General features: G+C 59.2%; 56 protein-coding genes and 2 pseudogenes (1 of these 58 running past the window's edge). 19 read left to right on the top strand and 39 right to left on the bottom strand.

Annotated elements, in window-relative coordinates; all coding sequences use genetic code 11:
• From nuoG to nuoH, 17 genes are all read right to left on the bottom strand, one after another.
• Positions 1–1,499, bottom strand: the 5' portion of a protein-coding gene (nuoG, locus tag KUW17_RS07720; protein ID WP_222477704.1) for an NADH-quinone oxidoreductase subunit NuoG. It extends 913 nt beyond the left edge of the window; only the first 1,499 of its 2,412 coding nucleotides appear in the window; its start codon is at positions 1,497–1,499; the stop codon falls past the left edge of the window.
• A complete protein-coding gene (gene nuoF / locus KUW17_RS07715) occupies positions 1,493–2,770 on the bottom strand; it encodes an NADH-quinone oxidoreductase subunit NuoF (RefSeq protein ID WP_222477702.1) in 1,278 nt (425 codons plus the stop codon). The genes nuoG and nuoF overlap by 7 nt, the downstream gene beginning before the upstream one ends.
• Entirely contained in the window at positions 2,767–3,279 is a 513-nt protein-coding gene (nuoE, locus tag KUW17_RS07710) for a complex I 24 kDa subunit family protein (RefSeq protein WP_222477700.1), read from the bottom strand. The genes nuoF and nuoE overlap by 4 nt, the downstream gene beginning before the upstream one ends.
• The gene (gene nuoD, locus KUW17_RS07705; protein ID WP_222477698.1) at positions 3,276–4,493 is read right to left on the bottom strand and encodes an NADH dehydrogenase (quinone) subunit D; all 1,218 of its coding nucleotides are present in this window, start codon (positions 4,491–4,493) and stop codon (positions 3,276–3,278) included. The genes nuoE and nuoD overlap by 4 nt, the downstream gene beginning before the upstream one ends.
• Positions 4,490–4,999 (bottom strand): NADH-quinone oxidoreductase subunit C, encoded by a 510-nt coding sequence (locus tag KUW17_RS07700; protein WP_222477696.1) that lies wholly within the window; start codon positions 4,997–4,999, stop codon positions 4,490–4,492. The genes nuoD and KUW17_RS07700 overlap by 4 nt, the downstream gene beginning before the upstream one ends.
• 2 nt (positions 5,000–5,001) lie before the next feature.
• Positions 5,002–5,511 carry a NuoB/complex I 20 kDa subunit family protein gene (locus KUW17_RS07695; protein ID WP_222477694.1) on the bottom strand — a complete coding sequence of 170 codons (510 nt, stop codon included), beginning with the start codon at positions 5,509–5,511 and terminating at the stop codon, positions 5,002–5,004.
• Positions 5,499–5,861, bottom strand: a complete 363-nt coding sequence (locus KUW17_RS07690) for an NADH-quinone oxidoreductase subunit A (RefSeq protein ID WP_222477692.1) — start codon at positions 5,859–5,861, stop codon at positions 5,499–5,501. Before KUW17_RS07690 ends, KUW17_RS07695 begins: the two co-directional genes overlap by 13 nt.
• 112 nt (positions 5,862–5,973) lie before the next feature.
• On the bottom strand, positions 5,974–7,428 hold the full coding sequence (locus KUW17_RS07685) for an NADH-quinone oxidoreductase subunit N (protein ID WP_222477690.1): 1,455 nt from the start codon (positions 7,426–7,428) through the stop codon (positions 5,974–5,976).
• Between the two features lie 10 nt (positions 7,429–7,438).
• A complete protein-coding gene (locus KUW17_RS07680; RefSeq protein ID WP_222477688.1) occupies positions 7,439–8,917 on the bottom strand; it encodes an NADH-quinone oxidoreductase subunit M in 1,479 nt (492 codons plus the stop codon).
• Positions 8,914–10,686 (bottom strand): Na(+)/H(+) antiporter subunit D, encoded by a 1,773-nt coding sequence (locus KUW17_RS07675; protein ID WP_222477686.1) that lies wholly within the window; start codon positions 10,684–10,686, stop codon positions 8,914–8,916. Before KUW17_RS07675 ends, KUW17_RS07680 begins: the two co-directional genes overlap by 4 nt.
• On the bottom strand, positions 10,679–10,933 hold the full coding sequence (locus tag KUW17_RS07670) for a hypothetical protein (RefSeq protein ID WP_222477684.1): 255 nt from the start codon (positions 10,931–10,933) through the stop codon (positions 10,679–10,681). Before KUW17_RS07670 ends, KUW17_RS07675 begins: the two co-directional genes overlap by 8 nt.
• Positions 10,933–12,423, bottom strand: coding sequence for a monovalent cation/H+ antiporter subunit D family protein (locus KUW17_RS07665; protein ID WP_222477682.1), 1,491 nt, complete (start codon positions 12,421–12,423; stop codon positions 10,933–10,935). The genes KUW17_RS07670 and KUW17_RS07665 overlap by 1 nt, the downstream gene beginning before the upstream one ends.
• A 4-nt stretch (positions 12,424–12,427) precedes the next feature.
• Entirely contained in the window at positions 12,428–12,730 is a 303-nt protein-coding gene (gene nuoK / locus KUW17_RS07660; protein ID WP_222477680.1) for an NADH-quinone oxidoreductase subunit NuoK, read from the bottom strand.
• Positions 12,727–13,278, bottom strand: coding sequence for an NADH-quinone oxidoreductase subunit J (locus KUW17_RS07655; protein WP_222477678.1), 552 nt, complete (start codon positions 13,276–13,278; stop codon positions 12,727–12,729). Before KUW17_RS07655 ends, nuoK begins: the two co-directional genes overlap by 4 nt.
• A 62-nt stretch (positions 13,279–13,340) precedes the next feature.
• Complete coding sequence (locus tag KUW17_RS07650; RefSeq protein WP_222477677.1) at positions 13,341–13,784, bottom strand: CBS domain-containing protein; 444 nt, start codon at positions 13,782–13,784, stop codon at positions 13,341–13,343.
• 67 nt (positions 13,785–13,851) lie between these two features.
• Positions 13,852–14,430: a 4Fe-4S dicluster domain-containing protein gene (locus tag KUW17_RS07645; RefSeq protein ID WP_222477675.1), complete on the bottom strand. Its 579-nt coding sequence runs from the start codon at positions 14,428–14,430 to the stop codon at positions 13,852–13,854.
• A 17-nt stretch (positions 14,431–14,447) separates the two neighbouring features.
• A complete protein-coding gene (nuoH, locus tag KUW17_RS07640; RefSeq protein WP_222477673.1) occupies positions 14,448–15,434 on the bottom strand; it encodes an NADH-quinone oxidoreductase subunit NuoH in 987 nt (328 codons plus the stop codon).
• A 745-nt stretch (positions 15,435–16,179) separates the two neighbouring features.
• Here nuoH and KUW17_RS07635 point away from each other — a divergent pair.
• Positions 16,180–16,854, top strand: a complete 675-nt coding sequence (locus KUW17_RS07635) for a recombinase family protein (protein ID WP_222478686.1) — start codon at positions 16,180–16,182, stop codon at positions 16,852–16,854.
• Positions 16,855–16,903: 49 nt separating this feature from the next.
• Positions 16,904–18,012, top strand: a protein-coding gene (locus KUW17_RS07630) for an IS3 family transposase (protein WP_222477671.1) whose coding sequence is annotated in 2 segments (ribosomal slippage) — positions 16,904–17,159 and positions 17,159–18,012 — 1,110 coding nt in all. Because the reading frame shifts where the segments join, the coding sequence is not laid out codon by codon here.
• Positions 18,013–18,656: 644 nt separating this feature from the next.
• On the opposite strand, the gene KUW17_RS07625 is transcribed toward KUW17_RS07630, so the two are convergent.
• The 7 genes from KUW17_RS07625 to KUW17_RS07595 form a co-directional block, all read right to left on the bottom strand.
• Positions 18,657–19,067: a universal stress protein gene (locus KUW17_RS07625; RefSeq protein WP_222477669.1), complete on the bottom strand. Its 411-nt coding sequence runs from the start codon at positions 19,065–19,067 to the stop codon at positions 18,657–18,659.
• 126 nt (positions 19,068–19,193) lie between these two features.
• Entirely contained in the window at positions 19,194–20,486 is a 1,293-nt protein-coding gene (locus KUW17_RS07620) for a TRAP transporter large permease (RefSeq protein WP_019296089.1), read from the bottom strand.
• Complete coding sequence (locus KUW17_RS07615; RefSeq protein WP_222477667.1) at positions 20,483–21,097, bottom strand: TRAP transporter small permease; 615 nt, start codon at positions 21,095–21,097, stop codon at positions 20,483–20,485. Before KUW17_RS07615 ends, KUW17_RS07620 begins: the two co-directional genes overlap by 4 nt.
• A gap of 68 nt (positions 21,098–21,165) precedes the next feature.
• Positions 21,166–22,173 (bottom strand): TRAP transporter substrate-binding protein DctP, encoded by a 1,008-nt coding sequence (gene dctP / locus KUW17_RS07610; protein WP_039191189.1) that lies wholly within the window; start codon positions 22,171–22,173, stop codon positions 21,166–21,168.
• Between the two features lie 69 nt (positions 22,174–22,242).
• Entirely contained in the window at positions 22,243–23,358 is a 1,116-nt protein-coding gene (gene ald / locus KUW17_RS07605; RefSeq protein WP_222477665.1) for an alanine dehydrogenase, read from the bottom strand.
• A gap of 25 nt (positions 23,359–23,383) precedes the next feature.
• Positions 23,384–24,895 carry a CoA-acylating methylmalonate-semialdehyde dehydrogenase gene (locus KUW17_RS07600; RefSeq protein ID WP_261397092.1) on the bottom strand — a complete coding sequence of 504 codons (1,512 nt, stop codon included), beginning with the start codon at positions 24,893–24,895 and terminating at the stop codon, positions 23,384–23,386.
• A 32-nt stretch (positions 24,896–24,927) separates the two neighbouring features.
• Complete coding sequence (locus KUW17_RS07595) at positions 24,928–26,250, bottom strand: aspartate aminotransferase family protein (protein ID WP_222477663.1); 1,323 nt, start codon at positions 26,248–26,250, stop codon at positions 24,928–24,930.
• A 144-nt stretch (positions 26,251–26,394) separates the two neighbouring features.
• Between KUW17_RS07595 and KUW17_RS07590 the strand changes: the two genes are divergently transcribed.
• Together KUW17_RS07590 and KUW17_RS07585 are read left to right on the top strand one after the other, a co-directional pair.
• Complete coding sequence (locus tag KUW17_RS07590; RefSeq protein ID WP_222477662.1) at positions 26,395–26,961, top strand: cupin domain-containing protein; 567 nt, start codon at positions 26,395–26,397, stop codon at positions 26,959–26,961.
• A 406-nt stretch (positions 26,962–27,367) separates the two neighbouring features.
• Positions 27,368–28,000, top strand: coding sequence for a tyrosine-type recombinase/integrase (locus KUW17_RS07585; protein ID WP_222477661.1), 633 nt, complete (start codon positions 27,368–27,370; stop codon positions 27,998–28,000).
• A gap of 181 nt (positions 28,001–28,181) precedes the next feature.
• Here the strand turns inward: KUW17_RS07585 and KUW17_RS07580 are convergent, their stop codons facing one another.
• A complete protein-coding gene (locus KUW17_RS07580) occupies positions 28,182–28,559 on the bottom strand; it encodes a winged helix-turn-helix transcriptional regulator (RefSeq protein ID WP_222477660.1) in 378 nt (125 codons plus the stop codon).
• Between KUW17_RS07580 and KUW17_RS07575 the strand changes: the two genes are divergently transcribed.
• Together KUW17_RS07575 and KUW17_RS07570 are read left to right on the top strand one after the other, a co-directional pair.
• Positions 28,510–29,502 carry a nuclear transport factor 2 family protein gene (locus KUW17_RS07575; RefSeq protein WP_261397088.1) on the top strand — a complete coding sequence of 331 codons (993 nt, stop codon included), beginning with the start codon at positions 28,510–28,512 and terminating at the stop codon, positions 29,500–29,502. The two genes, KUW17_RS07580 and KUW17_RS07575, sit on opposite strands and share 50 nt — an antisense overlap.
• 487 nt (positions 29,503–29,989) lie before the next feature.
• A complete protein-coding gene (locus tag KUW17_RS07570) occupies positions 29,990–31,720 on the top strand; it encodes an adenylate/guanylate cyclase domain-containing protein (protein WP_222477659.1) in 1,731 nt (576 codons plus the stop codon).
• A 170-nt stretch (positions 31,721–31,890) separates the two neighbouring features.
• Here KUW17_RS07570 and KUW17_RS07565 read toward each other — a convergent pair whose 3' ends face one another.
• Both KUW17_RS07565 and KUW17_RS07560 read right to left on the bottom strand, forming a co-directional pair.
• Positions 31,891–32,679, bottom strand: coding sequence for a nuclear transport factor 2 family protein (locus tag KUW17_RS07565; RefSeq protein ID WP_222477657.1), 789 nt, complete (start codon positions 32,677–32,679; stop codon positions 31,891–31,893).
• A gap of 58 nt (positions 32,680–32,737) precedes the next feature.
• Positions 32,738–33,079, bottom strand: a complete 342-nt coding sequence (locus KUW17_RS07560; protein WP_222477655.1) for a DoxX family protein — start codon at positions 33,077–33,079, stop codon at positions 32,738–32,740.
• A 92-nt stretch (positions 33,080–33,171) separates the two neighbouring features.
• Between KUW17_RS07560 and KUW17_RS07555 the strand changes: the two genes are divergently transcribed.
• From KUW17_RS07555 to KUW17_RS07530, 6 genes are all read left to right on the top strand, one after another.
• On the top strand, positions 33,172–34,050 hold the full coding sequence (locus KUW17_RS07555; RefSeq protein WP_222477653.1) for a LysR family transcriptional regulator: 879 nt from the start codon (positions 33,172–33,174) through the stop codon (positions 34,048–34,050).
• Between the two features lie 624 nt (positions 34,051–34,674).
• Positions 34,675–35,166 (top strand): Lrp/AsnC family transcriptional regulator, encoded by a 492-nt coding sequence (locus KUW17_RS07550; RefSeq protein ID WP_222477651.1) that lies wholly within the window; start codon positions 34,675–34,677, stop codon positions 35,164–35,166.
• A 161-nt stretch (positions 35,167–35,327) separates the two neighbouring features.
• The gene (locus KUW17_RS07545) at positions 35,328–36,470 is read left to right on the top strand and encodes a glycine cleavage T C-terminal barrel domain-containing protein (RefSeq protein WP_222477649.1); all 1,143 of its coding nucleotides are present in this window, start codon (positions 35,328–35,330) and stop codon (positions 36,468–36,470) included.
• Positions 36,471–36,502: 32 nt separating this feature from the next.
• Complete coding sequence (locus KUW17_RS07540) at positions 36,503–36,952, top strand: OsmC family protein (protein WP_222477647.1); 450 nt, start codon at positions 36,503–36,505, stop codon at positions 36,950–36,952.
• A 22-nt stretch (positions 36,953–36,974) separates the two neighbouring features.
• Positions 36,975–37,775, top strand: coding sequence for an enoyl-CoA hydratase (locus KUW17_RS07535; protein ID WP_222477645.1), 801 nt, complete (start codon positions 36,975–36,977; stop codon positions 37,773–37,775).
• 4 nt (positions 37,776–37,779) lie between these two features.
• Complete coding sequence (locus tag KUW17_RS07530; RefSeq protein WP_222477643.1) at positions 37,780–39,414, top strand: acyl-CoA synthetase; 1,635 nt, start codon at positions 37,780–37,782, stop codon at positions 39,412–39,414.
• A gap of 302 nt (positions 39,415–39,716) precedes the next feature.
• On the opposite strand, the gene KUW17_RS23470 is transcribed toward KUW17_RS07530, so the two are convergent.
• The 4 genes and pseudogenes from KUW17_RS23470 to KUW17_RS07510 form a co-directional block, all read right to left on the bottom strand.
• Positions 39,717–39,947: a LysR family transcriptional regulator gene (locus KUW17_RS23470; protein ID WP_222477641.1), complete on the bottom strand. Its 231-nt coding sequence runs from the start codon at positions 39,945–39,947 to the stop codon at positions 39,717–39,719.
• A 172-nt stretch (positions 39,948–40,119) separates the two neighbouring features.
• The gene (locus KUW17_RS07520; protein ID WP_222477639.1) at positions 40,120–41,637 is read right to left on the bottom strand and encodes an ATP-binding protein; all 1,518 of its coding nucleotides are present in this window, start codon (positions 41,635–41,637) and stop codon (positions 40,120–40,122) included.
• Positions 41,624–42,520, bottom strand: a complete 897-nt coding sequence (locus KUW17_RS07515) for a phosphate/phosphite/phosphonate ABC transporter substrate-binding protein (RefSeq protein WP_222477637.1) — start codon at positions 42,518–42,520, stop codon at positions 41,624–41,626. Before KUW17_RS07515 ends, KUW17_RS07520 begins: the two co-directional genes overlap by 14 nt.
• A gap of 499 nt (positions 42,521–43,019) precedes the next feature.
• Positions 43,020–43,292, bottom strand: a pseudogene (locus KUW17_RS07510) (transposase); the annotation flags it as partial.
• Between the two features lie 262 nt (positions 43,293–43,554).
• Between KUW17_RS07510 and KUW17_RS07505 the strand changes: the two are divergent.
• From KUW17_RS07505 to KUW17_RS07485, 5 genes and pseudogenes are all read left to right on the top strand, one after another.
• A pseudogene (locus KUW17_RS07505) lies at positions 43,555–44,376 on the top strand (NAD(P)/FAD-dependent oxidoreductase); the annotation flags it as partial.
• Between the two features lie 68 nt (positions 44,377–44,444).
• The gene (locus tag KUW17_RS23310; RefSeq protein ID WP_226429490.1) at positions 44,445–44,588 is read left to right on the top strand and encodes a hypothetical protein; all 144 of its coding nucleotides are present in this window, start codon (positions 44,445–44,447) and stop codon (positions 44,586–44,588) included.
• A gap of 138 nt (positions 44,589–44,726) precedes the next feature.
• Positions 44,727–45,761: a zinc-binding dehydrogenase gene (locus tag KUW17_RS07495; protein WP_315899390.1), complete on the top strand. Its 1,035-nt coding sequence runs from the start codon at positions 44,727–44,729 to the stop codon at positions 45,759–45,761.
• Positions 45,758–46,876, top strand: a complete 1,119-nt coding sequence (locus KUW17_RS07490) for a mandelate racemase/muconate lactonizing enzyme family protein (RefSeq protein WP_222477631.1) — start codon at positions 45,758–45,760, stop codon at positions 46,874–46,876. The genes KUW17_RS07495 and KUW17_RS07490 overlap by 4 nt, the downstream gene beginning before the upstream one ends.
• 172 nt (positions 46,877–47,048) lie before the next feature.
• Complete coding sequence (locus KUW17_RS07485; protein WP_222477630.1) at positions 47,049–48,167, top strand: mandelate racemase/muconate lactonizing enzyme family protein; 1,119 nt, start codon at positions 47,049–47,051, stop codon at positions 48,165–48,167.
• A gap of 167 nt (positions 48,168–48,334) precedes the next feature.
• Here KUW17_RS07485 and KUW17_RS07480 read toward each other — a convergent pair whose 3' ends face one another.
• Genes KUW17_RS07480 through KUW17_RS07470 form a run of 3 tightly spaced genes read right to left on the bottom strand, consistent with a single transcriptional unit; the run spans position 48,335 to position 51,147 of the window.
• The gene (locus KUW17_RS07480) at positions 48,335–49,534 is read right to left on the bottom strand and encodes a Coenzyme F420 hydrogenase/dehydrogenase, beta subunit C-terminal domain (RefSeq protein ID WP_222477628.1); all 1,200 of its coding nucleotides are present in this window, start codon (positions 49,532–49,534) and stop codon (positions 48,335–48,337) included.
• A gap of 18 nt (positions 49,535–49,552) precedes the next feature.
• Positions 49,553–50,308 (bottom strand): sulfotransferase family protein, encoded by a 756-nt coding sequence (locus KUW17_RS07475; protein WP_222477626.1) that lies wholly within the window; start codon positions 50,306–50,308, stop codon positions 49,553–49,555.
• A 2-nt stretch (positions 50,309–50,310) separates the two neighbouring features.
• Entirely contained in the window at positions 50,311–51,147 is an 837-nt protein-coding gene (locus KUW17_RS07470) for a hypothetical protein (protein WP_222477624.1), read from the bottom strand.
• Between the two features lie 105 nt (positions 51,148–51,252).
• Here KUW17_RS07470 and KUW17_RS07465 point away from each other — a divergent pair, with 105 nt between their 5' ends.
• A complete protein-coding gene (locus KUW17_RS07465; protein WP_222477622.1) occupies positions 51,253–52,167 on the top strand; it encodes a LysR family transcriptional regulator in 915 nt (304 codons plus the stop codon).
• A gap of 334 nt (positions 52,168–52,501) precedes the next feature.
• Positions 52,502–52,699: a hypothetical protein gene (locus KUW17_RS07460; RefSeq protein WP_222477620.1), complete on the top strand. Its 198-nt coding sequence runs from the start codon at positions 52,502–52,504 to the stop codon at positions 52,697–52,699.
• Positions 52,700–52,943: 244 nt separating this feature from the next.
• Here KUW17_RS07460 and KUW17_RS07455 read toward each other — a convergent pair whose 3' ends face one another.
• The 5 genes from KUW17_RS07455 to KUW17_RS07435 form a co-directional block, all read right to left on the bottom strand.
• On the bottom strand, positions 52,944–53,513 hold the full coding sequence (locus tag KUW17_RS07455; RefSeq protein WP_222477618.1) for a cytochrome P460 family protein: 570 nt from the start codon (positions 53,511–53,513) through the stop codon (positions 52,944–52,946).
• 82 nt (positions 53,514–53,595) lie between these two features.
• Entirely contained in the window at positions 53,596–54,669 is a 1,074-nt protein-coding gene (locus KUW17_RS07450) for a DUF4331 family protein (protein WP_222477616.1), read from the bottom strand.
• A gap of 41 nt (positions 54,670–54,710) precedes the next feature.
• On the bottom strand, positions 54,711–55,130 hold the full coding sequence (gene msrB, locus KUW17_RS07445; protein WP_222477614.1) for a peptide-methionine (R)-S-oxide reductase MsrB: 420 nt from the start codon (positions 55,128–55,130) through the stop codon (positions 54,711–54,713).
• Between the two features lie 195 nt (positions 55,131–55,325).
• Positions 55,326–56,237 carry a LysR family transcriptional regulator gene (locus tag KUW17_RS07440; RefSeq protein ID WP_222477612.1) on the bottom strand — a complete coding sequence of 304 codons (912 nt, stop codon included), beginning with the start codon at positions 56,235–56,237 and terminating at the stop codon, positions 55,326–55,328.
• 79 nt (positions 56,238–56,316) lie between these two features.
• Positions 56,317–56,670 (bottom strand): hypothetical protein, encoded by a 354-nt coding sequence (locus KUW17_RS07435; protein ID WP_222477609.1) that lies wholly within the window; start codon positions 56,668–56,670, stop codon positions 56,317–56,319.
• Positions 56,671–57,065: the final 395 nt, after the last annotated feature.

The following is a 57,065-nucleotide window of genomic DNA, read 5'->3' as shown; positions in this document are numbered from 1 at the left end:
GAGTAATGAGCAACCGCATGTGCAATCCACTGCAACGTTTCGGCGGCCGCGCCGGTGCGCAGGAATTCAGTCCCAGCCAGCAGGGCAATACTCTCTGCACCAGCCAAGACCGGTTCGGCAGCACCTGTAAACCCGGCCATGGCGCGGCTCTCCACCTCCTGCCCGCCTGCAGTGAGCTGCGCCAGTAGATGCACCTCCCGGCCCGGCAGCAGGCGCAGCTTTGCAGCCGCTATCCCGTCCAGGCCGCAGGGCCGGGAGCTTGCCACCAGAAGCCGTTTGCCGGGATCTGCCATCGCCGCGCGGATCAAATAGCCGCTGACCGGGTTCTCATCGGTCACATTCGACCCCAGCACGAAAATGCAATCTGCCTTCAGAAGGCTGTCCAACGGCCTGCGGGCCGCAAGCTCTCCAACGGTCTGCGCCAGAGCTGCAATTGCCCCGTCAGCCTGCAGACCGCTGAAGCGCGTGCTGGAGCGGATGTCCTGGGTGCTGAAGGCCTGCCGCATCAGCCGCTGAAACATGAACGCGGTTTCATTGGTCTGCCGCGGCGAAATCTGCCCTTGGATGCTGCCGCCCTGCTCTTGGACTTCGCGGGCCTTTGCGGCCACGAAACCGATTGCCTCCGCCCAACTGACCGACGCCAGGCCGCCATTCTTCCTGATCATCGGCTCGCGGATGCGATCGCCGACGCCAATGGCATCAAACCCAAACCGGCCCTTGGCGCACAGCAGTTCGCCGTTGATTCCGGTATCAAAGCGGCTTTTCACCCGCTTGAATTCTCCGTCGCGTGTCTCCACCGTCATGCTGCAGCCAGTGCCGCACATGCCGCAGATTGTTTCGGTCCGCTGCATGTCCCAGGGGCGCGCCTTGTACCGGTAGGGGATGCTCATCAGCGCGCCCACCGGGCAGACCTCGATGCAATTGCCGCAATGGCTGCAGTCCTTCAGGCTGTTGCCGGTGCCGGTGATTTCAGAGTCCAACCCGCGCTCAGAGGTGCCTAACGCGACGTCGCCGACGATTTCCTCGCACATACGCACGCAGCGCTGGCACTGGATGCAGCGGTTGGCGTTGAAGACGATCACCTGGTTGAGCTCGATATCCCGCTCGCGGAACACCCGTTTCGGGTCGCGCAGGCGTGAGCTGCCGCGGCCGTATTCGAATACCGTGTCCTGCAATTCGCATTCGCCGCCCTTGTCGCAGACCGGGCAGTCCAGCGGATGATTGGCGAGCAGGATCTCCAGCATGTCCTCTCGTGTCTCCACAACCCGGTCAGAGCGGCTGTGCACCACCATGCCTTCGGCCACCGCGGTGGCGCAGGAGGGCTCCAGCTTTCCGCGGCCCTCGATCTCGACCAGGCACATCCGGCAGGAGGCAGAGATTGACAGGCGTTCCTGATAGCAAAAGGTGGGGATTTCGACTGAAGCAGATCGCGCGGCCTGCAGGATGGTGGTGCCCGGTTCAACCTGCAGTTCGCGGCCATCCAGGGTGAACGTCACCATAGCCGCATCTCCTGCACTGGCTGTGCCTGGACTGGAATCAGCGCCTCGAACTCATGCCGGAAGTGCTTGAGCGCCGCTCCCAAGGACCAAGCAGCTCCATCGCCGAGCGCGCAAAAGGATTTACCAAAGATGCTGCCGCAAAGCATTTCAAGCTGCTCCACATCGCCGGGCGAGCCCTCGCCGGCCTCTATCCGGCGCAGTATCTTGGCGGCCCAAGTCAACCCTTCACGGCAGGGAGTGCATTTGCCGCAGCTTTCATGGCTGAAAAACTCTGTAATGCGCCGCGCCACGCGCGGGATTGACGCACTCTCATCCAGGCCGATCACCCCGGCAGACCCCAGCATGCTGCCTGCCTCCGCCAAGGAGCTGAAGTCCATCTTCACATCGAAACCGCTCTCTGGGAACATCGGCGCCGACACGCCGCCCGGGATTGCTGCCTTGAAGCGGCCGTTGATTGCGCCGCCGCCATAAACCTCCAGCATCTCGCCCAGAGGCAACCCCATCGGCGCTTCATAAACGCCGGGTGCTTTCACATGGCCGCTGAAACAGAACAGCTTGGGCCCCGGCCCGTCCTTGGGCCCCATCGAGGTGAACCACTCCACCCCGCGGCGGAACAGATGCGGCAGGCAAGCAAGCGTTTCCACGTTGTTGACCACGGTGGGGCATTCGTAAAGGCCCGCTACCGCCGGGAACGGTGGTTTCAACTTCGGCTGGCCGCGCTTGCCTTCGATTGATTCCAGGAGCGCAGTTTCCTCGCCGCAGATATAGGCGCCGGCCCCCTTGTGGATGTGAATATCCAGATCAAAGCCGCTGCCCAAAATGTCCTTGCCAAGATAACCCTTCGCGCGGGCCGCCACGATGGCCTGTTCGCAGCGCCGCACCGACAGCCCGTATTCTCCGCGGATGTACAAATATGCTGTGTTGCTGCCGATCGCATAAGCGGCGATGATCATGCCTTCGATAAGCTGGTGCGGATCGCGCTCCATCAGGATGCGGTCCTTGAAGGTGCCCGGCTCGCCCTCATCGGCGTTGCAGCACAGATAATGCGGCTTGCCGCTGTCTTTTGGAACAAAGCTCCACTTCAGACCGGTGGGGAAACCGGCCCCGCCCCGCCCGCGCAGGGTTGACGTCTTTACGGCTTCAATCACCTGATCCGGCGCGTAGCCGGCCAGCACGATCCTCATGCCTTCATAACCGCCGGAGCGTTCATAGACAGAGATGTCAGGCGCATCGGGGTTCTCAATGTTCTTGAGAAGCACCAGTTCGCTCATGCCGCGCCCTCCTTTGCCTCACGCGTAAGGACCTTCAGGAGCGCGTCGAGCGTCTCTGCAGTGACGTCTTCATGATACTCATCATCAACCATCAGAACCGGCGCCTTGTCGCAAGCGCCCAGGCATTCCACACCGCTGAGCGTGATCAGCCCGTCTGCCGTTGTTTCCCCGTCTTTCACCGACAGTTGCTCTTGCAGGCAGTCCAGTATCTCCTCCGCCCCGCGCAACATGCAGGACACGTTTGTGCAAAGGCGCAGGTGATGGCGCCCTGGCTCCGCCCGGTCGAACAAGGTGTAGAAGCTCGCCACCTCAAACACCCAGATTTCCGGGACGTCCAGCAACTCAGCAACGGCCTGATAGGTGGTGCCATCGACGCTGCCGTATTTCTGCTGGGCCAGCTCAAGCGCGGGCATGATTGCGCTGCGGCTGGTGGGGTAGCGCGCCGCGGCTTCCTGCACCTGGGCAGCCAGCGCGGCTTTGATCCCGGCAACGGTGCGGTCGTCGGTCATTTATCAACCTCCCCCATCACCGGATCCAGGCTGCCGAGCATGGCGATCACATCCGCCAGGTACTTCATGTTGGTGGTGCGTTCGGTCAGTGCCTGCAGGTTGACGAAGGAAGGCGAGCGCACCTTGAGCCGGAACGGCTTCTCGCTGCCGTCGGAAATCAGGTAATATCCCAGCTCGCCCTTGGGCGCCTCGATGGCGGAATAGACCTCGCCCTTCGGGACCTTGAACCCATAGGCTGCCAGTTCGAAGTGGTGGATATGGGTTTCCATCGAATGGGCCAGCAGGTCCTTGTCGACCGGGAAGGCGATCTTCGGATCATCGACCAGGAAATCGCCCTTGGGCATCTGCTCCACGCATTGCCGGATCATCCGCAGGCTTTCGCGCATCTCGTCCAAGCGGCATTTCCAGCGGTCATAGCAATCGCCGTCCTTGCGGGTGATCACGTTGAACTCCAGCCGGTCATAGATTTCATAGGGCGCATCCCGGCGCAGATCCCAGTCCACGCCGGAGGCCCGCAAGTTGGGTCCGGTAAGGCCAAGGGCGATGGCATCCTCGGCGGCAATGTTGCCAATGTTCTCTACCCGGGCGAGGAAGATGCGGTTGTTTTTCAGCAAGGTTTCATAATCCGAAATCCGGTCCGCGAAGATGTTGCAGAACTCCAGAATTCGTTCTTCGCAGCCATCCGGCAGGTCCTCGCGTACGCCGCCGACCCGGACAAAGGAGGTGTGCATCCGCACCCCGCTGATCATCTCCATCAGGTCCAAGACCATCTCGCGGTCACGCATAGTGTAAAGCAGCGAAGTCATCGCGCCGACGTCCATCGGCAGCGCGCCGGTGATCAGCAGATGGCCGGAAATGCGCGCGAGTTCCGCCATGATAACTCGGATGTACTGCGCTCTCACTGGCGCTTCGATCCCTAGCAGCGCCTCGACTGCCAGCGCATAGCCCAGGTTGTTGGACGGCGGGCAGAGATAGTCCAAGCGGTCGGTCAGCGGGAAAATCTGCGTGTATGTGAAGCTTTCGAACAGCTTTTCAGTGCCCCGGTGCAGCAAGCCGATATGGGGCTCGATCCGCTCAACAATCTCCCCGTCCATCTGCAGCAGCAGGCGCAGAACGCCGTGGGTGCTAGGGTGCTGCGGGCCGAGGTTCATCAGCACTTCGCGCGCATAGCCGCTGCCAGCCGGAGTTTCCTGCAGGGTTGTGACTTCGGTCATGCCCCGCCCCCGTTTTCCGTCCGTTCAACGCCCAGCGGGTTCATGCCGTCCTTGTAGCCGCGCAGGGGAAAGTCGCGGCGCATCGGGAAGCCGTCGAATTCATCCCACATATAGAGCCGCCGCAGATCCGGGTGGTTGTCAAAAAGGATGCCGTACATGTCATAGGCCTCCCGCTCGTGCCAGTTTGCGGTGGTCCAGACCTGGGTGATGGTGGGCGCGACCGGCGGGTCGCCAAGCTGGCACTTCAGCCGCAACCGCCAATGGTTGGGGATCGACACCAGGTGATAGACCAGTTGGAAGCGCGGGGTCTCCGGGTGGAAATCCACACCGCAGATATCGGAAAGAAAATTGAACTGCAGCTCTGAATTGTCCCGCAGGCACAGGCACAGCTCCACCAGGTCTTCGGGCGGCACCCAAAGGCAGGGCATGTCGGCCGCCGTTTCATCCAGCGCAACCCTGCTGCAGAACCGCTCCAGGACGCCTGCAAGGGGAATTGCCTCACCCATGGTTACGCACCCTCAGGAGCCGGCAGCGTATCCGGTTCGGCCCGCAGCACCCGTGTGCCAGTGATCTTCTCCTGCAACTGCAGGAAACCATGCAGTAGCGCCTCGGGTCGCGGCGGGCAGCCGGCCACGTGAATGTCCACCGGGATGATGCAATCAACGCCCTGCACCACCGCATAAGTGTTGTAGACGCCACCGGAAATAGCGCAGGTTCCCATCGCGATGACATAGCGAGGCTCGGCCATCTGGTCATAAAGGCGGCGAACAATCGGCGCCATTTTCCGGGTCACCGTGCCGGCCACGATCATCACGTCCGACTGCCGCGGCGAGGGCCGGAACACCACCCCGAACCGGTCCAGGTCATAGCGCGAGCAGCCCGCGGAAATCATCTCGATTGCGCAGCAGGCAATGCCGAAGGTCTGCGGCCACAGCGATGATTTGCGGCTCCAGTTGATGATGTTGTCCGAAGTGGTGAAAAACACGCTGTCTTGGAAGCGGTTGGTCAGGACACCCATTCCAGAGCTCCCTTTATCCAGGCGTAGGCAAAACCGACCAGCAGCAGCGCGATGAACACAAACATCTCGATATAGCCGAAGAGCCCGAGGTCAGTGAGCACCACCGCCCACGGGAACAGGAACATGGTCTCGACGTCGAACACGACAAAGAGAATGGCAATCACGAAATACTGAACCTTGAACAGCCCCCCCGACGCCTCGCCGACATGATCGACGCCGCATTCATAGGGCCGGTTCTTTTCCGGGTAAGGATTGGCCGGCCTGATCAGCCGCGACAGAGTCAGGATGAACACCGAAAGCGCGACGACTACGGCAACCATCAGAAACACAGGAAGAAAATCGATAGGCATTGCTGTCTTTCCTTATGTGTTCGACCCTGTCCGACCCTCCTCAGGCTTAGTGTTCCGGCAGCACCTGCCGCGGTGTTCTCTTCTTGCCGCAAGCATACACCAATGGGCCTCCTCAACCAAGGCCAGCCGCTGCCGCCGCCTGCGCCACGCCCAGAAACCAGGTCGGCAGAACACCGGTCAGCAGGGTGCCGGCAAGGGCTGTCAGAAGCACCAGCCGCACTGCCGGGGAGATCCGGATCTTTGCCGGTTCCGCAGGCTCCTGCATGTACATGAGCATGATGATACGCAGGTAGAACCAGGCGGCTGTCGCGCTGAACAGCACCGCAATCACCGCCAGCGCCGCATGGCCTGCTTCGATCAGCGCCATAAGCACATAGAACTTGGCGAAAAAGCCGCCGGTGGGCGGAATGCCCGCCAGCGAAAACAGAAACACCAGCGCCATCGCCGCAAGTCCGGCATGGCTGCGCGCCAGCCCGGCAAAGGCAGAGATTGGCTCTCCCAGATCGGCGCCCTTGTTCAGCAGGATGATGACGGCGAACAGCCCCAGCGTCATGAAAGTATAGATCAGCAGATACAGCATCACGCTGGCCAGGCCGCCGGTGCCGCCGGCAATCAGCCCCAGCATCAGGAAACCGGCATGCGCAATCGACGAATAGGCCAGCATCCGCTTGATATTCTGCTGCACCAGCGCCGCCAGGCTGCCCAGCCCCAGGGTCAGCACCGCCATTGCCACGACGCTGGCGCGCCAGACCGCTTCCAGCGCTACCAAGTCCAGCATCAGAATACGCAGCAACACTGCAAACGCCGCCGTCTTGCCCACCGCCGCCATGAAAGCGGTGATGGGCGAAGGCGCACCTTCGTATATATCGGGCACCCACATATGGAACGGCACCGCGCCGACCTTGAATAAAAGGCCCGACAGAAGAAACAACGCTGCGAGTGTCAGGAGCGGGCTGGAGATATCCTGTGCCGCCAGCGCCGCCTGCAGACCCTGCAGCTGGGTCGTGCCCGCCAGGCCATAGAATAGCGACAGGCCAAACAGCAGCAGACCAGAGGAAAACGCACCCAGAATCACATATTTCAGCGCCGACTCGTTGGACCTGCCATGTGTCTTGAGGAAGCCTACCAGCACGTAAACCGACAGCGCCTGCAGCTCCAGCCCGACATAGATGATCACCAGATCGTTGCCCGACACCATAATCATCGCGCCCGCCAGGGCGCACAGCAACAGGGCGTAATACTCGCCCTTCACCGCCCTTTCCGTGGCCAGATACCCCCCGGACATCAGGATCGTCAGCGCGGTTCCCAGATAGAGAACCATCTTGAGAAACGAAGAAAACGGATCAACCGCAAACATGCCAGAGTAGACTGTCTGCGGGCTGCCGCTTGCAAGACCCCAGCTCATGCCCGCAGCTAGGGCAATCATCAAAACGCTTATTCCCGCCAGCCATCTGACATGGCCCGGGCCGGGCAGCAGCGACAGCATCAGCACGGTACAGGCCGCAAGAATGATGATGATCTCGGGGCCGGAAGCCAGTATCGAGGCGGTGACCGATGTCATCTCCATGCCGCCCTCCTCATTGCGCCGTCCCCGTTGGCACAATCTGGGTCATCAAGTGATCCAGTGATGGCTGCAGGATGGAAAGGAAGGGCTTTGGATACAGGCCGAACCAGAACACGAACAGCAGCAGCGGCGCCGCGCAGGCCAATTCACGGTGGCGAAGGTCCTGCATCACGGATCCCTCCGGCACTTTGACCGGCCCCAGTAGCATCTGCCGGTACAGCCCCAGCAGATAAGCCGCCCCGATTAGCGCCCCCAGCACCCCGGCGGTCCCGGCCCAGCCGCTGACCCCGAAAGTGCCCGCCAGCACCAGGATTTCGCCGATGAAGCCATTGGTGCCAGGCACGGCCATGGACGCTAGCAGAAAAGCCGCAAACAGGATGCCAAAAACCGGTACAGCCTTGATCATGCCGCCGTAGGCGGCAATTTCGCGGCTGTGGGTGCGTTCGTAAATCAGCCCGACAAACAGGAACAGCGCGCCGGTTGATATGCCGTGATTGAACATCTGGATCACCGCGCCGGACATGCCGTTTACCTCAAAGGTAAACAGCCCGAGGGTGACAAATCCCATATGGCTGACGCTGGAATAGGCGATCAGTTTCTTGATGTCGTTCTGCGCCAGCGCCAAGAGCCCGCCATAGACAATAGCGGCAGCCGAGAGGGTGATCATCAACGGCGCCAGGTATTGCGAGGCATCCGGCAGCATTGGCAGCGAGAAGCGCAGAAAACCATAGGCACCCATCTTCAGCAAGACACCGGCCAGGATGATGCTGCCCGCCGTCGGCGCCTGCACATGGGCATCCGGCAACCAGGTGTGCACAGGCACCATCGGCACCTTGACCGCAAAGGCCACCAGAAAGGCCAGGAACACCCAGACTTGCAGCCGGAACGGATATTCCGCCGCCATCAGCGCCAGCATGTCAAAGGTGCGCCCGCCCGCGAAATACAGCGCCAGCAAACCGACCAGGAACAGCAAGCTGCCCGCCAGAGTGTAAAGGAAGAACTTGAACGCGGCATAGATCCGGTTCCCGCCGCCCCAGATGCCGATGATCAGATACATCGGTACCAGCATCACTTCCCACAGCACGTAGAACAGCACCAGATCGAGGGCGCAGAACACGCCCACCATCATGGCCTGGATGGCAAGCAGGCAGGTCATGAACTCCTTGACCCGCTCGGCAATCGCGCGCCAGGAGGCTAGCACGCAAATCCAGCCCAGCAGCGTGGTCAGCAGCACAAACCAGACGCTGATGCCGTCGATGCCCAGCCGGTAGCCCATATTCAGCGCGGGCACCCAGATGCGGGCCTCGCGGAACTGCATCGCGGCGGAAGCCGGATCAAAGGCGGCCAGGATCCAGACCGCCAGAAGGAAATCCGCCAACAGCACCAGAAGGGTGAACCAGCGCACCGCATCCCTGCCGCGCAGGAATGGCACCACGGCTGCCCCCGCCACAGGCAGCAGGATCAGGATACTGAGGACGGGCAGGCCGTTCATCGCGCACCTATCCCGGTGACCAGCGGCAGCCCGAGCACTGCAATCAGCCCGGCAATGATCCAGAAAGCATAGTGCGACACCACACCGGTCTGCAGCCTGCGCAGCACCAGCCCGCCTTGGCGGGCGGTCTCAGCCACGCCATTGACCAGCGCATCCACCACCCCGAGGTCCACTTGCAGGCTCAGCCGCGACAGGCGGTGCATCAGCCGCAGCCCGGCACCGTCGGCCAAGGTGATCAGCATTTGTTCCCAAACCAGAACCGGCCCTTTGGCCAATCGCATGAACAGCGCCGCGCCGCGCCGGTAGGCCCAATCGGTGTCCAGGCTGATGGTGTCTTCCGGATCCAGGCGTTTCAGCAGCAGCACAAAGGCCAGAAGGGTGAACATCAGGATGCCGAGGCTCTCGGTAACATGCACGCCGGTATAGGGCTGGTAGTCCACCGGATAGGGCAGCAGCGCATAAAGTATCTGCGGATAGACCCCGATGCCGATGCAGAAGGCTGCGGCGATACCCATCGCCAGCAGCATGTTCAGCGGCGGCTCCGGCGGCCGCAGCCCGCTGTCTTTGCCGAAGAACATGTAATAGGGCAGCTTCAACCCGGTGTGCAGGAAAGTGCCGGAGGAGGCCACGGTCAGCAGCAGCGCCGCCGCCGCCCGGTGGTCCCCGGCGGCAGCGGAGACCACCATAGATTTGCTGACAAACCCGCTGAACAGGGGAAAGGCCGAAATGGCAAAAGCGCCGATCATGTACAGCACAACGGTCAGCGGCATCGTCCGGTACAGCCCGCCCAGTTCGGTCAGTTTGCGCCGCCCGGCCATCATGATCACGGCGCCAGCCCCCATGAACAAGAGCCCCTTGTAGAGGATATGGGCAAAGGCATGGCTGGCGGCCCCGTTCAGCGCCATCTCGGTGCCGATCCCGACGCCTGCCACCATGTAACCCACCTGGCTGACGATGTGATAGGCCAGCAGCCTGCGGCAGTCGTTTTCCAGCACCGCGAACACCACCCCGTAAAGCGCCATGGCGACGCCGAGCCCCACAAGGATCTCCGTCCCCGGGTAGTTGCGGATCAGCACGTAAACGGCGGTTTTAGTGGTGAAGGCGCTGAGGAACACGGCGCCGGTCACAGTGGCTTCGGGGTAGGCATCAGTCAGCCAGGCATTGAGAGGCGGCACCGCCGCATTGATCAGGAAAGAGACCAGGATCAGCCAGTAGGCCAAGCCCCCCTGCCCCGCATCCAGCGGCCCCACCAGCCAGGAACCGGTCTGCAACCCGTGCAGCACAATGCCGCCAAACAGCAGCACCCCGCCCGCCACATGAACCAGCAGATAGCGAAACCCCGCCGCCACTGCCTTGGCATTGCACGAGGCAAAAATCAGATAGGCGGAGGCAAAGGCCATCACCTCCCAACCTATCAGCAGCGTCAGCCAGTCGCCGGCAAAGACCACCCCAAAGGCGCTGCCCGCATACAGAAATGCGGCAACCCGCTGGCCGGTGCCCTCTATATGCCAAGCATAGAGGTTGCCGATCACCGACATGATGGCAAAGACCCAAGCAAAGACCAGCGACAGCTTGTCAGCTTGGAACAGCACCAGCTCAATGCCGGCAAAAGCGACTGCGCCGGACCTGCCCGGTTCCATCTGCGACACGCTGTACAGCACCAGCAGCGGCACGATCAGCGACAGCAGCTTTTGTACGGTGCCGCGGATGAGCGGCAGCAGCAGCGCGCCCAGAAGCATCAGCATTGCAGGGTGCAGCCACTCAGTCATAATAGCCCTCGTCCCGCATGATACCGCCCTTGTGGCCGATGAACTTGCTAACGAAGATGATAGCCACGCAGCTGGCGAAGCCGAACACCGCCCCCCAGCCGGGGATGGCGTCCCAGAAGTGTTCGCTGTGGTGGCGCGGCACCAGCAGATCGGCGATCAGGATCAGCCCCAGCACCACCACCAGCAGCCGCCAGCGCAGCCTCTTGTACCGCGTGTCGCCGAAGAAATTCACCAGCCGGCCGATCATCACAGCCCCGCTCCGCGCATCACAAGCTGCGCCAATTCAACGAAGAAGCCCGGATTCAGCCCCAGCGCCAAGGACAACAGTGCTGTGATCAGCAATGGCACCGCCACCATCGGGATCTCGCGCACGTCCTGCATCGCCACCAGACCAGGGGTGCCGGGTTTCTCAGCCTCAAAGAACGCGGTGTAAGTCACTGGCAGGAAATAGGCCGCATTGAGCAGCGCGCTGGCCAGAAGCACGGTCAGGAACACCATCTCCTGGCCCCCGGCCGATCCCAGCACCAGATACCATTTACTGACAAACCCGCCGGAGGGCGGAATGCCGATCATGCCCAGCGAGCCAATGAAAAACGCTGCCATGGTCCAGGGCAGCCGCCGCCCGATGCCTGACAAATCACTGATGTTGCGGCGGTGCGAGGCGCAGTAGATCGAACCGGCGCAGAAGAACAGCGTGATCTTGGAAAACGCATGCGCCGCAATATGGGTGATGCCGCCAATCGCCGCCATCGGCGTCAGCAGCACCGCTCCCAGGATGATGTAGGAGAGCTGGCTGACAGTCGAATAGGCCAGCCGCGCCTTCAGGTCGTCGCGGGTCAGAGCATAGACCGAGGCCATCACGATAGTAAAGGACACCAGGTAGGCAGTGGCAATGCCGAGCCCCAGGCTGCCCATCAAATCGACGCCGATCACATGAAAAATCACCCTCAGCATGCAGAACACGCCCATCTTCACCACGGCAACTGCGTGCAGCAAGGCGCTCACCGGGGTCGGCGCCACCATCGCAGCGGGCAGCCAGGCGTGGAACGGCATCACTGCCGCCTTGGCAAAACCTGCGAGGTAGCAGAGATAGACCGCACTCAGCAGCCAGCCCTCGGCACCAGAACCCGCCAGCAGCCCCTGCGGCAGAAAATCCAGCGAACCGGCCAACTGATAAGTAAGCGCCAGCGCTGCCAGCAGAAAGGATTTCGAGGCGCCGATCAGATAGACCGCATAGCGGCGGCTGCCGGCCCAGCTTTCGCTGTCCTCCTTGTGGTAGACCAGCGGATAAGTCACAAGGCTCAGCACTTCGTAAAAGATTACCAGAGTGAACAGATTGGCCGCAAAGGCCCCGCCCACCGCCGCCGACAAAGACACTGCGAAGGCGGCAAAGAACCGGGTCTGCGCATGTTCGTTCAGGCTGCGCATGTAGCCGATGGAATAGAGGGCGGCAAAAATCCACAGCAGGCTGGACACAGTGGCGAACACCATCCCAAGCGCGTCCGCTCTGAAGGCAAAATCCACCCCCGGCAGGATTTCAAACAAACTAAGCTCCAGCGTGCCGCCGGCCAGCACCAGCGGAGCCATCGAAATCACTATCAGGAACTTCAGCACCGCCGCGGCCACGGATACCGCATCCCGCAGGTTGGGGCGCTGGTGCAGGCACAGGATCAGCCCCGCTGCCGCCAGGCTTACGGCAATGGCCAGAAGCGGCCGGATCGACAGCAGGAACTCCACCAGTTCACCCCTTCAAAACAGTCAGTTCATCCACTTCCAGCGTGTGGTTGTTGCGCAGCAAGGCGACCAGAATGCCAAGCGCGACCGCAACTTCCGCCGCGGTGATGGCAATAACAAAAATGGCGATGATTTCGCCGCGCAGGTCCTGCAGCGCATGGCCGAAGGCGACCAGGTTGATAGTCACGCTGTTCAGCATCAGCTCCAGCGACATCAGCACGATCAGCACATTGCGGCGCAGCAGAACCCCGGCGCCGCCGATTACAAACAACACCGCCGCCAGGATCAGGTACCAAGATGTGGGGATCATCGGGCTGCCCCGCGCGTGGCCTTGCCCTGTGCCGCTTTTTCATCGGCCTCATCGCTGCGGGCCAGAACCACTGCCCCGATCAGGGCAACCAGCAGGATCACTGAAGCCACCTCAAACGGCAGCAGATACTCTTGGAACAGCAACAGGCTAAGATCCGCCACAGACGGCTGTTCGGCGACCCGCGGCCCCGGCCCCATGACCGCGTGCAGGCGGGCGCTCTGCAGCAACAGGAAAATCAGCTCACCTGCCAGGATCAGCAGCACGATTACACCCGGCAGCGGCGCCCTGGGCAGAAAACGGGCCTGTGCCTCCTTGCGCACGTCCAGCATCATGATGACGAACAGGAACAGCACCATCACGGCACCGACGTAGACAAATATCTGGATCACTGCGAGGAAGGGCGCGCCAAGCAGCACGTACAGCGCGGCGATCTGAACCAGGCAAGCCACCAGCGCCAGCGCGCTGTGGATAGGGTTCCGGGCAATTACCACAAGCAGCCCCGCCCCCACCGCAACCGCTGAGAGCAGAATAAAAAATGCCTGTTCCATCTATGCCCTCCCTGAATATTTTCTCCCGCTCTTATCTTCCTGATGGCCCGCTGCCGCTGCTGTCATGCGCTGTAGCCGGTGCCTTCGATGTACTTCAGAAGCTCTTCTTCCTCGCGCATGATCTCATCCAGGCGGTGCTTTACCACATCGCCGATGCTGATGACGCCTTGCAGGCCCTCATCGTCATAGACCAGCATGTGCCGGTTTCTCTTTTCCGTCATGACCGCCATGAGCCTGATAAGGTTGTCGTCCGGCGAACAGGTGAGAATATCTGTAGTCATAACCTCGCGCACAGCGGATTTCCGTCCGGCCCCGTCCGGATCCGACAGCGCAATACAGATATCGCGTTCCGAAATTCCGCCAACCACCTTGCCGGCTGTGTCCCGGACAACTGCAAATCCGACCTTGTTGGAATTGAACAATTGCAAAGCCGTCAAAACACTGTCGTCCGGCGCAACCGAATAGGTTTCATATCCCTTCAGCCCCAACACTGCTTTGACATACATTTTCTTGCTCCCCCTATCTGATTAGGCCCATGCCGCTCTCCTAGGCCGGGCCGGTTCCAAATACGCTTCACTTTCCCTTCCGTATGTGCCGCCACCAGTCGTAGCCTTCAGCGCCGGCCGCCGCAGTGGCCACCGACCGCCGCCCACTGCCAGGCTCCAGCTTTGCTGGCCGCACCTGGCCGCCGTCCGCGGCCTTGCGCGGCGCGGCCACCAGATCCTCCAAATGCACCACCAGCTTGGGCCGGTCATCGCAGGCGACCTCATATTCTTGACCTAGTTTGATTGCGTCCGCCGGACAGGCATCTTCGCACAGCCCGCAATAGAGGCAGCGCGCCAGATTGATATCAAACACTTTCGGGCGCCGGTCACCTTTCTCGTTTTCATAGGGAATGACGGTGATGCAGTCGCAGGGGCAGATCTGCGAGCACAGCTCGCAGGCCACGCAGTTCACATCGCCTTCGTCATTAGTCTTGATGAAATGATGGCCGCGGTGACGCTCGTAGGGCACCCATTTCTCATGGTCGGGATAGCGGTGCGTCACCGTCTTGGAAAACATGTAGCGCAGCGTCAGACGCAACCCTGCCAGAAGATCGAAGAAGAAGAGCCTGCCGATCCAGCCCGTTCCCTTTACTGTTGTTCTGGCCATATTATCTCACTCCCGTATCATAGCATCAGTATCCCGCTGACCAGGATATTGAGCAGGGACAGCGGCAGCAGCACCTTCCAGCCGATCGCCATCAGCTGGTCATAGCGGTAGCGCGGAAAGGTGAAGCGGAACCACATGAACACCCAGACGAAGAAACCGATCTTCAGCAGAAACCAGACGGTGTCCGGCAGGAAGAACGGGCTGCCTTTCCAGCCGCCGAAGAACAGGAGCACGTTAAGCGCCGCCAGCATCACCACCACGAGGTATTCCGCAAGCATGAACAGTGAGAACCGGATGCCGCTGTATTCGGTGTGATACCCCGCACCCAGATCGCCCTCTGCCTCGGGCAGATCAAACGGGATGCGCTGCGCCTCGGCCAGCCCGGCGACGAAGAACACGAAAAAGCCGACCGGCTGCACAACCACGTTCCATAGGCCCTCCTGCGCCGCAACGATCTGGCTCAAGTTCATCGAACTGGCCAGCATCACCACCCCGATCACCGAGAAGCCCATCGGGATTTCGTAAGAGATCATCTGCGCGATCGACCGCAAACTGCCCAGCACTGCGTATTTGCTGTTTGATGCCCAGCCCGCGAGGATGGTGCCGAACACACCGATCCCGGAGACCGCAAGGATGAATAGAAGCCCCACGTTCATGTCTGACAGCATCAGCGAGACCTCGGTCCCGAAGACCTGAACCGGGTCACCAAACGGGATGGCGGTAAACACCAGGAACGGCGGCACAAGCGCCACCACTGGCGCCATCGCAAACAGCCGCCGGTCGGCCTCCGCCGGGATGTGGTCTTCCTTGGTCAGCAGCTTGACCGCATCAGCCAGCGGTTGCAGAAGGCCATGCCAGCCCACCCGCATCGGCCCAGGGCGCTGCTGGATATGGGCGGCAATTTTCCGTTCCATCCAGGTCAGCGGCAGCGGAAGCAGCAGCAAAACGCCCACAACGATGGCCATTTTGACAAGCATCGGCAATAGCGTCAGAACATACTCCATGCTGCCGAACCTCCGATCCCGGCCGCGTCATTTTCGAAAGAGTGTTCGCTGTCAGAGAGTTGCGCCAGCCCTTGCTTACAGGGGCCACCCACCGGTGATCTTGCCGCAAAGCATTGCGAACAAACCTAATTCTTCTGGCATAGATTAACAGCTCCGGTCAAATTTTGCAAAATGCGCAATTGGGCCGCTCTTCTTGCCGGAGCACGCCGGAACTGCGGATCAATAACGTTCGGTTTAGTTCCGGCTTGGAATTGATTTGCTGCAACCCGCGCGCTGATCGGCCCTAAATGAGAGGTTCACACATGGGTTCTGACATCAGGTCAGCAACGTCATTGCCTTGAACCTGCACGAGAACTTCTCCGTCTTGCTGCCCGGCGATGTAGTCGACACCAACCGCGCAGAACACATGCGGATGGCCGAACTACTTCTTCAACGAGCGGCGGGGCTGAAAAGTTAGCGCGGCAAGCGCTAACATCTCGATCGTCGGCAACAACGGCTTCGGCCTAAAAGCACGTTACCCATCCGCAATATCGTGAGTTGCCTTCTGTTGCTTCCACAGTGCTTCCAGCGTCGCAGTCACAAACAAAATATCCGCCCCAAGGGCGGCCATCTGTGAAGATGGCATGCAATTTTGACTCTGAAACGGGGGTATCGGTGTACAATAATGGCCCCCTATTCACTGATGTGAATGATAAATCCGAGGGAATGAGTGAGCACAGAGTAGGATGTTGGTAGTAGAGACGATATCAAAATTTCGGCGGGCGTATTTTCTGGACAAGAAGCCGATGGCCATGCGCTCAAAGGCAAAAGCGCAGGCGGCATCGTCTATGGCTATGACGTCGCCCATGAAGCCGGCCCCAACGGACTGACCGAACGCGGCGGGCGCAAGATCAATGAAGTCCAGGCCAAGGTCGTTCAGCGCATCTTCAAAGCCTATGCCAACGGAGAGTCTCCGGCAGCGCTGGCAAAGACCCTCAACGCGAAGAAGGTCCCTGCCCACAATGGCGGCACCTGGGAACCCAGCACCATCTACGGCAACCGGGAACGCGGCACCGGCATCCTGAACAATGAGCTCTACATCGGGCGGCAGATCTGGAACCGTCTGCGCTACATCAAGAACCCGGAGACCGGAAAGCGCGTCTCCCACCTCAATCCCAAAGCCTCCCAGCACCTCCGGGCCATGATCGATAAGGTGGTTCTCACCCCCAAAATTGCGGGCGAAGAGCTGACCATCGATCTCATCTGCGATCTGGCAGGTATCCTGTCGGTCGCAACCTCGTCGGAAAGTGCCCGCGTTGCAGCGGAGCTTTCTAAACTTCAACAAGTGCATCAGGAACTTAGTGCTAAAACGCAAACAGCCCCGCGAGGGGGCTGTGTGTCTGCGTCTACTTCACAAGTAGAGCTTAAAGTGCTCCCCTGAAATGTCCTCTCTTTGAGGTTAGCCTGTTCTCCAACTGAGGAGACAGACGATGAAGAGAAGCCGGTTCAGCGAAGAGCAGATCATAGGCATTCTGAAGGAGCATCAGGCCGGGCTGGGCGCGAAAGAGTTGTGCCGCAAGCACGGCATCAGCGATGGGACCTTCTACAAGTGGCGGTCGAAGTATGGCGGCATGGAAGTTTCAGACGCCCGGCGGTTGAAGGCACTGGAGGCAGAGAACGCCAAGCTGAAAAAGATGCTGGCGGAGCAAATGCTTGATGTCGCCACGCTGAAAGAGATGCTTGGAAAAAACTTCTGAAGCCCGGTTCAAGGAGACGCGCCGTGGACTGGGCTATGAAAGAGAAAAGCTACTCGCAGCGGCGGGCTTGTGCGCTGGCCGGGATCGATCCGCGTGTGTACCGGCGGCGGCCGGCCAGCCCGGAGGATAGCGGACTGCGTCAGCGATTGAAGGAGTTGTCCGGTGAGCGCAGACGGTTTGGCTACCGGCGCTTGCACATTCTGCTGAAGCGGGAAGGCTGGGAGCTGAACTGGAAGAAGCTTTACCGGATCTACCGCGAAGAGGGGCTGACGGTGCGCAAACGGGGCGGCCGGAAGCGGGCAATCGGAACCAGGGCGCCCATGGCGGTCCCGCAGGGGCCGAACCAGCGGTGGTCGCTGGACTTCGTGTCTGACACGCTGTCAGACGGGCGCCGGTTCCGTATTTTGTGCGTGATCGACGACTTCAGCCGGGAATGCCTGGCCACTGTCGTGGATTCATCGCTGTCGGGCCTGCGGGTCGCCAGGGAACTGGACAGGATCGCCGATCTGCGTGGCTATCCCTGCTTGGTGGTGTCCGACAACGGCACCGAACTGACCAGCAACGCGATCCTGAAATGGCAGCAGGACCGGCAGGTCGAATGGCACTACATCGCGCCCGGCAAACCGATGCAGAACGGCTTCGTGGAGAGCTTCAATGGCCGCCTTCGGGATGAGTGCCTGAACGAGCATTTGTTTGCGAGCCTGCGCCATGCCCGTCACCTGATCCACGCCTGGCGCAACGACTACAATCACCACCGCCCGCATTCGAGCCTCGACGGGCTCACCCCGCGGGAGTATCACCAACGGTCAAGAGAGGACCAAACCCTGAACAGAGCTAACTGAAAAACGCGGACTCTAAGGGGAGCACGTCAAGCTGGTTGCGGGAGCAGGCAACCGCCGTATCCTACCTGCCCTCTCCGCAATCATATAAACCCATGATAGCGCACTGCCAACGGCACCGTTGCGCAGAAAGCTGCAGCTGCAAAGTTGCGAACCATATTCGCGCTTCGGAACCTGACCGGCCCATTGCGGTCACTCGCCACAGTAACCGGGTGCTGCGGCGCGACCCGTCAGAGGAGACATTCGCTGCGCCTGCGATATCGTGTGACATGTGAACTCACAGCCTGCCGGACGAAATTTGAGTTCGTCGCTCATGCGCCTGTGGCCGGTTTAGGTGCTTCGTGCTTGCCGCGAAAAGTACCTCTGGCGGCAAAGCAGCTGTTCGCTGCAATCTTTTCCAACCACTGCCTCCATAGGCGCCCTCATTTAGGCCAATCCCTAATGACCGGGCAGAACATTGCGTATCGGCAATGCAACGGTTCCAGACTGCGCGCCGGTGAGCATCGCAGGCAAACTCTCTTCTAGGTGTCCACCTTCAGGTGGCAGCCAAATGGTCCAATCGACATTTCTTGGAAAGCTCCAACCCTGCCTTGACTGCAAACCAATTCCGCAGGGTTGGTTGATCATTCTGTGGCTCTTTTCAGCCGTTACAAACGGAGGACATGAACCGAACAATGTGCGTGGCGAACTACCAGCGCGGCGGTCGAACCCAGGAAAAACTCCTTCATCCCGGGTTTGTGGGAAGCAAGCACAATACAGTCGATTTTGTGTTTGTTGGCATATTCCGTTATCGCGCGGCCCGCTGACTGGCTTTCCAGAATGACGGAGTTCACATCCGCTTCACCCTGCAACCGGTCGGCAAGGCTCGCCTGGGCTTTCTGGTAGGATTTTTCGGCAACGTTTTGCTCCATGTAGTACATGATCTGCTTGTTCGGCGGCTCGTGAATATGGGCTGCGGTGATTTGACCACCCTCGGACAGGAGGGCCCGTGCCGCGGACAGTGCCTGTTCGCTGATGCCATGTTCCAGGGACAGCGCTACGAGTACGTTGCTATACATATTGTTCCTCTCGTGTTCGGTTTCGGGGGGCTGCAAGTGTGCGGCTGCCTGTCCGGCATCCGCCGCTGGCAGGGGCGCCCCCCGGTCCGGGGGCGCATTTACTGAAGCCGGAAATGGGCTGGTTTCTTACTTGCTGAGCAGGAGGTCAGGCAGGAAGAGCGCCAGCTCGGGGACAAAGGTCGTCAGCATCAGCGTCGGCAGCCAGGCGAAGATGATAAAGATCAGCGTAGGCCACAGCATACGCGATACCGGTTCGTCACAGACCTGAGCGCCAAGATAGAGAAGCGGCGCCGTGGGCGGAGTGATGTTTGCCATGCCCAGGTTAACGCCGATCACAGCAGCAAAATGGATCGGGTCCATTCCGGTGCTCTGCGCGATGGGCAAAAGGATCGGGGTCGCCAGAAGCAAGCCCGAGATATCATCCATCAGCATCCCGATCAGGATCATCACGATGTTGATCATAAGCAAGATCACAATCGGGTTGTCTGACACCGAGTAAACCAGATCTTTGGCCAATTGCGGTGCGCCTTGAGAGATCAGGTTGTCCGACACGATCAGAACCATGAAGATCATGACCATCACGACGCCGATTGTGACGCCGGAATTCTGGATGGTCTGGGCCAGCGTTTTCCAGGTCAGGCCGCGGTAGAAGTAGATCGCAATCGGGATCGAATAGACCACGGCGATACCGGCGGCTTCGGTCGGGGTCATGATGCCACCGTAGATCCCTCCCAGAATGATGAGCGGCATCATAAGCGCAGGGCCGGCCAGGCGCGCCTGGCGGCCAAAAGTAGGCAGAAAAGGCCTGGGGCGTTCTGTCAGGTTAATGCCATCGTATTTCCGCAGCATGAACTGGTTCACGACGATCAGAAGCGTGATCAGGATGAACGCGGGGATAACGGTGGACAGGAAGCATTTCAGCACGTGCTGCTGTGCAACCCAGCCATACAGGATGTGCGACGAGCTCGGCGGGATCAGGAGGCCCAGAGGGCTTGCCGCCACGATGAGAGCGGCCGACTGCCCGCCGGGATAGTTGGCCTTTTTCAGGTGCGGCATCATGATGCCGCCGATGCAGGTCAGGGTAGCGTTGGCGCTGCCGGAAATCGAACCAAAGACCCCGCAGGCCAGGACGCCCGCAGCGCTCAGCCCGCCCTTGATATGGCCGATGAACATTTCGGCGAGTGAAACCAGGGGCGCCGCGATCCGCCCTTTTTCCATGATGCCGCCCGCAATCATGAAGAGCGGGATGGCCAGCAGAACCAGTGACCGGATTCCCGTGGACCCCGTCGGCAGATACCCCGTGATCGACTGATCACCGACCATGGCGATGAAAATCAGGACCGCCCCGAAGGCCACAAAAACGCTCACCCCAAGAAGCAGCATGGCGCAGACGATAAGAAGACTACCGGTGATGATCATTTTGCGGCCTCCTTGGCAGCAGCTGATTTGAGAGGGAGACCGAGACCCTGACGGATATGCACGTAGAGATAGGCAGTGGTGAACATCGCCATGAAGCCAAAGGCGACCATGATCCCGATCCGCCAAGTGACAAACGGGATGCGCAGCACAGGTGTTGCGCGCAGCCGCGGGAACGAGAAGTCGTCAAGCAGCGAGACATAGCACGCGTACATTAGAAACAGGATCACCAGCAGCTCGACCGTCAGCACGATGAACCCGCGCCACCAGATCATCCGCGGGTTTTGGATGACAATGCCCAGAATATCCGCGTTGATATGCAGATTGCGCGCAGATGCCAGAACAGCGCCTGCAAAGAAGCCCACGATACTAATGCCCAGAAGCCATTCTTCGTAGGCGAAAAGATCGCCGCCAAAGCCGTATCTGATGACAACAACCGCGCCGAAGGTGAATGCCATCAGGAACCCTGACACCATTACAATCTGTCTCATGATAAATGCGACCGCCTTCATCGGGTAGCCAATGATGACCGGCAATTCGTCGGTTATTTTGTTCCGAATGCCGTGAACTTCGTTCCCAGCGGCTGATGGTTGTTCGCTTACCGAAACCGACATCTCTCTCCCTCCCATTGTTTCGCTCAAGAACAAAAAAGGGCCAGCTGGTCTGCCGGCCCTTTTCCTGATCAGTTGTTCTTGGCTGCCAGCAGGCGGTCGATGATGTCCTGACCGACGCTTTTTGCCATCTGCGGCCAGACCGTTTCCTGAACATGCGCGGCCATCGCAGCCTGTTCTTCATCGCTCAGGCGAAGGATGGTGTAGCCCTTATCAAGCAGCTTCTGACCGAAAACCTCGTCATTCTCGCGGTTGTAGCTGAAGAAATCATTCGACGCTTTGGTCAGGGCCGCCTGCAGCGCTTCACGCTGTGCGTCGTTCAGCTTGTCCAGCGTCCGCTGCGATGCATAGAACGTTGTCAGTTCGGAGATCGAGTTGTACTCGACGAAGTGGGTGCCGACATCCGACTTGGCGAAGATGGAGTAGGTCGCGGTTTTGGTGCAGCAGATCGCACCATCGACGATACCGGCTTGAAGCGCGGGAAAGATGTCCCCCCATGCCATGGTTGTTGCCTGGTAGCCCAGTTCTTCAACCATCGACTTCACAACGCTGGACGACCAGACACGAATGTTCATGCCTTTGTCTTCAAAGCTGCTCCAGTTCTGGGGCTCTTGCGAAGCAACGATGCCGATGAACCCTTCAGGGTTCTGAGCCATCACCCGGACGCCGTATTCGTCGGTGATCTCCTGCAGGATGGTGTTGAATTCGGAATCCATGTTGAGCAGCGTATTTTCCATGTCATCCCATCCTCCAAGCAGGAACGGCATGGACAGGAACTCAAGGCGCGGATCGGTGTCGGCGTAGATAAAAGCGGAAGCCAGATCGATGTTGCCGCGGGCGACATCTTCGAACAGCGCTTCGCCGGAACCGAGCTGGTTTGCAGGGAACACGTCGATCTTCAGGCCAACATTGGCTGCTGCAACATCTGCGGCAACCTGTTCCATCATTTTTGTGCCCTGGTGGTCGATCGGGAACACGCCTGCAAAACGCAGGGTCATGTCTTCGGCGAAAGCCGCGGTCGACATCAGAGTGCTCAGCGCGCCAGCGGCCAGACCTTTGGTAATCTTGTTGAAACTCATCGGGTAGTTCTCCTCCTGTTTGACGAATAACGCCCGCACAGCGGTATGCTGTTGCGGGCGCGGATTTGCTTAAGTCAGCAAATTTCTGGGATCCTCGAAGCCGTATCCGAGGTCATCGGCCACAGCCTTGCAGGTCACCTCGCCGTAGGCCACGTTCAGGCCATTCAGCAGGTGATGGTTGTCGGCCAGCGCTTGCTGCCAGCCCTTGTTCGCAATGGCGATGACATGCGGCAGGGTCACGTTGTTCAGCGCATAGGTCGAAGTCCGGGCCACCGCGCCGGGCATATTGGCGACGCAGTAATGCACAACATCATCAACGACATAGGTCGGGTCTGCGTGTGTCGTTGCCTTGGAGGTCGCAAAGCAGCCGCCCTGGTCAATGGCAACATCCACGACCACTGCACCGGGTTTCATTTTCGCAATCAGATCACGCGAAACAAGCTTGGGCGCGGCGGCGCCAGGGATCAGAACTGCCCCGACCAGGAGGTCAGCATTGGCAACCTCTTCCTCCAGCGCGGCCTGGGTTGAGTAAACCACCTTGGCAGATGCCTCAAAGTGGTTTTCGAGTTTCTCCAGAACGGCCGGGTTTCGGTCAAGAATGGTGACGTCAGCATGCAGGCCAACTGCCATCTGCGCGGCATTGAAACCGACAACACCGCCGCCGATGACAACAACCTTGCCAGGCTTCACCCCAGGCACACCGCCCAGGAGAACCCCGCGACCGCCCTGGGCCTTTTCCAGAGCACCGGCCCCGGCCTGAATCGACATCCGGCCTGCAACCTGGCTCATCGGCTTGAGGAGCGGCAGACCGCCGCTATCGTCCGTTACCGTTTCATAGGCGATGCAGACCGCGCCAGAGTTCACCAAATCCCTGGTCTGGTCCGGATCTGGCGCCAGGTGCAGATAGGTATAGAGGATCTGCCCCTCGCGCAGCATCGCACGCTCCGCTGCTTGCGGCTCCTTCACCTTTACGATCATTTCGGCGTGGGCAAACAGCTCGGCTGCGTTTGTTGCGATCTCCGCACCAGAAGCACGATAAGCATCGTCATCTGCTCCGATGCCCAGACCCGCTCCGGTTTCGACCAGCACTGCATGGCCGTTGGTAATCAGTTCAGCCACGCTCTCGGGTGTAAGTCCGACGCGGTATTCGTGGTTTTTGATTTCCTTGGGTACACCAATGTACATCGTTATCACTCCTGGAAAGAGAGGCTCACTTGGCAGTCGGCATGACGAATTCAGCACCTTCCGAGATGCTTTCAGGCCAGCGCTGCATGATGGATTTCTGCTTGGTGTAGAAACGAACACCCTCTTCACCATAGGCGTGCATGTCGCCAAACAGGCTCTTCTTCCAGCCGCCGAAGCCATGCCACGCCATCGGCACCGGGATCGGAACGTTGACTCCGACCATGCCGACCTGAACTTGTTTGCCAAACTCACGCGCGACATTTCCGTCCCGGGTGAACAGCGACACGCCGTTGCCGAACTCGTGGTCGTTGATCAGCTGCAAACCTTCGGCAAAGTTCTGCACGCGGACACAGGCCAGAACCGGGCCAAAGATCTCTTCGCGGTAGATCTTCATTTCCGGGGTAACGTTGTCGAACAGGGTACCGCCCAGGAAGTAGCCGCCTTCGTGCCCTTCGACGGTGTAGTTGCGGCCATCGACCAGCAGGTCAGCACCTTCTTCGACGCCGCTATCGATATAGCCCTTGATCCGGTCGCGCGCGGCGGCGGTGACGATCGGGCCCATTTCCGCGTCCAATTCGAGACCGTTTTTGATTTTCAGGGTCTCGGCGCGTTCTTTCAGAACCGGCATCAGCTTATCCGCAGCATCGCCAACTAGCAGCGCAACCGAGATGGCCATGCAGCGCTCTCCGGCTGAACCGTAGGCTGCACCGATCAGTGCGTCAGCAGCCTTGTTCATGTCGGCATCAGGCATCACCAGCATATGGTTCTTTGCGCCGCCCAAGGCCTGGACGCGCTTGCCGTGGCGGGCGCCGACTTCGTAGATGTAGTTGGCAATCGGGGTCGAGCCGACAAAGGACACAGCCTTGACGTCTTCGTTTTCCAAAAGTGCATCCACGGCCACCTTGTCGCCCTGAACGACGTTGAACACGCCATCGGGGAAGCCTGCCTGTTTCATCAGGTCAGCATAGAGCAGCGAAGCCGAAGGATCGGTCGGCGAAGGTTTCAGAATGAAGGTATTGCCGGCGGCGATGGCGATCGGGAACATCCACATCGGCACCATGACCGGGAAGTTGAAGGGCGTGATGCCGGCCACAACACCCAGCGCCTGGCGTGTCGTCCAGTTGTCCATGCCGGTGGACACCTGTTCCGTGTAATCACCCTTAAGGAGCTGCGGGATGCCGCAAGCAAACTCGATGATATCAATGCCGCGCTCGACTTCGCCCTGGGCGTCGGTGAAGACCTTGCCGTGTTCGACGGTGATGGCGCGGGCCAAGTCGTCCTTGTGCTGACGCACCAGCGCCAGGAAATTGTTCATCAGCCGGGCCCGGCGGATCGGCGGCGTATTCGACCACGCGGGAAAGGCCGCCTTGGCCGCGGCAACCGCAGCGTTCACGGTTTCGACGGTTGCCAGGGACACATCGCCGGTATGTTCACCGGTTGCGGGGTTGTAGACGGCCTGGGTGGCTTCGCCGTCGGGAGCTGTGTTTTGGCCACAGATATAGTGGCCGATCGAAGCGATCGGGGCAGCATCTTTCATGATTGCAGTCCTTTGGATTTAGAGGGGAAAGGTCACGGAAGCTCGGCCAGAACTTCGCCAAGCGTCTGAACAAGCGTGTTGATTTCAGGTTCCGAGATGATCAGCGGCGGAGAAAGTGCGATGATGTCGCCGGTTACCCGGATCATGATCCCAGCGTCCCAGGCGCGTTTCATCGCCTCATAGGCCCGCGCGCCCGGCGCGCCTTCGCGCGGGGCCAGTTCGATGGCGCCGACCAGCCCCAGGTTCCGGATGTCGATGACATTGGGCAGGTCTTTGAGGCTATGGAGCTGATCCTCCCACGGTTGCGACAGCAGAGCGGCGCGGCGGAACAGGTCGTTCTGTTCATAGCTTTCCAGCGCCGCCAGTGCGGCTGCGCAGGACACTGGGTTGGCCGAGTAGGTGTAGCCGTGGAACAATTCGATCGGCGCGTCGGCATTTTCCATGGCGGAATTGTAGATCGCGTCGGACACGATGACCGCGCCCATCGGGATGACGCCGTTTGTTAGCCCTTTGGCGGTGGTGATGATGTCAGGAGTAACGCCGAAGTATTCCGACGCGGTCGATGCACCCAGCCGGCCGAAGGCGGTGATGACCTCGTCAAAGATCAGCAGGATGCCATGCCGGTCACAGATCTTGCGCAGCCGTTGCAGATACCCCTTGGGCGGCAGCAGCACTCCGGTGGACCCTGCCATCGGCTCGACGATGACGGCCGCGATGGTCGAGGCATCATGCAGTGCAACGATGCGCTCCAGATCATCGGCCAGTTCGACGCCATGCGCGGGGCAGCCGCGGGTGAATGCGTTCTTTTCCAGATCATGAGTATGACGCAGGTGATCGGTACCGGTCAGGAGAGTGCCGAAATGCATGCGGTTCTTCACGATGCCCCCGACCGAGATGCCGCCGAAGCCGGTGCCATGATAACCGCGTTCGCGCCCGATCAGACGTGTGCGGGCGCTGTCGCCGCGCATCCGGTGATAATGCAGCGCAATCTTGAGCGCGGTGTCGACCGACTCAGACCCCGAGTTGGTAAAGAACGCATGGCTCATCCCCTCTGGCATCATCGCCGTCAGCTTACCCGCCAGCTCGAAGGCCTGTGGGTGGGCAAACTGGAAATTCGGAGCATAGTCCAGCTCGTGAACCTGCTTTTGCACTGCCTCTACAATCAGAGGATCACGATGACCTGCATTAACGCACCACAACCCCGCGGTGCCGTCCATAATCCGGCGGCCGTCCGAGCTGGTGTAATACATCCCTTCGGCAGACTGGATCATGCGGGGCTCGCGAAGGAAATCACGATTGGCCGAAAACGGCATCCAGAAAGACGACATGGTATTTGACTGAACGGGCATGTCCATTCCTCGCAAGGCAGATTATTATTTGATGAGAGATACTTGCAAAGTTTCAGCCTTTCGCACACCCGGCTTTGTAGGAATGTGTAAGTCATTGAAAAACTGATCGGGCCGGCCTAAGGTGCTTTCGATCAGAAGCAGGAAATCACAATGGGCGACTCTTCGGCACCCGATCTGGAAACCGCAAGACGCCTGCGATTGATTCGAAACTCAAAAGGTCTCAGCCAACGCGAGATGGCCAAGCGCGCGGGGGTGGGAAGCGGTACGATTTCCCAGATCGAGAGCGGATCAACCCAGCCTTCAGTGGCTCTGCTCAAGAAAATTCTCGCAGGTGTTGATGTTAACCTGGGTTTTTTCTTCAGCTTCGAACTGAAGAACGAGGACAACTTTTTCTTTCCTCACAGCGGCATGCGGGACCTGGGGTCGCCGGGCGTATCCTACCTGCTGGTCGCAGGTGAGCGGCGGAATCGAAAGCTGCAGATGCTGATTGAAGAGTACGGTGTCGGTGCAGACTCGGGCCGTGGAGCCCTGTCGCATGAGGGCGAAGAATGCGCGGTCGTCATTGAGGGTCGTCTGGAAGTAACAGTAGATGGACAATCCCGAATTCTAGGCCCAGGAGACGCTTATTACTTTTCCAGCATCCTGCCACACCGGTTTCGCAACGCCGGCGACAAGGTGTGCAAAGTCATCAGCGCGTGTACGCCTTCATCGTTCTAGGCAGGGGCGAGTGTCCGGGCCAACGATGTTCCAAGATGATTTTTTCAGGTGGTTCCGGCTCCTGTGTCCAAATCTTTGGTTTCAGACAGTTCATAGAATTGTGCCGAGTGTTCACTATGTCCTTTAGCACAGGCCCCGGCCCTTTGAGGATGCTGCGTTGCGCCTGACTGGCTGGTTTGACGAAGCTGCACTGCGGAGGCCATAGGGGAGAACGGCAGCTTGGCTCTGAACATGCTTCGGCCAATGGCGGCTTTGAAGGCATTCCTTACCGTTAGCTGTCTAGTGCAGCATTTAGTAGTTTCGGGCTCACACCAGACCTTCTCTGCAGCCACAAGGCGGTGTGATAAACTGGACCGCCAACGTCGGGTTGGCGCTGAGGCGGAGTGAGGCGGATGGGAGAAACATCATGACCTTCGCCAACTTGCCTGCTATTCGCGCCTGCCGACCGGCCTGGAACAAGGGCCGCGTCGTCGGCCAGAAGCGTCCCCTCATGCCCAAACATGTCTGGGCCATCCGGGTGCGCCTGGAAATCGCAATGAACCATCGCGACCTGGCACTTTTCAACCTGGCCATCGACAGCAAGCTGCGTGGCTGCGACCTCGTCACTCTGAAGGTTGCCGACATCTATTCCTCTGGTCAGGTCAAGGAACGGGCGTCTATCATTCAGAGCAAGACCAAGCGGCCAGTTCGTTTCGAGATCACCGATGGGACGCGCAAATCGATCTTGCGGTGGATGGAGGAGCCGATCATGACCGGTTCCGAATTCCTTTGGCCGGGCAGGTTCCACGAACGGCTGCACATCTCGACACGCCAATACGCTCGCCTCGTGCGGGAATGGGTGAAATCCATCGGGCTGGACCCAACATCGTACGGCACGCATTCGATGCGCCGGACCAAAGTCGCCCATATCTATCGCAAGACGGGCAACCTGCGAGCGGTTCAGCTCCTGCTGGGCCACACCAAGATGGATAGCACCGTACGTTATCTCGGCATTGAACTGGAGGACGCGTTGGCCATAGCTGAGGCGGTCGAGATCTGACCCAATTGGGCCGTTCTGCATGGACGGCCCTAACCGGACTATAGCCATCAAAATGGACGCTGCGACGCAGCCCTTCAAAGGAGACGTTCGCTCCAAGTGTGTAAATAGAGGTCACGGCGAGGTCGACATAGCGCAGACGAAGCTGCCTATCGAAGGCCTTGGCCGAACGTCTGCTCTTTGGTCAGCTGGCTTGCTCCCGGTCGTATTGCATCCGGAGTTTTCTAACTTCGTCCATTTGCTCGTGAGACCAAAAAACAAGCGGCTTCAGCATTTCAAGCAAGCTGCGGCCCAGTGGTGTTAACTTATAGGAGACAGCAACCGGAGGACCGGGGTCTACTGTGCGCGTCAAATAGCCGTCGCGCTGCAATCCGCGAAGGTTCTCAGTCAGCACGCTTTGTGTGACGTCGCCAATGCAGCGTTTGAGATCGCCAAAGCGTTTTGGCTCGTCCTCAAGAGCCAGAATGATAATCATCCGCCATTTGCCCGTCACGTTAGACAGGACAGAGCGGATGGAACAGTTCGATGCTTCTGCTTTGTTGGCAACGCCTATTGGTAGCATTTTTGGCCCTGGTATCAAAACTAAACTTCTGAATATCTTACCCCGCTTGCAGATGCAGTTCAATGTTTCTCCTCTGCGGGTATGGTCAAACGTACCTGGTCAGTTCAAGGTACGTAATTGCGATATGGTATGTTTTTGCTACTACGTATTCAGGCAATACGAATCAAAGGATCCAACCATGTCTCTCAAAGAACTTGTCATCGCGCTTTTCACGGCTGCCTTTGCCGATCATGACCCCGAAGCCGCCCGCCAGCTCGTGACACCCGGATACATTCAGCACAACCCGCAAATCCCAACCGGTGCAGAAGGCTTGGTCGGGCTGATCCCACTGGTCGAACAATCGGGCATGACAGTTACTACACACAGGGTCATCTCCGAAGGCGACCTCGTTGTTCTGCACAGCACGTTTGAAAACGCTGATGCATTTGGAGCCCCGACCTTGGCAGCGTTTGATGTCTTCCGGGTTGAGGACGGCAAGGTTGCTGAACATTGGGACAATCTTCAGCCCGTGCCGGAAACAACTGCATCCGGCCGGGGTATGACCGACGGGCCAACTGAGATCACTGACCTCGACAAGACCGAAGAAAACAAGGCGCTGGTCCTTGGCTTTGTGCGCGACGTCCTGGGCGGTGCGGCACCTGAGAAGGCACCGATGTACTCAGAGGTCTACATGCAGCACAATCCGCACCTTGCCGATGGCATTGATGGCCTGATGGCAGGTACAAAAGCCTGGGCCGAGCAGGGGTTTGTTATCACCAAGTTCGAGCCCCAGATCGTTGTTGCAGAGGGCAATTTCGTCTTTGTCGCATCAGACGCAACCGTGAGCGGCAAACCCTGGGCCTTCTTCGATCTCTGGCGCGTTGAAGACGGGAAGATCGTGGAGCATTGGGATGTCGTTTCAGCAACGCCGAGAGAAATGGCGCATAACAACGGAAAATTCTGAGCTGCACGACAAAATGGCGGGCCTGATCCGTTTGGCTCGCCAATAAGCGGTCGTTCCTGAATGTCGCAGCAATAGGCACTTTGGGCTCGGAGCTGACTTGCGGCGACGCAGTAGTAGGGCGCAAGGCCGATCATGCGTGTCATCGCTCCCGGCCCAAACCGGCCTTTGGCGGACAGGTTCGAGGCCGCAGCGCAGCGTTCCCAGATCGGGCGTTTGCGCTCAGTGCAGCATTTTGACCTGCCAATGACTGGGCTCAATATTGCCTGGCACGACTCGCATCCGCAGAGCCACAGACAGGCGTCACTCAGCATTTTTTCAGTTTTAGTGTGCCCGCATTCCAGATACGTTGATGAGCTTTCCAAAACAACAATTTGCTAACCGATGTTGATGCGCGACTACTTTCAACAAAGCGTTCATATTTTTTGGGCGCCGAGCTGCCAACACCACGGAAGTTTCTTATTCGCCTGCCGTCGGCTATGCTTCATCCATGTCAAACGTCTCTGAGCGAAGGCTGGCCGCTATTCTGGCTGCGGATGTGGCAAACTATTCCAAACTCATGGGGGAGGATGAAGTCGCCACGTTGACCGCGCTGCGCCGTTTTCGAAACGACGTTCTTACTCCAACAATTGGTGAGCATCACGGCAGGGTTATTAAAAGCATGGGAGACGGCTGGTTGGTTGAATTTCCCAGCGTGGTTAGCGGCATCAAGTGCGCAATGGCTGTCCAGAACAAACTGACCAATAATCCTCAGTTCACATTGAGGATGGGATTGCATAGCGGCGATGTTAGTTTTGCCGATGAAGACGTTTATGGCGACGGGGTCAACTTGGCCGCACGTCTTCAGGACCTGGCCGAACCCGGATCGCTCGTGATTTCCGAAACTGCACGGCGCAGCATTGATGCTAAGCTTTCAGATCAATTCACCTGTCTTGGTTCTCAGAAACTCAAAAACATCGCAGAACCTTTGATCGCTTACGGTTGGGGAATGTCGGCTTCAGCCATCCAGAGGCACCTCGTTGAGTTGCCGGAACGACCTTCGATTGCAGTATTGGCCTTCGACAATTTGTCCAATGATGCAAATCAGACCTTTTTTGCCGAAGGTATGGCCGAAGATGTCATTTCTGCGCTCTCCAGGTTCCACTGGTTCTTCGTGATCTCTCGAAATACAAGCTTCTCCTACCAAGGTCGCGCTGTCGGGACAGAGCAAATCGCCCGGGAATTGGGAGTGCAGTACCTTCTGGAGGGCAGCGTTCGAAAGGCCGACAACAGGGTTCGCGTCTCAGCGCAACTGATCGACGCCGTTGCGAACCGCTACGTCTGGACCGAGCGATTTGACGGCGTGATTGAGGACATCTTCGATCTGCAGGACGAAATCACTCGAAATATTGTTGGCGCAGTAGCACCTGAATACCTGTCTGCAGAAATGCAACGCGCACGGCGCAAAGTGGTACCGCGGATGGATGCCTGGGAACTGGCCGCGCGCGCCCATTGGCATATTTCACAGTTCACAAAAGCCGACGTAGTCGAAGCCCAGAATCTGTTGTTGAAAGCTGTCGAATTGGATCCGCAAAGCTCTTTCGGGCTGGCGGACTTGTCATTCACTCATCTGATGCAGTGCGTGAACGGCTGGAGTGCTGATCCTGCCGCATCGAAGGCTGAGGCGGCGAATCTGGCGCAACGGGCGGTTTCGATAAACGGCCGCGACGCATACGCGATGGCCCTACTCGGTGCAGCGGATCTGTTTTCAGGTCGTCATCAGGACGCTGTGCGAATGTTGCAGGGTGCCATTGCCCTCAACCCAAACGACCCCCATGCCTATGCTTTGCTTGCCAGATCTCAGGTTTATTTGGGCGACAGTAAAGAAGCCCTTAGCAACATCAAGATCGCGATCCGGCTCAGCCCGCGCGATCCTTTGATAGCTTTATGGTACTCCATTCGCTCACTGTGTGATTTCATTGCAGGCAGGCACGAAGAAGCCATCGAGTGGGCCGAAGCGTCAATCCGCATCCAGCCGAACCGTAGCAGTTCTTATCTGGATATAGCTGTCAACAATGCCATTTGCGGCAAGTTGGATGAGGCGAGGCAAGCCGTTTTCGACCTAAAACGTCTTGACCCTGGCGCCTCGCTCCAAGTGGCAGAACGCACGCATCCATTCGCGCGACCGGAAGATCTCAAACGCTATCAACAGGGTTTGCGCGCAGCGGGTTTGAACAGGTGAAAACGGCCCATTCCCGACCTTGGCAACAGCATCCTGATTCTGTGGTGCAGCCCGCCTTTTCTGCCGTTCGCCGCGACTGCGAGGACTTGGCGCCGGTGAACTCACATAGTGCCGGACGGAGCCAAAATTTGTTACCGATTTTGCAATGACTGCTTGAGTGGAACGCGGCTTTAGAACTTGCCCGAGTTTCTCCAGGTCTCCTTTGGACCGATCTTTTCCTGAATGTCCCAGTGCTCGACGATCTTGCCCCCTTTGAGGCGAAACAGATCGAAGAAGGCCCAGTCATCACCGCCTTGTTTCACATGGCTGTAGATCACCACGAAGTTGCCCTCGCCCAGCAAACGGTGAATTTTCACATATTGCGCGGCCTGGCCACTCCTCATCACCTCTTTCAGGTGCTTGGCCAAGCCTTCCAGCCCGTCGCCTGTTTCGGGGTTGTGCTGGTCGTATTGGCCGGCGGAGATGTAGTTGGGTGCCAGATCGGTGCGCCCGTCTATCAGCACCTTTTCGGCAAAGTCCTGCACTAAGGCCTTGTTCGCCTTTGTCTGGTCTAGGTCCTCAATCCCGGTGGGGCCGTCCACCATGGTGCGCCCGGAAACAGTCGGCCATTTGTATTCGGCGATGACGTCCCAATGCTCAACGATACGGCCTTCATCATCGGTGTCGAATATGTCGCCGGTGACCCACTGCGCCTCGCCGTTGTTGAGGCTTTGGTAGACGTGGCAAAAAACGAAACGCCCGTCCTCGATGGTTCGCACTACCTGAATGTCACGGACAGGATTGCGTTCCAGAAAGGGTGTGAAGAATTCAATGAACCCCTCCTTGCCGTCTCGCACGCCAGTGGAGCGCTGGGTATATCTATCGCCTGTATACTTTTCGAGGGCCTCGGCCATTTTGCCGTCGCGAATGCCTTCCAGATACAGACCCTTTGCATTTGAAACGCGGATGCTCTCTGTCATGTTTTTTCTCCAACTGCGCGAACTAGAAAAGTCCGAGGAGGCCCAAGAGCGCCGGAATTCACGACCACACGACAACGGCAGAAAGTATGCCTGTGATCATCGCAGGAACGCCTTCTTGCCATGTGTCCCAGATCAGGTGGCACCCGACGGCGCCGATTGAGGTGCCGAGGAGCGCCAGTGCCCCCAAGGTTCCAAACACTGAGCCCTGAAACCAGATTGCAACTGCCCCGAACAACTCGGCAAGACCGACAAGCATCATGATCTGCCGGTTCAGGCCGTACTTTATGAACATCGTTAATTGGGTGTCGAAGATAAACTTTTGCCAGCCGAAAATCTTGATCGAACTGGCAAACAGAAAAAAGGCCGAGAGAAGCCCAACAAAGATGCTGATGAGTGTCATGTTCAAGGTCCTCTTCTGGCAACAAGCTAGCGGTCGCAGCGCTTTTCAATAATATGGATCATGTTGAAATCATTATTCAGTCAGGATGAAATATGATCAATGACCTTCGCGCCATGGCCATTTTCGCTACTGTCGCTGAAACCGGCAGTTTCTCGGCTGCGGGCCGACGGCTGCGGCTGGCCACTTCGGGGATCAGCCAGCATGTGACCAAGCTGGAGGACCGGCTCGGTGTCACGCTGTTCTACCGGTCTACCCGCTCGCTTTCGCTGACCAGTGAGGGCAAGAGGCTTCTTGAGCACACGCAGCGCATGGTTTCAGCTGCTGAAGACGGGTTGAACAGCGTCGTTGACATCAGCAATGAGCCAGCCGGAGCACTTACTATAACCCTGCCTGCCTTTATGGCAGGCAGCAGTTACGAACGGGCCATCTGGGATTTCGCGTTTCAGCACCGGGCGGTGGCACTTACCGTCCGCTACCTTGACCGCAATTTTGACCTGGTGGCCGAAGGGATTGATCTGGCCTTGCGTGTGGGGGACTTGCCCGATTCCAATCTGCGCACGCGCCGTTTAGGCAGCGCAGGCAGAAAGCTCGTTTGCGCACCGTCCTATCTGGCAACCCTTTCGGGCGTGACAACGCCGGATGATCTGAAAACCGCAGATTTTGTAGCCATGGAAGGTCTGATTGATCAGGTTGTCCTCACAAAGGGCGAAGACCAAAGAACATTGCACACCAATCGGGGCCGCGTGGTTGTCGATAGCTTTGCCGCCTTGCGGTCTGCGCTTTGCGCAGGTTTGGGGATCCAAAGACTGCCTGCCTTGGTGGCAGATCCAGAGCTGGAAAACGGAACCCTTGCTGAAGTGCTCCCTGACTGGTCAATTCCGGATCTAGGCACCTATGGCGTCTGGCCCGGCACCAGCCGGCGGCGTTCTCTTTCGCGCCTCTTGATCGACCACATTGTTGCATGGACCTAGAAAAATTGTGGAGGCGCTCCTGCAGCAAGGATAGCAAACCTGCCATTGATGCAGCGCGCGACATCTTGCAAAATGGGCTCGCAGCCGACCTCGGATGCGGCGCAGCATCCGCCTTGAACCAAGCCAGCGGTTCGTAAAGGACGGCCCTATGCTGCCTTTCACACCCGTGCTGGTCGCTGCGGTGCGGCTTCACCGAAGCAGCCCCTCATGCGCTATGCGGTATCGGCACGGCCGTCAAAGGTCGGTCAGCCGGACAAAGTGCAACTTCACTGCAAGCAGCCTCAATGGCGGCACATTGCGCATTTGTCTGCGGAGTTCCGCAGCAAGGGCGGTTTCCGGGCCTTCATTGCATCTTTTGGTGGCAGGCCAAATTCGGTTAAGCCGACATTCTGAATAGTTAGCCGCAGAGCCCCCCGGAATTCTTATGCCGGGATCTGACCATGACGCAGCGGCTGTTGGTTGTTTTCGGTTTCACGCAGTACGCTCTTTTGTAGAATTCTCCAGAGGACAGTCGGCCAGTCGCCCGCGCGCCAAACCAGCCTCACTGGAGCAAGATGTTGCTTCCAGGTTTGCGTTGGTGATTGTATTGGACCGCCAAACCCTTGCTTTGAAAGGCTCTGATGCATGGACAAGTTAAGCCTCGATGCGACCGATATCCGCATCCTCAGTGCAGTCCAGAAACACGGCCAGCTAAGCAAAACCAAGCTGGCGGAGATCGTTAACTTATCGCCAACTCCGTGCTGGGCCCGGCTTGCGAAATTGAAGGCAGCCGGGTTCATACGCGGCTACCACGCCGACATTGCCCTCGACCGGGTCTGTGATTTCACGCAGGTCATCGTGACGGTCTCGCTCACACACCACCGCAAGTCTGATTTTGAACGCTTCGAGGGCCATATCCGGAAGCTGGAAGAGGTCACCGAATGCATCGCCACAGGCGGTGGCATGGATTACGTCCTGAAGATATTCACTCCAAGCCTAGCCGCCTTTCAGGAATTGATGGAAACCCTGCTGGCGGCCGAACTGGGGATTGACCGCTACATGACCTATATCGTGACGCGCCGCGTCAAATCCGCCCAGCCGAACCTCTCCGGGCTGGCGGCAGGGTCGGGCAAATGACGGACGCCGCCTGAACGGTCTGTCGGCCTGCCTGACATCAGTCCGTTCGGTCTGTCCGCAGCTTGATTTCAGTCCGCTCCCGGCCCGCCTGTGCGGGTAATCCTTCACCCAGTTCAAACAGTCCGCGGCTGACCGGGCCGCCGGTGCAAAGGGTGAAAGACATGACGCAATCAAACGGTTTCGGGTTCGGCACACAGATCCGCAAATCCCCCTATTTCGACGCCACTGTCCGCTGGGGCGCCATGGGGTTCTCGGTGTACAACCACATGTACATCCCGCGCGATTTCGGCAATCCGGAGCAAAACTTCTGGAACCTGGTGAACGACGCGATCCTGTGCGACGTCGCAGTGGAACGCCAAGTGGAGATCACCGGTCCTGACGCCGCGAAATTCGTGCAGATGCTGACCCCTCGCGACCTGTCCAAGATGGCCGTTGGCCAGTGCAAATACGTACTGATCACCAATGCCGATGGCGGCATCCTGAACGACCCGATCCTGCTGCGTCTGGCGGAAAACCACTTTTGGATCTCGTTGGCCGACAGCGATATCCTGCTGTGGGCGCAGGGCGTAGCGGTGCATTCCGGCTTGGATGTCTCCATCTGCGAACCAGATGTGTCGCCGCTGCAGCTGCAAGGCCCGAAGTCCGGCGAGATTATGCGCGCGTTGTTCGGCGACAGCATCCTGGACCTGAAATACTACTGGCTGCGCGAGGTTGATCTTGACGGCATCCCGCTGATCGTGTCGCGCACCGGCTGGTCGAGCGAGCTGGGTTATGAACTGTACCTGCGTGACAGCAGCCAGGGCGACGCATTGTGGGAGCGGATCATGGCTGCAGGCATGAAATTCGGCCTGAAGCCCGGCCATACCTCCTCGATCCGGCGCATCGAGGGCGGCATGCTGTCCTATCACGCCGACGCCGATATCAGCACCAACCCGTTTGAGCTGGGGTTCGACCGGCTGGTGAACCTGGACGTGGAAGCTGATTTCATCGGCAAGGCTGCACTGCGCCGCATCAAGGAGCAAGGTGTCAGCCGCAAGCAGGTCGGGCTGGTCATCGAAGGGGCGCCACTCACTGGACCGAACACCACTTTCTGGCCTGTCAGCAAGGATGGATCCGCCATCGGCAAGGTGACCTCCGCTGTCTATTCGCCGCGCCTGAAACAGAACATCGCCCTGGCGATGGTTGCTGCAGAGGACGCCGTCATCGGATCTGCGGTTGAGGTCATGACCGGCTCCGGCCAGGCCCGCGCCACCGTCGTGGAGCGGCCATTCTTCGACCCGAAAAAGACCCTCGCCGCTGCCTGACGCAGACAGAGTTCACGAACAGGGATTCCGCGATGTCCGATCTTTCCATCCAGCTGCATTGGCAGCGGGCCGAACCCGTATTGCAAACCGGCCGTTACTCGAACGCCCACACGGTGCTCTACAACAACAGCTATGATGTCCAAGTGGACTCCGCCCCCGACTGGGGCGGAGATCCGGGCAACACCAACCCGGAACAGGCGCTGGCCTCGGCCCTGTCCAGCTGCCACATGATGACCTTCCTGGCTCTGGCGGCCAAGGCCGGCTGGCCGGTGGCCACTTACCACGACTATGCGGAGGCGCATCTCGGCAAGAACCCCAAGGGCCAGATGTCGGTGACGCGCATTGATCTGCACCCGGTGGTGCGCTTCGACACCGGCTTCTCCGTCAGTCCCAAGGAGCTGGAGGAGATGCAGGACCGCGCACACCGCTATTGCTTTATTGCCAATACGCTTGCCGACAGCGTCGAGATCAACATCCGATGAGCCCCGGAAAAGGAGATGCCCTGTGCAACAGCAAGACATTTTGCTGCGTGACCTGGATGACGATGGCATCCTGCGCATGACCCTGAACGATGCCGGGCGGCGCAATGCGCTGTCCGAGGCGATGCTGGAAACCCTGGCCAACGCCCTTGCTGTAGCAGGGGAAGACCCGCAGGTACGTGTCATCATCCTGGCCGCAAACGGTCCGGCATTTTGCGCGGGGCATGATCTGAAGGAAATGACCGCCGGACGCGCAGCCACGGACGGCGGGCGGGTCTATTTTGCTAAGGTGATGGCGATGTGCTCTGCCACCATGCAAGCCATTGTGAACTGTCCCAAACCAGTGATTGCCGAGGTCACCGGAATCGCCACCGCGGCGGGCTGCCAACTGGTGGCCAGCTGTGACCTCGCCCTTGCCGAGGACACCGCGCAGTTCAGCACGCCGGGGGTGCATATCGGCCTGTTCTGTTCGACGCCGATGGTGGCACTGTCACGCAATGTCTCCTGCAAGCACGCCATGGAAATGCTGCTAACCGGCGACATGACCCCGGCCCGGCGGGCAGAAGAGATCGGCCTGATCAACCGGGCCGTCCCGCCTGCGGAGCTGCAGAACGCCACGATGGAAATGGCCCGCAAAATCGCCTCCAAGTCGGTGATGACCCTGGCCACCGGCAAGCGCGCCTTTTACGCCCAGCGGGAAATGCCCCTGGCCGACGCCTATACCTATGCTTCCGGGGTGATGGTCGACAACATGCTCGCCCGCGATGCCGAAGAGGGCATCGGCGCCTTCCTCGAAAAACGCACTCCCCAATGGCAGGATCACTAAGGTCATGACGGAAAACCCGTACAACACCGGTCTGGACCGCACTCCCGCGAACTATCAGCCGCTGACGCCGCTGACCTTCCTGGAACGCGCCGCCAGCGTCTTTCCGGACCGCACTGCGATCGTGCATGGTGCCTTGCGGCGCAGCTATGCAGAGTTCTATTCGCGCTCGCGGCGGCTTGCGTCGGCTCTTGCCAAGAACGGCATCACCCGCGGCGATACAGTTTCGGTGCTGCTGCCCAATACCCCGGCGATGCTGGAATGCCATTACGGTGTGCCGATGTGCGGCGCGGTGCTGCATTCGATCAACACAAGGCTGGATGCCGCGGTGATCGCGTTCCAGCTCGACCACGCGATGTCGAAACTGGTGATCGTCGACCGGGAATTCATGCCGCTGATGCAGGAGGCGCTGGCGCTTGCCACGACGTCGCCGGTTCTGATCCAGTATGATGACCCAGAGTATGACGGTGTGCCGACAGATGCGGAGGCCGCCGACTACGAGGTGTTTCTGACCCGCGGCAACCCGGATTTCGCCTGGCTGATGCCGGAGGACGAATGGGATGCGATCTCGATCAACTACACCTCCGGCACCACCGGCGACCCCAAAGGCGTGGTTTCGCACCACCGGGGCGCCTATCTGCTGGCGCAGGGCAATGCGCTGACCACCTCGATGCAGAAGCACGCGGTCTATCTCTGGACCCTGCCGATGTTCCACTGCAACGGCTGGTGCTTCCCCTGGACGCTGTCCGCCATCGCAGGAACCCATGTGTGCTTGCGGCAGGTGCGGGCAGAACCAATCTGGAACGCCCTGGCGGACGAGGGCGTGACCCACCTGTGCGGCGCCCCCATCGTGATGTCGCTGCTGATCTCGGCACCCGCAGAAGCCAAGCGTAAACTTTCCCAGCCGGTGCAGTTCTTTACTGCCGCCGCGCCGCCGCCGGAAAGCCTGCTGGCGGACATGAAGGCCGCAGGCTTTGAGGTGACCCACCTTTATGGGCTGACGGAAACCTACGGTCCTGCGGTGGTCAATGACTGGCACCACAGCTGGTCGGATCTGCCGCCTGCCGAACAGGCCGCACTGAAGGCGCGCCAGGGCGTGCGCTACCTGCCGCTGGAACAGCTGGATGTGCTGGACCCGGAGACGATGCGGCCGGTGCCGCGCGACGGCCAGACCATGGGCGAGGTAATGTTCCGCGGGAACGTCGTGATGAAGGGCTATTTCCGCAATCCCAAGGCCACCAAGGAAGCCTTTGCCGGCGGCTGGTTCCACTCCGGCGATCTGGGTGTCATGCACCCTGACGGCTACATCCAGCTCAAGGACAGGTCGAAAGACATCATTATCTCGGGCGGCGAGAACATCTCCTCGATCGAGGTCGAGGAAGCACTGTACTGCCACCCGGCTGTTGCGGTGGCTGCCGTGGTGGCAATGCCGCACGAAAAATGGGGCGAAACCCCCTGTGCTTTTGTTGAGTTGGCCAAGGGGCAGAAAGCCGATGCGGAAACCCTGCGCAGCTGGTGCCGCGACCGTCTAGCGCCCTACAAGGTTCCTGGCAGGTTCGTCTTTACGGAGGTTCCCAGAACCTCGACTGGGAAGATCCAGAAATTTGCCCTGCGTGAGCAGGCACAGGAAATCGCGTCCTGACCAGGGGCGCAGCACTTCAGCCTGCGGGGGGCCCTGCCTTGGCGCTTTGCAGGCTGAAGTGCTGCTCCTGATGTCCTCAAGGCAGCTATAGGTGTTTCACAATACAGAGAACGTCCGAAATGACGGACGGCGGTGTAGCATTGGGTAGAAGCATAAGCGGCGGTTAAGAGACGACACCACTTCGGCCAATGGCGGCTTTACAAGGTTCCGACCCATTCATGTCTCGCGCAGCATTCGGTAATTTGGGCTCAAAGACGACCAAGTGGGCCACTCCGATCATTATGTGTTCGGCCTAAGACTATTCAAAACCGATTGCGTGACAGCGGCTGTATGTGGCGACCCACCCAGGTCCGGCGGCAGCAAATGGAACACGTGGCCGCGTAACGCCGGACAGCATCATAGCCGCCGTTATAGACGAGGTTGGAGACCGTCGGCTGCGACACGCCAAGCTCTCTTGCCGCTAGGGTGAAGCTGCCATGCCTGGCCGCTGCCTCCAAGGCCTGCAGCTGCTTGAAGCTGATCTTTACTTTCATGACTGCCTCTACCTGCCGCATGGCCTTCCTAGGGACAATGGCAAACGCAATCCAAGTGACACATGACCCGCAGCGACCGGGTTCGCCGGTCAGCTCAGTTCAGCTTTTGGTTTCTCCCCGCCCCTGCAATGCCGCCCAGCCAGGCCAAGGCCTCCAGCCTTGCACACCGCAGTTACCCCGTCACCAAATCTTCAGCGGTTGCAAGGGCGCATGTGAAGGTGAACGTGGACCCCTTCCCGAGCACGGACTGGACCTCAATACCGCCCCCCATCAGATGCGCGAGACGGGAAGCGATCGCCAGACCCAGCCCGGTACCGCCGAAATCCCGGGAGGCGGTACTGTTAACCTGGGAAAACGCAGTGAAGATCTTCTCGAGACTGTCTTCGGGAATGCCCACCCCGGTGTCTGTCACGGCGATCCGCAGCTTCGCCATGCCGCCAGCAGCCCGGCCGGTGACTTTGACTGTCACCGATCCCGCCTCAGTGAATTTCAGTGCATTGCCGACAAGGTTCACAATGATCTGACGGATCCGCCCTTCATCTCCCTGAATATTCTTCGGCGCCTCGGGATCGTATTCCAGCCGCAGCGCAACCCGGCTTTCCGCCGGATTGGGGGCCAGCATACGGACCACCCCGCTCAGAAGCTCCTCCAGGTCAAGCGGCGCAGTCCGCAGCTCCAGCTTCCCGGCCTCTACCTTGGAGAAATCGAGTATCCCGTTGATGATGTCCAGCAGGGCTTCGCCGGATTCAGAGATCGTCCTGGCATAAAGCGCCTGCTCCTCGTCCAGGCTGGTTTCCTCCAGCAGCGAGGCCATGCCTAGCACCGCGTTCATCGGGGTCCTGATTTCATGGCTCATTGTCGCAAGAAACTCGGACTTCGCCTTGTTGCCCGCTTCCGCCGCTTGTGTCCTTTCCTTTACCTTTTGCTCCAGCGAGTTTGCCAGCTCTTTGAGCTCGGCATTGCTATGATCCAAGTGGTTCAGAACGTCGGTGAAAGCATCTGCCAAGCGGCCGACTTCATCGTGGCCGCACTCAGGGATTTTCCGCATGGCGCTGCCCAGACGGATACTGGTGGCAAAGTCCGTCAGCCGCTTGATCGGCCGGGTTATCCAGCTCGCCATGATAACAGCTGCTATTGAGGCAAGTCCGGCACAGACACCGGCCAATAGCAGGGTCAGCCGGATGTGCTTCATCCATTCAGCATCAAGACGCGCGGTGGAAAATTCCAGCACCACATACCCCAACCGACGGTCTGCCGTCGCCTGTACCGGGCCGGCAACTTGGATCACGCCGTCCTGCAGCCGGGTGACCCATTCAGCGCGTTCCCTGGCCTGCCGCAGATAGGGTTCGTTGAACTCCTTGCCCCGCAGCGGGTTTTCATCGGTTCCATCGGTCAGAACACGCGTGCCCGCATCCAGGATCATCACCCGCAAGGCACCCTCTCCGGCCAGAACTGAGCCCACTTGCTGGCGCATCAGTTTGACATTCAGCTCATACAGCGGTTCCAGAACCGCTTCGCCCAGGGTCTTTGCCAGCACCGTTGCATGGCGTTCGAACGCAGCAACAGAAGCCTGGTGGGCCAAGGTTATCGAAATGGCCGAAACCGCCCCAGCAACCGCAAAGACGATCAGAACCGTGTAGACCACCAGTTTTGTCCTGAGGCCCGGCATACGCAACTCAATTGCCGCCAATCAGGGCTGTCACCGGCTTTTCAAATTCTTCCAGCATGTCCAGCGTTTGATCCGGTATGGCATCGAATTTCGTGGTTCTTTCAAAATTTTCCAGAATCCAGCGGCCTTCATCGTTCTGATCCATGCTGATCAGCACGGCCTGCACCGCCGCGGTGAACTCATCGGATGTCCCAGGAGACAAACTGACCACATGCCGCGGGATATTTTCCGTTTGGACAAGCACATCAAGGCTCCCGATATCATCTCCGGCGCGTTTTTTCAGCCCGTTCAGCGACATGGCGCCAGCATCAACCAGCCCGCGCAGCACCCATTCGATGGTGTTTTCGTCATCCCCGGAAAACACATAGCCCGTGGCCTCCGCAGGCCGCGCCGCCCGCGGGCCGCTCATCGCGGCGAGCTGAACACCTTGCGTTGCAATCGTGTGGCGCGGCAGGATGTAGCCGCTGGAGGAGAAGGCCTCTTCAAAGGCGATGACCCTGCCCTTTAGATCTTCCAGCGACTGGATGCCGCTGTCCCGGCGGACAAAGACGACAGACCGGTATTCGGCGACACCCTTTTTCCATCTTCGCGCCACCAAACGGCTGCCGCATTTTGCCCTGACCGCGAGCGAGACAAGTGGGCTATCAACAAAGATATCGACCTCACCATTGCTCAGCAGTTCCGCCATATGGGCAATGTTCCGGGCAATTCTGACTTCTCCCGCCGTGACCCCTTCATTCTGAAGCTGCGTTGCCAAATATTTGGCAAAGGGCAGGAAAACGCGGGTTTCCTTGACCGTCTCGTCACTGATTGTGCCGATGACGAGGCTACGGGCCCCGGCGGTATGACCGAAAAGCAGGCTGAGGCAAAGACAGGCTAAGGGGACTGCATTCTTGAGGTTCACGGGGCTATTCCTCTCATTTTCTGCAGACAGCGCGGGGCAAGGAACTGAATACCGCAAACTGCGCAGCCAGGAAGGCAAAAGATAAAATTCTCAATTTGTCTCATAGGGACACCCAAGCACAGAGGTTACACTGCGCAGGCAAAGCATTCCTTAATTTTTTCCACTAGCGGATTTTCCAGCTGCACTGACCGAAAAAAAACGCCGTCCAGTCAGCACGCGGGCCCGTCAGAGGTAGCCGGGAATACTGCGCCCTGACCGCTCCAGCAGCCAGCGAGCCACTTGCTTGGCTAGCCCCCAGCTTCAGCTCCTCGCCTGCCCCCACCTGCACCCCGCGCAGATCGTTGTTGGAACCGAACTCGATATTGCTTTCTGAGAAACGGTAGGCGTTGTTTCCAAGCGGCTGGAGTTCCCGGCAAAATCGATCAGCAAACGGTTGAAGATTAGCTTGGCGTAACGCCGTGCTGAAAGAAACCGCGACCGTAGGTCCGCTTTTTTCAAAGCGCAGCAGGTCCGGAACGGTGCCGCTTTCGTTCAAAACACCCTTGATCTGTTCCCAGAGCCGGAACTGGCGGTAGACACTTGACCACTTGCCGAACTCCTTAGTCAGATCGCGCCAAGAGACGCCGGTGCAGGCGATCCTGAAAATTCCATCGAGAACAAGGCGGTGTTTGGTGGGCTTGCGTTCGTACGGGGCTCGGACAGATAGGATTAACCGTTCAAAGAACACCCACTCCTCGTCCGGCATCAAATTTCGTGCCGAGCTGGTCTCCATCGCAGATACCAGCTTGAATCACGCTCAGCGGGTAGTGTGAATCCCTTTTATCAACACATCCTACGTAACGTGCGGCCTTCCGCAACTGAGGGGTCAACTCGTCCAAATCTGACGCAAGCAACCGCAAAACAGAGACTGGTGCATTTGTGTAGTTCATGCTCATCCACAGCATGTACATATGTGCTATTTGATGCTAACTTTGGTACATGTGTGGCAGCGCGAAGTCCATCGAAATCCATGTCTCTCGAATAGGAAAATTGCGATGTCCAAAAAAAGAACTGCCAAGGTCATCATTGTCGGCGGTGACGTTTTGGGCTGCGGCCAGGCCAATCAATTGGGTCACGAAGGCTGGGGCGAAGAAACGGTGCTGTCGGAAAAGGCGGAGCTCACCTCAGGCTCCGCGTCGCACGGTTATGGCTCTTTCCGTCTGGCTTATACAGAAGACGAAATGGACTGGCTGCGCCACACCTTGTCTGTTGGCCGCGCGCTTGGCTTCAATATCGAACTAGTCGGTCTGGAATTCATCGCCGAGAAACACCCTTACTATAACCTCGAAGGCGTCATTGGCGCTCTGTACACTCCAGACGACGGCCTCGTTGCCTCCTCCAACGTGACAATGGCGATGGCCACTGGCGCCCGACAGAAGGGAGTGAAACTCTTCCGCCAATGCCGCGCGACGAACATCACCCAGAACGACGCCGGTGAGTGGGTTGTTGAAACCGAGCAAGGCACCGTCATCTGCGAGCACTTCGTCTACGCCGGCGGCACCTATGCCCGCCAGATGGTCGAATGGACCGATCTGCAACTGCAGATGACCTCGATGACCCACCACTATTTCGTCACCGAGGACGTGCCCGAATTCAAGGATCTAGACACTGAACTGGCGGTGATCCGCGACGACAAGTTGGCCTCGGGCCACATCCGCATGGTGCAAAAGAAGGGGCGGATCGGGATCTACGAGAAAGAGAACTCGAACTCCGTCTGGCACAATGAATGTCCCTGGGAATATGAAAACTGGCTGTTCGAGGCTGATTACGACCGCGTCATGCCCTGGCTAGAAAACTCCTTCGAACGCATGCCGATCTTGCCGACTGTGCAACCGCGTCGGTCGCCTACGGTCACTCCGTCGGCAAGATCCTCGCATTTGCCTTCGTGAAACTGCACGTGAATGTGCTGGGTAAGGAGGTTGAGATCATCGCCGCAGGTGAGCCGCGCAAGGGCCGTATCCTGGGTGAGCCGGCCTATGATCCGAAATCGGAGCGCCCGCGCACCGACGCCGTTCACCAGTCGGCCTGATCCGCAAGAAGGAGCGGCGATGCTGCCGCTCCTTAACGCCGATAGAAAGACATATCAAAGAAAACCAGGGAGGCCGGGATGATCCCGCAAACGATGAAAGCAGTTGTGTTGACAGGCCACGGCGGGCTTGACAAGCTGGTGTACACAGAAGTGCCGACGCCGCAGCCCGCAAAGGGCGAAGTTCTGATCAAGGTCGGCGCCTGCGGGCTGAACAACACAGATATCAACACGCGTACCGCCTGGTATTCCAAGTCTGTCGATGCCGAACTGGGCAACGGCAGAACGGACGGCTTTGAGGAAGCGGATGCCGGTGACGGCACCTGGGGCAGCGGATCCCTGAACTTTCCGGTCATTCAGGGCGCGGATGTTGCTGGTGAAATCGTTGGCGTCGGGGAAGGCGTAGAAGCCGCGCGGATCGGTGAGCGGGTCATGATCGACCCTTGGCTGCTAGGCCATAGTGACTGGCTCAACACGGAAAACTCCGGCTACTTCGGATCCGAAGCCGATGGCGGCTTTGCCGAATATACCATAGTGCGTGCGGCCAACGCAGTTCCTGTCAACAGCACACTCAGCGATGCGGAACTGGCCACCTTCCCCTGCGCCTACACCACCGCCGAGAACCTTGTGCAGCGCACCGCGCCGCGCCCTGGCGAGACCGTGGTGATCACCGGCGCATCGGGCGGCGTCGGCTCCGCCGCCATTCAGCTGTGTAGGCTGCGGGGCTGCAAGGTGATCGCGGTGGCCAGCCCAGCCAAGGCGGCGCTGCTACTGGAACTGGGTGCTGCCATCGTCATCGACCGCAACACGCCCGATTTGGAAGCTGCAATCCGTAAGGCTGCCGCTGGGCCGGTGGATATCGCTCTCGATGTGGTGGGTGCGCCGATGTTCATGCCGCTGATCAACGCACTGCGCCAGGGCGGCCGCTATTCAACCTCCGGCTGCATTGCCGGGCAAATGGCGGAATTCGACCTGCGCCAGTTGGTTTACAAGGACCTGCAGCTGACCGGCGCCACGATCTGCCCGCCCGGCACCATGCAGCGCGTCGTCGGCATGATCGAGACCGGCGCCCTGAAGCCGCTTCTGGCGGAAACATATCCGCTGCGCGATCTGGCTGCTGCGCAACAGGCCTTCATGACTAAATCGCACGTCGGAAACATCGTGGTGACACCATGAAAATAACACGCATTCGAGTATTCAAGACTCCGCTGCCATATGTCGGCGGCTCCTATGGCTGGGGGGCGGGCTACGCCATAACCACCTCGATGTCGTCGGTGGTTGTGATTGATACTGACGCAGGGCTGCAAGGCTGCGGCGAGTTTGCCCCTTGCGGCGAAAACTACATGGTTGCCCATTCTGAAGGGGTGGAGGCGTTTTCCCGCCTAGCCGCGCCGCGCCTGCTCGGGGAAGACCCGCGCCAGCTGCGCCGGATCGAACGGCTGATGGATAAAACCGTGCAGGGCCATGGCTATGCCAAGGCTCCTTTTGATGCGGCTTGCTGGGACATTCTTGGGCAATCCACCAACCAACCGGTGTGGATGCTGATGGGGGGCAAGCTCACCGATGGCGCGCCGATGTACCGGGTTGTGCCGCAAAAACCTGTGCTGGAAGAAACCATTGCCGAGATGGAGCTGCATCGCGCAGCGGGCTACCGGCAGTTTCAGATCAAAGTGGGCGGCGACTGGGTCACCGACATCGACCGCATCCGCGAAGGCGTGCCGCTGCTGAAACCGGGTGAGAAGGCAATGGCCGATGCGAACCAGGGCTGGCGTGTCGACAATGCCATCCGTGTGGCACGCGCGACCCGCGATCTGGACTTTATCCTGGAGCAACCCTGTCACAGCTATGACGAATGCCAGCAGGTGCGCCGTGTAGCGGAACAGCCGATGAAGCTGGACGAATGCGTGACCGGCATCGAAATGGCCCGCCGCATCGTGAATGACCGCGGGGCTGAGGTCTGCTGCCTGAAGATCTCCAACCTTGGCGGCCTGTCCAAAGCCCGCCGGGTGCGTGATTTCCTGATCGACCATGGCATACCGGTGGTTTCCGAAGATACCTGGGGAGGTCAGATCACGACCTCGGCGGTGGCGCATTTCGCTGCCTCCACGCCAGAGGAAATGCTGATCAACTCGACGGATCTGATGAATTACAACACGCGCAACACCGGGATCGGCGGACCGGCTGTGCGTGATGGCAAGCTCTATGCCTCTGACACTCCGGGGCTGGGCGTGACGCCGGACTTTGATAATCTCGGGGCGCCGGTTTTCGAGCTTGCGGGGCAGTCGGCATGACTGTCAGCAAATCAGAAGCCGCAGGATTCACACCGCAGCTTCCGGCCTGCAGAACAGCGTTAGTAGCGTGCCTCTCTGAAATGACGCTGAGCAAGGTGCAACCCCATTGGAGGCGGTCGGTAGAAACCGCCGCCGCGGACAATCCTCAAATGCCGGCAGAGGAGACAGCAACATGAAAATCTCGCGCATTACCGTCTACCAGCTCGACTTGCCCCTCACCAAGCCCTACTGGCTGTCCGGCGGGCGGCTGAAATTCGAAAAGCTCGATTCCACCTTCGTGCGCATCGACACCGATGAAGGTATTACCGGCTGGGGCGAAGGCTGCCCGTGGGGCCATACCTATCTGCCGGCGCATGGGCCCGGCATCCGGGCGGGTCTGGAAACGCTGGCCCCGTTTCTGATCGGCGAGGACCCCCGCAGCCTTGGGCACATAAACCGGCTGATGGATTTACAACTGCCAGGCCACCCTTACGTGAAATCCCCGGTCGACATGGCCTGCTGGGACATTCTGGGGCAGGCCAGCGGAATGCCGCTGTGGCAGCTGATGGGCGGAGCCCAAGCCGCGCCGGTTCATGTCAATAGCTCTATCTCCACCGGCACACCCGATGAAATGGTCGCTCTTATCCTCGAAGCGCGCGCCGCCGGGTACCGCACCCATTCAGCAAAGCTAGGCGGGTCCGACCCGCAAACCGATATCGAACGGATCGAGGCGATTACTTCGGCTCTGCTGCCTTCTGAATTCGTGACTTATGACATCAACCGGGCCTGGCTGCCGGGCGTGGCATTGCAGGTTCTGAACACCGTGTCGGATGCCCGCAGCTGGATCGAACAGCCCTGCGAAACGCTGGAACAATGCGCCTATGTCGCCCAAAATGTGCGCCAGCCTGTTCTGCTGGACGAATGTCTGCACACATTCGACGATCATCTGCGCGCCTGGAAAACAGATGCCTGCGCGGGGCTGAAGGTCAAACCCAACCGGCTTGGCGGGCTGACAAAATCCCTGCAGGTGCGCGATTTCGCCGTATCCGTCGGCTGGAAGATGCATATCGAGGATCTGGGCGGATCCGCCCTGGCTGACACCGCGGCGGTCCACCTGGCCAGCAGCACCCCGCCTGAGCATCACATGGACAGCTGGCTATGCCACTATCATCTGGGGGTCGATCCGGTCCCGGGCCAGGGCGCGCGCAACATCGGGGGCAAAGCCACGCCACCCGATACGCCTGGGCTGGGCGTTACTCCCGACACCGGCATCTTCGGCAAGCCCGTCGCCACATATGAAATCCGCGCCTGATAGGAACCGCGCACAGCACCAGAAGAAGCCACCGACGAAGATCGTACGCATCACTGCCTGGGAAGTCCCGCTGAACGATCTATTCGGACCAAGGCGGACCTTAACACATGCTGCTGTCCGGCGTACGCCAATTTCATCGCAAGTCAAACCCTTTGGGCTGGGCCATACTACGGAAGTTCTTCATGGAACTTGCCACCGCGGACACGCTGCAGGGTTCCCATCTCCTCCTGGGCATCGTGGGTGTCGAGAGTTTCCAGCCTTAGACCTTCATGCTCATATACCGGGGAGCCTGCGGCGGCCATGCCTCTGAGCCGCGCGGCCAAGGCGTGTTTCTTGCGGACCTGATGCGGCTGAAAGGCGTCGAACTGGCGGGGGGTGATGTCTGCGCCGGCGATCAGGCTCCCTGCTTCGCTCGCGGCACGGAAGAGCTGTTCGCCGGCCGCTGTCCGTGTGATCACCCCGTTGAAGCCGTCGTCATCGCCATCAGGGCTGGCATCCGGCCATATATCCGCGGCTGCTACATCCGCGGCTTCCCCCAAGGCATCGGGACAGATCTTGCAGCGGGTCTGGATGCGCCAGCCGCTTTCATCCGCCCACATCTCGCCATAGGTTTTCTGGAAGGCGCGGCCGTCGTGCGTTTCGATCCGTGTCGGCCCGGGGTTGCCGTGGCCCCGGTAGCGGAACAGTGCGACGTCCGTTTCGGACAGCTTATATTCATCGAGCACGGCTTGCGACTTGCCCAGATCCGATGCGCCGCCGCAAACCATGACGAGAACGGCCACGAGGTTGCGGGCCAGCCGCTGATCGGATTTAGCAACTTCGCGCAGCGCGCCGGCATCGCAGGGTTTAGCAATAACGGCAAAAGGCTCGTCGCGGTCAAGCGCCGCTTGCAGCCCGGCCAGCGTGTCGCTTGGGCCATAGCGCGATCCTGCGCGCTGCAAGAGCTGGCCGGGCGTGCCGCTGAGGCACCAGACCGATCGTATCGGCGCTTGCGGGTCGGCGGCGCAATGCAGGATGAAACGTGCCTCGCCGGACCGAAGCAGGTGCGCGGCAAGCGCGGTCAGGACCCCGCCCGTCGCCGCCCGGAACCGGGTGTCCGGATCGCCGGCCCAGGCCTCCTGCATCCGGTGGTAGCCGCCCCAGACTGCGTCCCCGAGCGGGGCGGTTTCGCCGTTGGGACGGGCAACGGCCCCCGGGCAGGCCTTTAGTATTGCGGCATCGGACCCCGGGCCGATCCGGGAAGGGCGCAGGCGGCCTTGCGGCGTGTAGGCCATTTTCCAGCATTCCGGCGCCAGCGCCTCGCACAGCCCGCAGCCGATGCATAGGCCGGCTTCGACGACTTCTTTCACTGAACCGGGCTGCCGCATCCTCCAAATACTCCTGCTTTAACCTGTGGATGGCAGCACACGCAGGCGGTGCTTGTACAGGTGTTCGTAGTGCGGCCTCATCCGGCGGTGCACCCGGCGGACCCGTTCCGGCGAGTCCTGCAGGTCGATGTATTTGCGTTTCTGAGGTGTTAGCCCGGTTGATTTGGCCAGGTTCGCATGAAAGGACCCGCCGTCCCACCAGCTGTGGGCGGAAGGGTCGCCCCCCGCTTCCCAGCTCAGCGCCTCTTGAATGAAGGGGATGCCAACTGCATCGCAGAAGGCCCGTGTCATCTCCTCCGGGCATTCCAGTAGATCGTCACTGTCGACAACCGGCGGGGTTGTGCCATTCAGCGCCGTCAGCAGATCGAACAGGGCCCGCTGCTCGGGAAATCCCACTTCCAGCTCATCAAAGTCGGGCCACTTGTGGTGCATCGATGTGATGGTTTTGGCCGGATCGCGGATCAGAAAAGCATGGGTAAAATGCGACAGGAACTCCGCGTCCCACATGTGATTGATGTAATGCGGAAAGTCCTTGAGGAAGACCGGACCTTTACGCGCCCGCTCCCGGATATCATCCCACACACTGTCCAGTGTCAGACCGGGCGTTGTCTTTTCGCCTTCCCTGAACCGCGGCCACAGAGGGTCCTCGCCCTGATACCAGGCTTCGCCAAAAGGTTCGTGCAGGCAGTCCAGATCCCCGCGCTGCCGCATCATCCATTCGAAGGCGGTGGAGATGGAGCGGGGAATGGCCCAGAGGGCAACGATCTTGTGCATGGTCAGTCTTTCAGTGAGGAGAGCAAGCTGCCCTGTTCGGTTTCCGGCGCAATGCCGAGGGTTTTGAAAATCCGCCAGTAGAGAGCAATGTCATGGCCGATGACCGGTTTCCCCAAGCGCTCTTCCAGCGCAGCGGCATAGTGGACCGGGCGCTGCGCAATCCCGTCCGAGGGGCGGCGGTAATTGCTCATCCCGTTGATCAGGTAGGCGTCGGCACTGGGCGCCTGTTCGGCTGTATAATCGAAGGACTTCCAGATCAGCTCTTCGTCGAAACACCAGATGCAGTCGTCGACCTCCTGCTGCGAGGCGAACCAGCCCTGATCGTAGAAGTTCCCGGCCCAGATCACGTCGAATCCGGCTTCTTTCAGGAAACTGACGGTACCCTGATACCAGCTGGCAGGATGGTAGCAGGCATTCAGCGCCACCTTCTCGACATTGCTTGCACGCAGGGCTTCGACAATTGCGTAGCCGGCCATGTGAAACGGGGTCTCGTATTTATCGCTCAACATTTCGCAGTGCTGGCGGATCCCTTCGACCCCAAGGCCGGAGGCATGCACCCAATTCGACCCCACCTGGCCGCAAACATCGGCACCATTGTTCGCCATGCATTCCAGAAAATCCTCAAGCATGCCGAAGTTCCGTTTCCGCTGGTCCAGCCGGTGCGCATAATCTGGCACATGCAGCATCCAGCCGTGGGCGCCGACACTGCGCGGCGCCATGCGGAGGAAGTCCGAGGGGGCTGCATCGAAGTCATGCGGCGGGCAGGTAAAGCCCACCTGGTGCGGGAAGAGCTTTACCTTGGGGTCCGCCCATTTACGTGGTTTTTCGTAGTCGTCCATGCTGCAATCTGCCGGTCGGTTAAGGTGTCTTTCACACAGGAGATTCCCTAGGATTCCCGCGGATTTCCATTGCTTTTGCGTCCATGGCGACATATCGAAACTGATATGCCGGAACGGAAATACTCTCTCCCCTCCTTCAACGCGCTGGCTGCATTCGAAGCGGCGGCCCGCCTTCAGGGGTTTGCCCGCGCGGCGGAGGAGCTCAACACGTCACAGCCCGCCATAAGCCGCCATATCCGCAATCTCGAAATCCGCTTCGGCACCCTGCTATTTGACCGCGGAAGCTCACCCATCCGCCTCACAAGAAAGGGGCAGCAATTCTATGCTGGGATGGTACAGAGCCTCGACATGCTGCAGGATTCGGTCCGCAGCCTAGCGCGGACCGGGAAACTGGTCACCCTGGTCTGTTCGCATTCGGTTTCACATCTTTTGCTGATGCCGCGCCACGGCCAGTTGCGAAAAGCTCTGGGTCCGGAGGTTGAGCTGCGCCTGCTGACCGCAGAATACAACCTCACCCGGTCGGCAATAGATACTGGAGCTGATATCGTGTTCGAGTACTCATCACTCCCTCCGGCGGAAGAGCACGTCGTGGTTTGCGAGGAGGAAGTCAAACCGGTCGGCACGCTTGAACTGGTCGAGCAGGCGAAAGAAGCGCTCGAAAGTTCCAGTGCCCCTCCGCCGCTGCTGGAATTGAGCAAGGACAATTTCGGCTGGATGACTTGGCGGGACTGGCAACGGGCACATCCTGACTTTTCTGGCTGGAAGATCAGAGAGGAGTTCGACAGCTACGTCTATCTGCTGGAGGCCGCTGCGGCCGGCGCCGGCCTGGGACTGGGCTGGCGCAGCTTTGCCGATTCCTATCTTGCTAGGGGGTCCTTGGTTGAAATGCCCGTGGATTGGCACTCAAGAAACACCCGACTCTATGCAAAGCTTACCCGGTTCGGTCGGGGCAACCCGTCCGCTCAACGCTGCCTCGAGCTGCTTGAATATATGGCCGCTGGCATAGGCCCGAAAGAGTGAAGGAAAACATTGCTGCGAGCAGTACCAGGTCTTTTGCGCCACCGGCAGCGTACCAGTTTTCTTCTGATAGCGCCCGTACGAAATCTGCCAAGGACTTATTGCGCGCTCTGGGCGCCATCTACTTGTTCCGGGATGGTCCGCTGGCGCCGGTCGCACCGGTGGGTGATTCAGCGACTGTCCTGCTGCTTTGTCTGCTGGCGATCGGTTCCTATGTTCGGGATTTTCGCGGTGGGCTGGGCGACCGGCCGGTGCCAGCACTAGCCCTGAGAGTGTCGCTGCAGCCCGGCGAAGCCTGCGTTCTGCAATCGCCGAGGATGGCGGCGCGCTGCAGGACATGTCGGTCACCAAACTTGGGCGTACTTTCTTGGTGACGGTCTATTACAATCCCGGCCGCCCGGTCTCGGCGGCAGAAATCAACAGTCTGAATTTGCGAATGATCCAGGATGCGCGCAAGGCGCTGATCGGGGCGGATGTGTTGCTGGTGATTACCGAACATCCCAGGCGCTGGCCCGAAGCGCTGAACCCATTTTGAATGGTTCGATTCCGGTAAATTGGCCTCACAGCTAACCTCGTTACCACGCAACATCTGCGCAATGGCGGCAAAATCCACCGAAAAGACGGCCCTTTCCTGCCGCTCGACCAGCAAGCGATACGCTGCATCGCGGCCTGCCAAACCTGACGTTGGTGCGTAGCGCAGCGTTTTCTTGCGGGGCAGATAGCCTCACTGGAGCCATCCGGGCTATCGGAGAAATCGTAACATTTGGCGGCTTTGGAGATTACTCCGTCGACTTGCGCTGAAGCCCGATGTGATGATCCGCGAAAATGAACTGCTGATCGGCGGCAAGCGCCTCATGGCATGAGGAGCACTGTTCCCTTGGCAGCAGCGACGCGGTCCGCTCATATGGTTCGCTGTGATGGCCGAAGTTGAAGTAGCCGAGGTGACCAGTCTCTGCGGGGAACCGTTCGGTATCCTTTATCAGCATCGCAAGGCCGGTGTAGTGGCTTTCCACAAGCACTTCATCCGGTGCGGCGTCCTGTGTTGCGGTGAATTCCTTGACGATCTGCGTGCCATCCGGCCAGATTCCGGTTTCCATGTAGACGGCAAACGACTGAGGCTCGACATAAGTGTCGATATACTCGCTTGCTGCGATGGGCTGTCCGTCGATTATGTTCACCTCTCCCTTCGGCAGCAGCGTGGTGCCAACGTTGACCCATTGCCGGTAGTTTTGCGGCAGGTTGACGGTTCCATCAGCGTTAAACGGAACGGGCAGTTTTGCCGGATCTTCGGCACTGGCCGCAGCAGTGCCGCATGCCAGCAGAATGGCTGACCAAACAAGGATCTTCATGGATTTCCCTCCAGGTGCCGCCTGCCTCTGGCCAGCACCAACAGAGCGGCCTGGAGGCAAGGCAGTCACGGATTTGGTTAAATCAGTTCACAGGGACGATGTACGGAAACTGATCCGTATAGCGCTTGGCATCGTCGGCGTTATCGTCAATTGCAACTCCGGTCATGAGATGCAGAACCGTGTTCATCGCGTCATCCTGCAGCGCCCGCCCGTTCAGGCCGTCCACCGCATAGCTTGCCTTGGTGCCCGGGTTATAGGTCAGCACGTCGGGCATGATCATATCGGCAACCTTGCCCGCGTACTCCACCGGATTTCCCTCGACCGCCTGTGACGCGGAGACCGCCCAGAAGACATTGTTCACAATGGCCTGGCGGCGTTCCTCTACATCAAGGTCCGGGCGGTGCTGGCCGTGATCCTCCTGAACGGCGGGAGTGTCAGCCAGGAACACATAGGGGAACAGCACATTGGCGTGCCGGTCGACCTGGCTCCATTCGTCCTTGTAGGGCACGGCTGTGGTGGTGAAGACTTTGACTTCGTCGCCTAGCAGAGTGTTGGGGACGTCCACGACGATGAAACTGGCGGTTGCTCCGATGAACAGATCACCGTCTTCCTGGAAGATTTCCGGGGCAAAGTTGCCTGCCTGCTTGGCCGCGTTGAATTTGGCCAGGCCAACGCCATTGCCAAAGAACGGCTCCTCTCCGCGCCCGGTCCACACCCGGATTCCATCCGGCAACTCCAGGGTGTCGCCAACCTTGCCGCTGCCCAGCGGCTCTCCTGCCTCTCCTACGGCGGCATTGGGGGCACCCGCTCTGCTGACCTCGACATTCTCTCCTTCAAAGGAAAACACCAGAGTCATACCGGATTGGAAGTCTCCATCCTGGGCAATGTGGAGATTATAGAGCCCCTCATTGCCAAAGATGACGCCTGCTGGCGATGTGTTCGTGCCCGGCAGGCTGGGATTGGCCGAGGAGATAAAGGATGTGAACCCGTCGTTGCTGGACTGAAACACATAGGTGTCATTGAGGTCATAGGCCGGATACTGGTCCTGCAGCCCTGAAATGAAGTGCCCTGATGCTTGCAATGCACTGGACAGGCTGACGGCTGCCACAGCGGCCGCCGCAAAGCTCAAGGCGGCCTTTTCTGATTTGGTCTTCATTCTTTCGTTCTCCCATTTGTAATTTACATTCCGGGCTCCGCCTAAGCCTCTGACGTAAACAGGCGCGCGAACTCCCCGCAGCCTTCCGCCTGAAGGTCTTCCTGTGGCACAAAGCGGAGTGCCGAAGACTTGATGCAGTAGCTCAGCCCGGCCGGTTCCGGCCCGTCCAGAAACAGATACCCGAGATGCGTGCCGGACGTCCGGCACCGCAGTTGGATACGGATCATGCCGCCTGAGCGCTCCGTCGTTTCCCCGATTTCCTCACCCGCAATCGTCTCAAAGAAACAAGGCCATCCGTTGCCGGACCTGAACTTGTGAACCGATGCGAACAACGGGATGCCGCTGGCCGTATCAACATAGAGACCGGCTTCCCAGTGATCCCAGAAGGCGTTTTGAAACGCTGCTTCCGGCGTGATGCACGAACCGGCTGCGCCAGGCCTATTGGCAGATTTCCGGGGCAACTGATCTACCTCCGCGGCTTATCCATCCTTTTCGGTTCAGGTTACTGCTGAAGCAGAGCTTTTCTGCCGCCTGCTGAACCGTAGCCAAAGGCAACGCCGCGCGGAAATATTCAGTTGTTCTTATTCAATAGGCACTGCTTATGGCAGCCCGGCGAAAGGGGCACAGCAGTCCAATCGGCGCTGAGCCTTGCCTTGTTAGGCCGCAGGCCCTTTCTGCTGTTCAGAGTCGTAGACCGGCCAGTCATGCGCACGTGCCAATTCCGCAAGCAGTTTCAGTGCAGGCGGCTGTTCAGATTGCTGCGCCGTGGCAAAGGCAACCTTTCGCGACAAGGCCGGGTCCACAATCGGCCTGTGGTCCAACTCGGGCCGCAACAGCGAATACCGCGGAATGCAGCAGACGCCGACACCATTGCGGACCATCCCCTGGATCCAGTCTTCGCGCTGGCTGCGAAAAGCAACTTCGAGCTCGAGATCAAGGTCCTTGTAGTACTCAAGGACCTCTTCCCGGAACTCGCAGTGAAGCCGCTCCACATACTGCTGCTTGGCTATGTCGCGCAGGGAAACCGCATCCATCTGCGAAAAGGCGTGGCCTTCCGGAAAGGCAATGACCAAAGGCTCTTCGAACAGTTCGACATAGCTGAGCTGCGGATGCGGCGGCCCATGACGCGCGCAAAAGGCGCCGTCCAGCACACCGGTCAGCAAGAGATCGGAAATTGCGTCAGGTGCGACATCATGCAGGACAATTGACACCAGAGGGTGCGCGACATGAAACGCATTCAGCATCGGCGCCAGGACACCAGGCCCGATCGTACACATCAGCCCGATGTTGAGTTCAGCGATTTCGCCTGCGTTCACGGCCTTTGCAGTTGCCCGAACCAAATGCCGCGTACGGTCAATTTGCTCGAAATGCGCCCTCAGTGACTTGCCCAAATCGGTGAGAGCGTTTTCCCGCCCGTCCCTGCGTATCAGCTCGCCGCCAAGCTCAGTTTCCAGGCGCTTGATCGCCTGAGTCAGCGCGGGCTGGGAGACAAAACACTGCTCCGCCGCCCGCGTGAAATTGAGAGTGTCTGCGAGCGCAAGGAAGTATCGTATCTGGTTGAAGTCCACTTAGACGCATATTCCTTAGAGTTTACAGGGCAAGCGTGAAGCATATACCGTTTAAAGACAAGCTGGCCGGACAGCGTGCTCAAGGAGCAAGGTCCAGAGCCCCAATTTCCGCGGTGCAGTGAACCATTAGGTATGACAGGTCACAGCCAGTATGACCGGCCCCATCCGGACCTTTGCCATCGATGCGGATGCTGCGACGCGGCCCTTCAAAGGAGAAGTTCGCTGCAACTGCAAAATAGTGTCCGCGGCAAGGTCGGCACAGCGGGGCAAAGTGAATTTTCACTGCAAGCTGCCTTAATGGTGACAATCTGCGCATTTTGTCTGCGGCAATCCGCAGCGAGGGCGGAAAGTGTGAATTCGCAGCAGCTGCGAGATAATCTCTCCCGATCTGTGATAAGCGGTCACAAATAGTCGAGATGACAAAGTCTGCCATTCTGTTGATCCCCTTTTTCGCCCAGGATTGAGGCGGTGAAGGTTGAGTGGAACAGGATCCTGTCAGTAGTGCCGACCCGGTTGTACGCACGAAGCTGGCTATTTATGAAACACCATGCATTCGGCGGGAAGCGGCAGGTTGATCAGTGCAACAACGGTGAGTGTTTCGCATTGCCCGCTACATTAGAGGGCTGAAAAAGTGAAGCTTGGAAGGTGAAGAGAACCATTACTCAAAGCTGACATGTAGGAAATCAGGCCAGGCTGTTCGGTCTGCGTCGTAGGCTGGAAACTGAAGGCTATAATGCCTGCAAGGCGGTACTGCGGTAGGGCGCGTCAATCGAAGTTGATGTTTTTCGCGCTTCTCTGCAGTCGGCAGCTTTCTAAAATTCTTCACAT

The organism is Leisingera aquaemixtae, from assembly GCF_019801145.1.
Taxonomy (GTDB): Bacteria; Pseudomonadota; Alphaproteobacteria; order Rhodobacterales; family Rhodobacteraceae; genus Leisingera; species Leisingera aquaemixtae_A.
Note: the sequence above shows the minus strand (reverse complement) of the source record. Positions and strands in the feature narration are given on the sequence as shown.

Coding starts and splice junctions, on each gene's coding strand:
- KUW17_RS07585 (WP_222477661.1), top strand. CDS start 27,368: ATGACCTTCGCCAACTTGCCTGCTATTCGCGCCTGCCGACCGGCCTGG.
- nuoF (WP_222477702.1), bottom strand. CDS start 2,770: ATGAGCGAACTGGTGCTTCTCAAGAACATTGAGAACCCCGATGCGCCT.
- KUW17_RS23470 (WP_222477641.1), bottom strand. CDS start 39,947: ATGAAAGTAAAGATCAGCTTCAAGCAGCTGCAGGCCTTGGAGGCAGCG.
- KUW17_RS07540 (WP_222477647.1), top strand. CDS start 36,503: ATGTCCGATCTTTCCATCCAGCTGCATTGGCAGCGGGCCGAACCCGTA.
- dctP (WP_039191189.1), bottom strand. CDS start 22,173: ATGAGTTTCAACAAGATTACCAAAGGTCTGGCCGCTGGCGCGCTGAGC.
- KUW17_RS07450 (WP_222477616.1), bottom strand. CDS start 54,669: ATGAAGACCAAATCAGAAAAGGCCGCCTTGAGCTTTGCGGCGGCCGCT.
- KUW17_RS07685 (WP_222477690.1), bottom strand. CDS start 7,428: ATGGAGATGACATCGGTCACCGCCTCGATACTGGCTTCCGGCCCCGAG.
- KUW17_RS07620 (WP_019296089.1), bottom strand. CDS start 20,486: ATGATCATCACCGGTAGTCTTCTTATCGTCTGCGCCATGCTGCTTCTT.
- KUW17_RS07625 (WP_222477669.1), bottom strand. CDS start 19,067: ATGTATAGCAACGTACTCGTAGCGCTGTCCCTGGAACATGGCATCAGC.
- KUW17_RS07570 (WP_222477659.1), top strand. CDS start 29,990: ATGTCAAACGTCTCTGAGCGAAGGCTGGCCGCTATTCTGGCTGCGGAT.
- KUW17_RS07545 (WP_222477649.1), top strand. CDS start 35,328: ATGACGCAATCAAACGGTTTCGGGTTCGGCACACAGATCCGCAAATCC.
- KUW17_RS07565 (WP_222477657.1), bottom strand. CDS start 32,679: ATGACAGAGAGCATCCGCGTTTCAAATGCAAAGGGTCTGTATCTGGAA.
- KUW17_RS07680 (WP_222477688.1), bottom strand. CDS start 8,917: ATGAACGGCCTGCCCGTCCTCAGTATCCTGATCCTGCTGCCTGTGGCG.
- KUW17_RS07455 (WP_222477618.1), bottom strand. CDS start 53,513: ATGAAGATCCTTGTTTGGTCAGCCATTCTGCTGGCATGCGGCACTGCT.
- KUW17_RS07675 (WP_222477686.1), bottom strand. CDS start 10,686: ATGACTGAGTGGCTGCACCCTGCAATGCTGATGCTTCTGGGCGCGCTG.
- nuoK (WP_222477680.1), bottom strand. CDS start 12,730: ATGATCCCCACATCTTGGTACCTGATCCTGGCGGCGGTGTTGTTTGTA.
- KUW17_RS07560 (WP_222477655.1), bottom strand. CDS start 33,079: ATGACACTCATCAGCATCTTTGTTGGGCTTCTCTCGGCCTTTTTTCTG.
- KUW17_RS07615 (WP_222477667.1), bottom strand. CDS start 21,097: ATGTCGGTTTCGGTAAGCGAACAACCATCAGCCGCTGGGAACGAAGTT.
- KUW17_RS07475 (WP_222477626.1), bottom strand. CDS start 50,308: ATGCACAAGATCGTTGCCCTCTGGGCCATTCCCCGCTCCATCTCCACC.
- KUW17_RS07550 (WP_222477651.1), top strand. CDS start 34,675: ATGGACAAGTTAAGCCTCGATGCGACCGATATCCGCATCCTCAGTGCA.
- KUW17_RS07650 (WP_222477677.1), bottom strand. CDS start 13,784: ATGTATGTCAAAGCAGTGTTGGGGCTGAAGGGATATGAAACCTATTCG.
- KUW17_RS07555 (WP_222477653.1), top strand. CDS start 33,172: ATGATCAATGACCTTCGCGCCATGGCCATTTTCGCTACTGTCGCTGAA.
- KUW17_RS07690 (WP_222477692.1), bottom strand. CDS start 5,861: ATGCCTATCGATTTTCTTCCTGTGTTTCTGATGGTTGCCGTAGTCGTC.
- KUW17_RS07480 (WP_222477628.1), bottom strand. CDS start 49,534: ATGCGGCAGCCCGGTTCAGTGAAAGAAGTCGTCGAAGCCGGCCTATGC.
- KUW17_RS07600 (WP_261397092.1), bottom strand. CDS start 24,895: ATGAAAGATGCTGCCCCGATCGCTTCGATCGGCCACTATATCTGTGGC.
- KUW17_RS07490 (WP_222477631.1), top strand. CDS start 45,758: ATGAAAATAACACGCATTCGAGTATTCAAGACTCCGCTGCCATATGTC.
- KUW17_RS07695 (WP_222477694.1), bottom strand. CDS start 5,511: ATGGGTGTCCTGACCAACCGCTTCCAAGACAGCGTGTTTTTCACCACT.
- nuoD (WP_222477698.1), bottom strand. CDS start 4,493: ATGACCGAAGTCACAACCCTGCAGGAAACTCCGGCTGGCAGCGGCTAT.
- KUW17_RS07580 (WP_222477660.1), bottom strand. CDS start 28,559: ATGCTACCAATAGGCGTTGCCAACAAAGCAGAAGCATCGAACTGTTCC.
- KUW17_RS07465 (WP_222477622.1), top strand. CDS start 51,253: ATGCCGGAACGGAAATACTCTCTCCCCTCCTTCAACGCGCTGGCTGCA.
- KUW17_RS07470 (WP_222477624.1), bottom strand. CDS start 51,147: ATGGACGACTACGAAAAACCACGTAAATGGGCGGACCCCAAGGTAAAG.
- KUW17_RS07575 (WP_261397088.1), top strand. CDS start 28,510: ATGGAACAGTTCGATGCTTCTGCTTTGTTGGCAACGCCTATTGGTAGC.
- KUW17_RS07485 (WP_222477630.1), top strand. CDS start 47,049: ATGAAAATCTCGCGCATTACCGTCTACCAGCTCGACTTGCCCCTCACC.
- KUW17_RS07595 (WP_222477663.1), bottom strand. CDS start 26,250: ATGGACATGCCCGTTCAGTCAAATACCATGTCGTCTTTCTGGATGCCG.
- KUW17_RS07670 (WP_222477684.1), bottom strand. CDS start 10,933: ATGATCGGCCGGCTGGTGAATTTCTTCGGCGACACGCGGTACAAGAGG.
- KUW17_RS07435 (WP_222477609.1), bottom strand. CDS start 56,670: ATGGCAGACTTTGTCATCTCGACTATTTGTGACCGCTTATCACAGATC.
- KUW17_RS07460 (WP_222477620.1), top strand. CDS start 52,502: ATGTCGGTCACCAAACTTGGGCGTACTTTCTTGGTGACGGTCTATTAC.
- nuoH (WP_222477673.1), bottom strand. CDS start 15,434: ATGGAGTATGTTCTGACGCTATTGCCGATGCTTGTCAAAATGGCCATC.
- KUW17_RS07590 (WP_222477662.1), top strand. CDS start 26,395: ATGGGCGACTCTTCGGCACCCGATCTGGAAACCGCAAGACGCCTGCGA.
- KUW17_RS07655 (WP_222477678.1), bottom strand. CDS start 13,278: ATGGAACAGGCATTTTTTATTCTGCTCTCAGCGGTTGCGGTGGGGGCG.
- KUW17_RS07645 (WP_222477675.1), bottom strand. CDS start 14,430: ATGGCCAGAACAACAGTAAAGGGAACGGGCTGGATCGGCAGGCTCTTC.
- nuoE (WP_222477700.1), bottom strand. CDS start 3,279: ATGACCGACGACCGCACCGTTGCCGGGATCAAAGCCGCGCTGGCTGCC.
- KUW17_RS07700 (WP_222477696.1), bottom strand. CDS start 4,999: ATGGGTGAGGCAATTCCCCTTGCAGGCGTCCTGGAGCGGTTCTGCAGC.
- ald (WP_222477665.1), bottom strand. CDS start 23,358: ATGTACATTGGTGTACCCAAGGAAATCAAAAACCACGAATACCGCGTC.
- KUW17_RS07530 (WP_222477643.1), top strand. CDS start 37,780: ATGACGGAAAACCCGTACAACACCGGTCTGGACCGCACTCCCGCGAAC.